Source organism: Daejeonella sp., assembly GCF_036405355.1.
GTDB lineage: Bacteria > Bacteroidota > Bacteroidia > Sphingobacteriales > Sphingobacteriaceae > Daejeonella.
The window spans coordinates 1-57671 of record NZ_DASWXT010000075.1; the positions used below are offsets into that span (position 1 = coordinate 1).

The 57671-nt window shown below is 37.9% G+C and carries 55 protein-coding genes, 1 tRNA gene and 1 riboswitch (1 of these 57 running past the window's edge); of the genes, 25 read left to right on the plus strand and 31 right to left on the minus strand.

Going from position 1 to position 57671, the window contains the following annotated elements; translation table 11 throughout:
• From bioB to VGE44_RS09465, 4 genes are all read right to left on the minus strand, one after another.
• The coding region (gene bioB / locus VGE44_RS09450) for a biotin synthase BioB (protein ID WP_331078326.1) at positions 1 to 741 on the minus strand (741 nt) is incomplete at its 3' end.
• A 73-nt stretch (positions 742 to 814) separates the two neighbouring features.
• A complete protein-coding gene (mgtE, locus tag VGE44_RS09455; protein ID WP_331078328.1) occupies positions 815 to 2164 on the minus strand; it encodes a magnesium transporter in 1350 nt (449 codons plus the stop codon).
• Positions 2165 to 2265: 101 nt separating this feature from the next.
• Complete coding sequence (gene corA, locus VGE44_RS09460) at positions 2266 to 3390, minus strand: magnesium/cobalt transporter CorA (RefSeq protein ID WP_331078330.1); 1125 nt, start codon at positions 3388 to 3390, stop codon at positions 2266 to 2268.
• A 2-nt stretch (positions 3391 to 3392) separates the two neighbouring features.
• Entirely contained in the window at positions 3393 to 4001 is a 609-nt protein-coding gene (locus VGE44_RS09465; protein ID WP_331078332.1) for a WbqC family protein, read from the minus strand.
• Positions 4002 to 4119: 118 nt separating this feature from the next.
• Here VGE44_RS09465 and VGE44_RS09470 point away from each other — a divergent pair, with 118 nt between their 5' ends.
• Positions 4120 to 5004 (plus strand): lysophospholipid acyltransferase family protein, encoded by an 885-nt coding sequence (locus tag VGE44_RS09470; RefSeq protein ID WP_331078334.1) that lies wholly within the window; start codon positions 4120 to 4122, stop codon positions 5002 to 5004.
• Positions 4997 to 6025, plus strand: coding sequence for a glycosyltransferase family 2 protein (locus VGE44_RS09475; RefSeq protein ID WP_331078336.1), 1029 nt, complete (start codon positions 4997 to 4999; stop codon positions 6023 to 6025). Before VGE44_RS09470 ends, VGE44_RS09475 begins: the two co-directional genes overlap by 8 nt.
• On the opposite strand, the gene aroQ is transcribed toward VGE44_RS09475, so the two are convergent.
• Complete coding sequence (gene aroQ, locus VGE44_RS09480) at positions 6008 to 6421, minus strand: type II 3-dehydroquinate dehydratase (protein WP_305364520.1); 414 nt, start codon at positions 6419 to 6421, stop codon at positions 6008 to 6010. The two genes, VGE44_RS09475 and aroQ, sit on opposite strands and share 18 nt — an antisense overlap.
• 73 nt (positions 6422 to 6494) lie before the next feature.
• On the opposite strand from aroQ, the gene xerD reads away from it, so the two are divergent.
• Positions 6495 to 7394: a site-specific tyrosine recombinase XerD gene (gene xerD, locus VGE44_RS09485; protein WP_331078340.1), complete on the plus strand. Its 900-nt coding sequence runs from the start codon at positions 6495 to 6497 to the stop codon at positions 7392 to 7394.
• Positions 7395 to 7396: 2 nt separating this feature from the next.
• Here xerD and VGE44_RS09490 read toward each other — a convergent pair whose 3' ends face one another.
• On the minus strand, positions 7397 to 8449 hold the full coding sequence (locus VGE44_RS09490; RefSeq protein WP_331078342.1) for a nucleoid-associated protein: 1053 nt from the start codon (positions 8447 to 8449) through the stop codon (positions 7397 to 7399).
• 47 nt (positions 8450 to 8496) lie between these two features.
• The gene (gene prmC, locus VGE44_RS09495; RefSeq protein WP_331078344.1) at positions 8497 to 9366 is read right to left on the minus strand and encodes a peptide chain release factor N(5)-glutamine methyltransferase; all 870 of its coding nucleotides are present in this window, start codon (positions 9364 to 9366) and stop codon (positions 8497 to 8499) included.
• 116 nt (positions 9367 to 9482) lie between these two features.
• Between prmC and ribD the strand changes: the two genes are divergently transcribed.
• The 4 genes from ribD to VGE44_RS09515 all read left to right on the plus strand — a co-directional run bounded on the left by ribD (position 9483) and on the right by VGE44_RS09515 (position 12965).
• Entirely contained in the window at positions 9483 to 10532 is a 1050-nt protein-coding gene (gene ribD / locus VGE44_RS09500) for a bifunctional diaminohydroxyphosphoribosylaminopyrimidine deaminase/5-amino-6-(5-phosphoribosylamino)uracil reductase RibD (RefSeq protein WP_331078346.1), read from the plus strand.
• Position 10533: 1 nt separating this feature from the next.
• On the plus strand, positions 10534 to 11385 hold the full coding sequence (locus tag VGE44_RS09505) for an EamA family transporter (RefSeq protein ID WP_331078348.1): 852 nt from the start codon (positions 10534 to 10536) through the stop codon (positions 11383 to 11385).
• Positions 11385 to 12017 (plus strand): YigZ family protein, encoded by a 633-nt coding sequence (locus tag VGE44_RS09510; protein WP_331078350.1) that lies wholly within the window; start codon positions 11385 to 11387, stop codon positions 12015 to 12017. The genes VGE44_RS09505 and VGE44_RS09510 overlap by 1 nt, the downstream gene beginning before the upstream one ends.
• 84 nt (positions 12018 to 12101) lie before the next feature.
• On the plus strand, positions 12102 to 12965 hold the full coding sequence (locus tag VGE44_RS09515; protein ID WP_331078352.1) for a nucleoside phosphorylase: 864 nt from the start codon (positions 12102 to 12104) through the stop codon (positions 12963 to 12965).
• Here the strand turns inward: VGE44_RS09515 and VGE44_RS09520 are convergent.
• The 3 genes from VGE44_RS09520 to mqnE are packed head-to-tail and all read right to left on the minus strand — an operon-like array spanning position 12960 to position 15492.
• Positions 12960 to 13679: a menaquinone biosynthesis protein gene (locus VGE44_RS09520; protein ID WP_331078354.1), complete on the minus strand. Its 720-nt coding sequence runs from the start codon at positions 13677 to 13679 to the stop codon at positions 12960 to 12962. The two genes, VGE44_RS09515 and VGE44_RS09520, sit on opposite strands and share 6 nt — an antisense overlap.
• A 2-nt stretch (positions 13680 to 13681) precedes the next feature.
• On the minus strand, positions 13682 to 14302 hold the full coding sequence (locus tag VGE44_RS09525) for a histidine phosphatase family protein (RefSeq protein ID WP_331078356.1): 621 nt from the start codon (positions 14300 to 14302) through the stop codon (positions 13682 to 13684).
• Entirely contained in the window at positions 14299 to 15492 is a 1194-nt protein-coding gene (mqnE, locus tag VGE44_RS09530) for an aminofutalosine synthase MqnE (protein ID WP_331078358.1), read from the minus strand. Before mqnE ends, VGE44_RS09525 begins: the two co-directional genes overlap by 4 nt.
• Before the next feature lie 198 nt (positions 15493 to 15690).
• Between mqnE and VGE44_RS09535 the strand changes: the two genes are divergently transcribed.
• The 4 genes from VGE44_RS09535 to VGE44_RS09550 all read left to right on the plus strand — a co-directional run bounded on the left by VGE44_RS09535 (position 15691) and on the right by VGE44_RS09550 (position 20980).
• A complete protein-coding gene (locus tag VGE44_RS09535) occupies positions 15691 to 16806 on the plus strand; it encodes a PLP-dependent aspartate aminotransferase family protein (protein WP_331078360.1) in 1116 nt (371 codons plus the stop codon).
• A 139-nt stretch (positions 16807 to 16945) separates the two neighbouring features.
• A riboswitch (SAM riboswitch) is annotated at positions 16946 to 17051 on the plus strand.
• 253 nt (positions 17052 to 17304) lie between these two features.
• Positions 17305 to 18609: an O-acetylhomoserine aminocarboxypropyltransferase/cysteine synthase family protein gene (locus VGE44_RS09540; RefSeq protein ID WP_324486950.1), complete on the plus strand. Its 1305-nt coding sequence runs from the start codon at positions 17305 to 17307 to the stop codon at positions 18607 to 18609.
• Between the two features lie 70 nt (positions 18610 to 18679).
• On the plus strand, positions 18680 to 19741 hold the full coding sequence (locus tag VGE44_RS09545) for a homoserine O-acetyltransferase family protein (protein ID WP_331078364.1): 1062 nt from the start codon (positions 18680 to 18682) through the stop codon (positions 19739 to 19741).
• A gap of 6 nt (positions 19742 to 19747) precedes the next feature.
• Positions 19748 to 20980, plus strand: a complete 1233-nt coding sequence (locus tag VGE44_RS09550; protein ID WP_331078366.1) for a homoserine dehydrogenase — start codon at positions 19748 to 19750, stop codon at positions 20978 to 20980.
• 50 nt (positions 20981 to 21030) lie between these two features.
• On the opposite strand, the gene VGE44_RS09555 is transcribed toward VGE44_RS09550, so the two are convergent.
• From VGE44_RS09555 to VGE44_RS09570, 4 genes are read right to left on the minus strand one after another with little or no spacing between them, the layout of a single operon-like run.
• Positions 21031 to 21702 (minus strand): GDSL-type esterase/lipase family protein, encoded by a 672-nt coding sequence (locus VGE44_RS09555; RefSeq protein ID WP_331078369.1) that lies wholly within the window; start codon positions 21700 to 21702, stop codon positions 21031 to 21033.
• 47 nt (positions 21703 to 21749) lie between these two features.
• Positions 21750 to 23093 (minus strand): dihydrolipoamide acetyltransferase family protein, encoded by a 1344-nt coding sequence (locus tag VGE44_RS09560; RefSeq protein ID WP_331078371.1) that lies wholly within the window; start codon positions 23091 to 23093, stop codon positions 21750 to 21752.
• 49 nt (positions 23094 to 23142) lie between these two features.
• Positions 23143 to 24393 carry a competence/damage-inducible protein A gene (locus tag VGE44_RS09565; protein ID WP_331078373.1) on the minus strand — a complete coding sequence of 417 codons (1251 nt, stop codon included), beginning with the start codon at positions 24391 to 24393 and terminating at the stop codon, positions 23143 to 23145.
• A 1-nt stretch (position 24394) separates the two neighbouring features.
• Positions 24395 to 26941 carry a putative LPS assembly protein LptD gene (locus VGE44_RS09570; protein ID WP_331078375.1) on the minus strand — a complete coding sequence of 849 codons (2547 nt, stop codon included), beginning with the start codon at positions 26939 to 26941 and terminating at the stop codon, positions 24395 to 24397.
• 80 nt (positions 26942 to 27021) lie between these two features.
• On the opposite strand from VGE44_RS09570, the gene VGE44_RS09575 reads away from it, so the two are divergent.
• Positions 27022 to 27936, plus strand: a complete 915-nt coding sequence (locus tag VGE44_RS09575; RefSeq protein ID WP_331078377.1) for an N-acetylmuramoyl-L-alanine amidase — start codon at positions 27022 to 27024, stop codon at positions 27934 to 27936.
• Positions 27937 to 28032: 96 nt separating this feature from the next.
• On the plus strand, positions 28033 to 28977 hold the full coding sequence (locus VGE44_RS09580) for an MlaD family protein (protein WP_331078379.1): 945 nt from the start codon (positions 28033 to 28035) through the stop codon (positions 28975 to 28977).
• A gap of 7 nt (positions 28978 to 28984) precedes the next feature.
• On the opposite strand, the gene VGE44_RS09585 is transcribed toward VGE44_RS09580, so the two are convergent.
• The 4 genes from VGE44_RS09585 to VGE44_RS09600 all read right to left on the minus strand — a co-directional run bounded on the left by VGE44_RS09585 (position 28985) and on the right by VGE44_RS09600 (position 32309).
• Complete coding sequence (locus tag VGE44_RS09585) at positions 28985 to 29896, minus strand: ribonuclease Z (RefSeq protein ID WP_331078381.1); 912 nt, start codon at positions 29894 to 29896, stop codon at positions 28985 to 28987.
• Positions 29897 to 29921: 25 nt separating this feature from the next.
• Positions 29922 to 30293, minus strand: coding sequence for an STAS domain-containing protein (locus tag VGE44_RS09590; RefSeq protein WP_305364498.1), 372 nt, complete (start codon positions 30291 to 30293; stop codon positions 29922 to 29924).
• Positions 30294 to 30336: 43 nt separating this feature from the next.
• On the minus strand, positions 30337 to 31284 hold the full coding sequence (locus VGE44_RS09595; protein ID WP_331078384.1) for a phosphoribosylaminoimidazolesuccinocarboxamide synthase: 948 nt from the start codon (positions 31282 to 31284) through the stop codon (positions 30337 to 30339).
• A 62-nt stretch (positions 31285 to 31346) separates the two neighbouring features.
• On the minus strand, positions 31347 to 32309 hold the full coding sequence (locus tag VGE44_RS09600; RefSeq protein WP_331078386.1) for a PhoH family protein: 963 nt from the start codon (positions 32307 to 32309) through the stop codon (positions 31347 to 31349).
• Between the two features lie 104 nt (positions 32310 to 32413).
• Between VGE44_RS09600 and VGE44_RS09605 the strand changes: the two genes are divergently transcribed.
• The 5 genes from VGE44_RS09605 to VGE44_RS09625 are packed head-to-tail and all read left to right on the plus strand — an operon-like array spanning position 32414 to position 37386.
• A complete protein-coding gene (locus tag VGE44_RS09605) occupies positions 32414 to 33193 on the plus strand; it encodes an SAM-dependent chlorinase/fluorinase (protein WP_331078388.1) in 780 nt (259 codons plus the stop codon).
• A complete protein-coding gene (locus VGE44_RS09610; RefSeq protein WP_331078390.1) occupies positions 33190 to 33474 on the plus strand; it encodes an antibiotic biosynthesis monooxygenase family protein in 285 nt (94 codons plus the stop codon). Before VGE44_RS09605 ends, VGE44_RS09610 begins: the two co-directional genes overlap by 4 nt.
• Before the next feature lie 11 nt (positions 33475 to 33485).
• On the plus strand, positions 33486 to 34025 hold the full coding sequence (locus VGE44_RS09615) for a hypothetical protein (protein ID WP_331078392.1): 540 nt from the start codon (positions 33486 to 33488) through the stop codon (positions 34023 to 34025).
• A 53-nt stretch (positions 34026 to 34078) separates the two neighbouring features.
• The gene (locus tag VGE44_RS09620) at positions 34079 to 35956 is read left to right on the plus strand and encodes an ABC transporter ATP-binding protein (RefSeq protein WP_331078394.1); all 1878 of its coding nucleotides are present in this window, start codon (positions 34079 to 34081) and stop codon (positions 35954 to 35956) included.
• A gap of 38 nt (positions 35957 to 35994) precedes the next feature.
• Complete coding sequence (locus tag VGE44_RS09625; protein WP_331078396.1) at positions 35995 to 37386, plus strand: MBL fold metallo-hydrolase; 1392 nt, start codon at positions 35995 to 35997, stop codon at positions 37384 to 37386.
• Between the two features lie 3 nt (positions 37387 to 37389).
• Here VGE44_RS09625 and VGE44_RS09630 read toward each other — a convergent pair whose 3' ends face one another.
• The 9 genes from VGE44_RS09630 to rpsO form a co-directional block, all read right to left on the minus strand.
• Positions 37390 to 38622 carry a DUF1015 domain-containing protein gene (locus tag VGE44_RS09630; RefSeq protein ID WP_331078398.1) on the minus strand — a complete coding sequence of 411 codons (1233 nt, stop codon included), beginning with the start codon at positions 38620 to 38622 and terminating at the stop codon, positions 37390 to 37392.
• A gap of 43 nt (positions 38623 to 38665) precedes the next feature.
• Positions 38666 to 39619, minus strand: a complete 954-nt coding sequence (locus tag VGE44_RS09635; RefSeq protein ID WP_331078400.1) for a D-2-hydroxyacid dehydrogenase — start codon at positions 39617 to 39619, stop codon at positions 38666 to 38668.
• A gap of 80 nt (positions 39620 to 39699) precedes the next feature.
• Positions 39700 to 40767 carry a 3-phosphoserine/phosphohydroxythreonine transaminase gene (gene serC, locus VGE44_RS09640; protein WP_331078402.1) on the minus strand — a complete coding sequence of 356 codons (1068 nt, stop codon included), beginning with the start codon at positions 40765 to 40767 and terminating at the stop codon, positions 39700 to 39702.
• A gap of 87 nt (positions 40768 to 40854) precedes the next feature.
• Positions 40855 to 43251 carry a TonB-dependent receptor gene (locus tag VGE44_RS09645; protein WP_331078404.1) on the minus strand — a complete coding sequence of 799 codons (2397 nt, stop codon included), beginning with the start codon at positions 43249 to 43251 and terminating at the stop codon, positions 40855 to 40857.
• 106 nt (positions 43252 to 43357) lie between these two features.
• Entirely contained in the window at positions 43358 to 44029 is a 672-nt protein-coding gene (gene rpe / locus VGE44_RS09650) for a ribulose-phosphate 3-epimerase (protein ID WP_331078406.1), read from the minus strand.
• 54 nt (positions 44030 to 44083) lie between these two features.
• A complete protein-coding gene (locus VGE44_RS09655; protein WP_331078409.1) occupies positions 44084 to 44575 on the minus strand; it encodes a nucleotidyltransferase in 492 nt (163 codons plus the stop codon).
• Between the two features lie 6 nt (positions 44576 to 44581).
• Positions 44582 to 44764, minus strand: coding sequence for a hypothetical protein (locus VGE44_RS09660; RefSeq protein ID WP_324483754.1), 183 nt, complete (start codon positions 44762 to 44764; stop codon positions 44582 to 44584).
• Positions 44765 to 44859: 95 nt separating this feature from the next.
• Positions 44860 to 47007, minus strand: a complete 2148-nt coding sequence (gene pnp / locus VGE44_RS09665) for a polyribonucleotide nucleotidyltransferase (RefSeq protein ID WP_331078412.1) — start codon at positions 47005 to 47007, stop codon at positions 44860 to 44862.
• A gap of 125 nt (positions 47008 to 47132) precedes the next feature.
• The gene (gene rpsO / locus VGE44_RS09670; protein WP_331078414.1) at positions 47133 to 47411 is read right to left on the minus strand and encodes a 30S ribosomal protein S15; all 279 of its coding nucleotides are present in this window, start codon (positions 47409 to 47411) and stop codon (positions 47133 to 47135) included.
• A gap of 308 nt (positions 47412 to 47719) precedes the next feature.
• Between rpsO and VGE44_RS09675 the strand changes: the two genes are divergently transcribed.
• On the plus strand, positions 47720 to 48142 hold the full coding sequence (locus VGE44_RS09675) for an acyl-CoA thioesterase (protein ID WP_331078447.1): 423 nt from the start codon (positions 47720 to 47722) through the stop codon (positions 48140 to 48142).
• Here the strand turns inward: VGE44_RS09675 and VGE44_RS09680 are convergent.
• Complete coding sequence (locus VGE44_RS09680) at positions 48139 to 49134, minus strand: D-alanine--D-alanine ligase (protein ID WP_331078416.1); 996 nt, start codon at positions 49132 to 49134, stop codon at positions 48139 to 48141. The two genes, VGE44_RS09675 and VGE44_RS09680, sit on opposite strands and share 4 nt — an antisense overlap.
• A 301-nt stretch (positions 49135 to 49435) precedes the next feature.
• On the opposite strand from VGE44_RS09680, the gene VGE44_RS09685 reads away from it, so the two are divergent.
• From VGE44_RS09685 to VGE44_RS09710, 6 genes are all read left to right on the plus strand, one after another.
• Complete coding sequence (locus VGE44_RS09685) at positions 49436 to 50200, plus strand: PASTA domain-containing protein (protein WP_331078418.1); 765 nt, start codon at positions 49436 to 49438, stop codon at positions 50198 to 50200.
• Positions 50187 to 50504, plus strand: a complete 318-nt coding sequence (locus VGE44_RS09690; protein WP_331078419.1) for a rhodanese-like domain-containing protein — start codon at positions 50187 to 50189, stop codon at positions 50502 to 50504. The genes VGE44_RS09685 and VGE44_RS09690 overlap by 14 nt, the downstream gene beginning before the upstream one ends.
• A gap of 19 nt (positions 50505 to 50523) precedes the next feature.
• Positions 50524 to 51579 carry an endolytic transglycosylase MltG gene (gene mltG / locus VGE44_RS09695; protein ID WP_331078421.1) on the plus strand — a complete coding sequence of 352 codons (1056 nt, stop codon included), beginning with the start codon at positions 50524 to 50526 and terminating at the stop codon, positions 51577 to 51579.
• On the plus strand, positions 51579 to 51986 hold the full coding sequence (locus tag VGE44_RS09700; RefSeq protein ID WP_331078423.1) for a thioesterase family protein: 408 nt from the start codon (positions 51579 to 51581) through the stop codon (positions 51984 to 51986). Before mltG ends, VGE44_RS09700 begins: the two co-directional genes overlap by 1 nt.
• Before the next feature lie 9 nt (positions 51987 to 51995).
• Positions 51996 to 52988, plus strand: a complete 993-nt coding sequence (locus VGE44_RS09705) for a YihY/virulence factor BrkB family protein (RefSeq protein ID WP_331078425.1) — start codon at positions 51996 to 51998, stop codon at positions 52986 to 52988.
• Between the two features lie 107 nt (positions 52989 to 53095).
• Positions 53096 to 53185 (plus strand) — tRNA-Ser (locus tag VGE44_RS09710).
• Positions 53186 to 53706: 521 nt separating this feature from the next.
• Here VGE44_RS09710 and VGE44_RS09715 read toward each other — a convergent pair.
• The 3 genes in view from VGE44_RS09715 to VGE44_RS09725 are tightly spaced (at most 57 nt apart) and all read right to left on the minus strand, a layout consistent with a single transcriptional unit that may run on beyond the window.
• Positions 53707 to 55038 carry a DUF2231 domain-containing protein gene (locus VGE44_RS09715; RefSeq protein WP_331078427.1) on the minus strand — a complete coding sequence of 444 codons (1332 nt, stop codon included), beginning with the start codon at positions 55036 to 55038 and terminating at the stop codon, positions 53707 to 53709.
• A gap of 3 nt (positions 55039 to 55041) precedes the next feature.
• A complete protein-coding gene (locus tag VGE44_RS09720; protein WP_331078429.1) occupies positions 55042 to 56151 on the minus strand; it encodes a twin-arginine translocation signal domain-containing protein in 1110 nt (369 codons plus the stop codon).
• A 57-nt stretch (positions 56152 to 56208) separates the two neighbouring features.
• On the minus strand, positions 56209 to 57671 hold the 3' portion of the coding sequence (locus tag VGE44_RS09725) for a DUF1501 domain-containing protein (RefSeq protein WP_331078431.1). The gene runs 58 nt beyond the window's last position; 1463 of the gene's 1521 nt are visible here — the last part of the coding sequence; the start codon falls outside the window, past its right edge; the stop codon is at positions 56209 to 56211.

Below are 57671 nucleotides of genomic sequence, written 5' to 3' on the forward strand. Positions count from 1 at the left end.
TCGAACCATTTCCCAAACAGAAACCCTGGGTTGATCAGCCAATGGTGTTCCCTTAACAGGTACAAGAGCATTAACTGGTACTGACTCAGGATGCTTTGACATATTTGATAATGTTTTTAGCATTGCAATACGATCGTTGACAGTTTCACCAAGACCAATAATTCCACCACTGCAAACGGTAAGTTTGGCTTTCCGGGCATTATCAATCGTTTTTAAACGATCATCGTAAGTTCTTGTAGTGATAATACGCTTATAATCATCCTCAGAAGTATCTAAGTTATGGTTATAGGCATAGAGCCCTGCATCAGCCAAACGTTGTGCCTGCGTTTCAGAAAGCATTCCTAGTGTACAGCAAACTTCCATATCAAGGGCATTTACAGAACTGACCATCTCTATAACACGATCAAAATCCCGGTTATCCCTTACCTCTCTCCAGGCAGCTCCCATACATAAACGAGATGCTCCTGCATCTTTAGCTTTTTTGGCTGCTTCTGTTACTTGTTCAACAGACATAAGCGCCTGAACTTCAAGATCAGTCTGATACCTTGCTGCCTGCGGACAATAGGCACAGTCTTCGGGACAGCCTCCTGTTTTGATAGATAAGAGACTACTGATCTGGACTTCTGAATAATCTTTGTTTTCTCTGTGGACTGTAGCTGCACGATAAATTAAATCGAGTAGCGGGCTATGATATATCTCTGCTATTTCTTCTTTTGTCCAGTTATTTCTAATCTCGGTCATATTGATTGCCCATTAATTACGGCAGAACAAATTTATAATAAAATCATCAGCCTGGAAATGGAAATTAAATGAATCAGAGAATCAAATTGCTGGCTAAACCCAGCAAGAGAAGGAAGCCAAAAACATCGGTAAATGTTGTTATAATTATTGAAGATGCCACTGCTGGATCTATTCCTACCCTTTTGAGAATAAGAGGGATTGCAGAACCCGAAATTCCTGCAATAATGAGGTTGCCAATCATTGCAATAAAGATTACAAGACCTAACATTGTGTTATGATCATAAAGCAATGCAAAAAGAAAGACAATACAGCCAATCGCAGCCCCATTAATCAATCCTACGGTAAATTCCTTTAACACTGTTCTGTAAGCCTGATTATCGGTAAGATCATTCAGTGAAATACGTCTTACAGTTACAGCAAGTGCCTGAGTGGCAGCATTTCCACCCATTCCTGCTATAATAATCATATAACCTGCCAGTAAACCTAAACTGGCGATGGTACTATCATAATAACGAATAATGGAAGCTGCAAGAAATGCTGTGCCGAGATTTAGTACAAGCCACGGTAAACGACTTTTTACGGCTTCTTTCCAGTTACCAGCAAGTTCTTCATCCTCAGATACACCGGATATTTTCAGGATATCTTCAGTATTTTCCTCTTCCATAACATCGATCACATCATCAAATGTGATTCGTCCAAGGAGATGCATATGATCATCCACAACAGGAATGCTGGTAAGGTTGTATTGTGAAATTAGTTTGGCTACCTCCTCCTGATCTGTATCCGCCTTGACATAAACAAAATCAGAAATGATCAACTGACTAATATTGACGTTGTTACGGGCTTTTATTATATCCTTTAATGAAACAATTCCTTTTAAAATATTGTGTTTGTCAATTACATTAATGGTGTAGAATTCTTCCATCTCTTCCGACTGGCGGATGATTTCTTCAAGGGCTTCTTTTTTCTGCAGATCTTCATTGATTTTGATAACCTGGGTATTCATCAGCCCCCCGGCAGTATCTTCTTCGTATTTTAATAAGGTTCTGATATTGGATGCATCCTCCTCATCAAGTCCCAAAAGGATCTCCTGCTGCTGTTCTTCCGGTAATTGGCTAATAATATCGGTAGCATCATCGTAATCAAGCTCTTCTACAATTTCTGAACGCCTGTCAGGATGAAGGTTTTCGAGTAGTTTTTCCGGATGAAACTCTGAATCCATCTCAGAAATAACCTCTGAAGCAAGCTCTGCAGGCAGAATACTAATTATTCTCTCCCTCGATTCCTGAGATAAGCTTTCAAAAAGTATGGCTATTTCTGAAGTATGATATTCAGATATCAGTTCTTTTAAGACCAGGTCATCTTCTTCAAGTGCCCGCTTAATCTTTACAAGATCTGTTTTATCTAATTCGAAAGACTGCATACTATAAAAGTAGGTAATAGAGATGAGAAATGCCCCGGTTTTGTCTTATTAGGATATGAGAATATTGCATCTGAGCTGTATTTAATTGATTCTAAATAAAATCAGCTTTTATTGAGCCAGCCTTTACGCCAGAAGTAAATCATTTGAATGATTGCAATCAGCAGCATTCCTATCATAGTATATGCATATCCGTGCTCCATATAAAGCTCAGGCATATTACTATTAAGCATTTTACCTGTTAATGGGTCTTGCTTTGCAAAATTCATCCCATAAATTCCGGCAATAAAAGTGAGCGGGATGAATATGGATGAAATGATTGTCAATACTTTCATGATCTCATTCATCCTATGGCTTATCAGAGACAGATTCATATCTACAAGACTGGTTGTCAGATCCTTATAACTTTCAACAAGATCAATTATCTGCATGCAGTGATCATAGGTGTCTTTCAAATAGGTCTTTGTAGTTTTATTGATCAGCCCTGAATCACTTCTGATCATATCATTGATCTTATCACGCTCAGGCCACGCAGCTCTGCGAATCATAATCATTTCCCTTTTTATATTTTGAGTTTGGAACATGAGCGCTTTATCAGCTTTACGATATAATAGCTGCTCAATCGTTTCCAGTTCATCACCTAGTTTATAAATCAGAGTGAAATAATTATCTACAATAACATCAAGTAATGCATATAACAAATACGAGGTCTCCCCTGTCCGGATATTTCCTTTTCCACCCTCAAGACGGTGAATCACAGGCTCAAAAGTTAAACTATAGCTCTCCTGAAAACTGATTAGGATATGGGGTAATAAAATAAAGGAAACCTGTTCATTTTCAATCTCCAGATTCTCATTAACATACATATTTCTGCTCACAGCAAACAGGAAATCACTATACTCATCAAGCTTCGGTCTTTGCCTGCAATCAGTAATATCCTCTATGACCAGTTTATTGATGTTGAATTTATCTTGCAGATATTCCAAAAGTTTGACATCTCCAATTCCGCGAATATCAATCCAGTGATTAAATCCGGGATAAGATTTAAGTTCAGTTTCAATTTCCTCGTAAGAATTGATTATCAGACTATGAAACTCATCCCCTTTGAAGGAATAAATAGTGATCCTGGGTTTTAAAGCACCTTCATAAAGTTGTATAGAGCCCGGACTTGTTCCCGAGATTGGAATATATTTTTTGGATTTTAAACTTATTCTTCGAATCCTGGCCATATTTAAAGATACTTAATACTTTGTGGTCCCTGATTAAATATGAGATCAACTATGCTTAAATTAGGTAAAAACCCATTTCTTTCCTCAAAAACCTGAAAATATGGTTTAAAACTGATTTTAGAATCATGCTTTGGATGTATACTTTCCCTATAATCATCCAGTTCGGGATATGTTGCTTCGAAGCTATTGGTATAGTTGTAATTGATGTTTATTTTCAGAAGGCGGTTTATCAGCTGCAATAATTCCTCATTATAGTCGAAAATAAAATTCCATTTTTTTTCATAAAAATTGATCAGATCATCTTCATAGTATTCAAAATAGGCTGAGCTTCTGTATGATGTTTGCAAACTCATCCAGTGAAGTCTTTGCCACTTGAAGTCGTAGCTTATTCTGACATCTTTCACGAGAGTGTGGTTTTTGGAACCCTTGATTACAGGCACAATCAGATTTAAAGCTCCGTTAGGGGAATGAATTATTGCCCGGTTGCGGTAGCTCTGTTTCTGGAAATTTTCTGCATTCTCTATTAGGATATTGTCTTTATGATTAAGTATTTTACTAAAATACTCAATGGAAGGAAGATAAAATAAAGGGAATACTGCACCTTTTTCCATCGTATAAGTTAAGTTTGTAGAACAGATGCCGAAATTAGTAATTAAACGGCCATGCTGCAAGGATGTAATTATTTACAGACCATGAATATTTTAATCTGAACAGCTTATTCAAACCTTAATGAATCGAGTTACATTCCGTATTACAGCATCCATTTTATATCTTATATCTCTTCTTCCATTCCCTGTTCTTTATTTCTTTTCGGATATCCTTTATATCTTCTTGTATTACATTGTTAAATACCGAAGAAAGGTTGTTTTAAATAACCTTTTAAATTCATTTCCAGAAAAATCAAGATCCGAGATTGAGCAGATAGAAAAGCGATTTTATCGCTATCTGGCAGATTTAATGCTTGAATCAGTTAAAACGATATCAATTAGTGCCAATGAGATAAAAAAACGTTTTGTATTCAAGAATCTTGATAATATGAAGACATATCTGCAAAATGGCAGGTCAATAATAGCTGTATCAGGACATTACGGTAACTGGGAATGGGGCCCGGTAGCGATCGGGCTTGAATTAAGGGAAAAGGTACTCGTAGTTTATAAGCCTTTATCAGATAAGCGTTTTGAAGAACTAATGATTTCGATGCGTTCCCGTTTTGGATCCATAATGGTTCCGATGAAGCAAACCCTAAGGAAAGTATTTGAGTACAGAAATGAGCCGAGTGTACTTGTACTTGTTGGTGATCAAACTCCAACCTTTGAAGAATCTCAATACATTACAAATTTCTTAAATCAACAGACAGCTGTATTTTTGGGTGTAGAAAAAATAGCATTAAAGCTGAAAAATCCAATAGTTTACTTTAGTATAAATAGAATAAAAAGAGGTTATTATGAGTGTGTAATTAAATCTTTAATTGATAATCCTGAGCAGACAAAGGACCACGAAATTACAGAGGCCCATACCAGAGAGCTTGAAAAAAATATTCGTTTTCAACCGGAATATTGGTTATGGTCACATAAAAGATGGAAATTTAGTCCGGAGAATTTAAAAAATGACTAAGATTCCAAAAGTAGCTGTAGTAATCCTGAACTGGAATGGCCAAAGCTTTCTTGAAAAGTTTCTTCCATCTGTTGTAGCCAGTACCTATCCGGGTCTTGAAATTGTTGTTGGTGATAATGCATCCACAGATGGTTCTATTGAATTTCTTCAAAAAAATTACCCGACTATAAGAATCATTCAAAATGATAAGAATTATGGTTTTGCGGGTGGCTATAACAGGATACTGGAACAGCTTGATAATGAGTATTTTATTTTACTTAATTCGGATGTTGAAGTTTCACCTGGCTGGATAGAGCCAGTGATTCATTTGATGGAATCTGAAATGGATATTGCTGTCGCGCAACCAAAGATTCTCTCATACTCTAAAAAAGATCATTTTGAATATGCCGGGGCTGCAGGGGGCTACCTGGATTCTTTGGGTTATCCTTTTTGCAGAGGCAGGATATTTGATACAGTTGAAGAAGACCATGGGCAGTATGATGATCAGTCTGAAATCTTTTGGGCCTCTGGTGCGGCTTTGTTTATAAAACGGAAATACTGGGTTGAAATTGGGGGGCTTGATCCGGATTTCTTTGCCCATATGGAAGAAATTGACCTTTGCTGGCGACTCAAGAATAAGGGTTACATGATTGTATTCTGTCCGGAATCAAAGGTATATCATGTTGGAGGTGGAACACTTAATTCAGAAAGCCCTTTTAAGACCTATTTGAATTTTAGAAATAATCTTGTTTTACTTCAAAAAAATCTGCCCTTTGGCAAAGCATTTTTTGTAATCTTTATACGTTTCTGGCTTGACTTACTATCATTGATTAAATATCTTTTTGATGGTAAACCCCGAAATGCTCTGGCAATAAGTAAAGCTCATTTCTATTTCTTTAGTAATCTTTTCGGGAATATTAAAAAGGCCAGCGAAATAGATGTTTCCAAATTTAATGCTTCCGGCCTTTATAAGGGAAGTATTGTTTGGCAGTACTTTATACGAAAGAAAAAAATATTCAGAGGTCTAAAGAAAACTATCTAAAGCCATTTTGTACCCGGGCAGACCGAAGCCAGTCAAAACTCCCTTGCAGTTTTTTCCTGTAAGTGATATATGGCGATATTCTTCACGGGAATAAATATTGGAGATATGTACCTCTACAACAGGGGTTTTAATAGCAGCGATGGCATCGGAAATAGCTACAGAAGTATGTGTATAGCCACCACCATTCAATATAATACCATCATAACTAAATCCAACCTCATGTAATTTGTTGATGATTTCTCCTTCAACATTACTCTGAAAATAATCGAGCTGGACAGAGCTGTACTTAGATTTTAATTCTTCAAAATAAGTGTCAAAGCTGCTATCACCATAGATTGATTTCTCACGTACACCCAGTAAATTTAAATTTGGTCCGTTAATTATCTGTATTTTCATCGATTATTTGTGATTTATGATTTCAAAATTATGAATACCAAATGGCGTTTCATTACCAAACTTAAAAAATAAATTGGACTGGCAAACAGGACTTATAGGCTTTAGATCATATTTAAGATTAGAGCGTTCATTATCGGCAAATACTATAGAAGCATATTTGCATGATGTAGATATGCTGATACAGTTTTTTAAGACCAGATCTCTAAAAAAAGAGGTAACCGAAGTTTCAGGTAATGATTTGAAGGACTTCTTAGTCTGGATAAATGAACTTGGAATGCTTCCTCCCACTCAGGCAAGGGTTTTATCAGGCTTAAAAGCCTTTTTTAAATACCTGCTTCTGGATAATCAAATTAAAATTGATCCATCTGCACTAATTGAGAGTCCTAAAACGAGCAGAAAATTACCTGACACGCTCAGTATCCTGGAAATCAATAAATTGATTGAAGCCATTGATCTTTCAAAAGCCGAGGGAATGCGTAATAAGGCCATGCTTGAAATTTTGTATGGATGTGGATTAAGGGTATCCGAACTAACAAGTCTTAAAATTTCGAATTTGTTTTTGGATATCGACTTTATTAAGATTCTGGGAAAGGGAGATAAGGAGCGTTTGGTACCGATCGGATCGGAGGCTATCAAATTTCTGAGGATATTTATTGAGGAAGTTCGGGTTCATATAGCTGTGAAGCCCGGAAAAGAGGATTTTGTTTTTTTAAACATGCGTGGAAATCCGATTTCAAGGGTAATGGTGTTTCTTATTATCAAGGATCTCGCAAAAAAGGCCGGTATCAATAAAAGTATAAGCCCGCATACTTTCAGACACTCTTTTGCAACCCATTTGATTGAAGGTGGTGCAGACCTAAGAGCTGTTCAGGAAATGCTGGGACATGAAAGTATTACCACAACAGAGATATACACGCATTTAGACCGTGATTATTTACGGGATACCATTATTCAGTTTCATCCCAGAAGCTGATCTTATTGTTCTTCCCTAAAATAAACCTTGTAATAATTCATAGATTTATCATCATCAAAGCCCTTTTCAATCAGCTCCTTATTTCCATGAATATAAATATGAAAGTTCTTATCGAGTTTTAAAACGCTTTTAAACACTCTGGATTGTTTTTTTACTGCAGCTCCCGAAATATCAAAGGGCTGATCAAGGCCTGCATCAAATTCCTCATTGTATTCCCGGCTAAATTTTTTGAAAGATTCAATCGCTTTGGGATTTTCGATCACTTCCTCTGAGAATTCATCCAGATCGAAACTATCTTTCTCCTTGAAATATTTCATAGAACGGTTCAACAAGTCAATCTTATCAGCTTTTGAAATATCAAACTCATCATCTATTTTATTGGTAATGAAATTTTTATAAACTCCCAGCGTAGTATTTGTCTTGTTGAAACTATCATTTCTGATTTTTAATTGTAAAAAGTCATCTTTCCAGTAAGCTGCATCGCTTCTGTTAGTCTGATCAATAAGCATAACCCTGTATCCCTCCTCCTTTTCAGTATTGAAAATGAGGCAGCCTTTATCCAGTTTCTGAATATTGATGGCGTCTTCCTCGTAGTTAAGTGCAAAACCACCTTGTTCCGGACTAACTTTCAGGTAACTTTCTTTGGTCTCGGACTTAAAAATCCCAATAGCATCAAGCATTTCACCTTCCAGTTGTAAATCTTTAAATGAGGCTATGTAAAGCTCACCTGCCTTAATTTTGGGATGATTTGAGCTTTCATACAGGTACTTTGCTATGTTTCTGCTCAGTTCATGAAAACTGGCTTCATCTGAAAACATCAGGGAACTGAAATGGAACAATTCATTAAGATTAAGATCGCCGCTTGAGTGAGTAAACCTGTAAACCTCATTTGCCTTTTCAAATGGTGACAAAAAATACTTTACCAGCAAGTTCCTTAATACTTCATCAGCAATATTTAGTGGCTGCTCAGACAAAATGTAAAACTCATCCTGAACCTTATTTCCAACCCTATGTACGGAAAGAAGATCCAATGAAGCTTCGAAAAATGAAATCATAATGTATTTATAATAAGATTATTATATTATTTAATATAAATTTTTAGTTAATATACTTTGCTTTTGATCATTCTGTCTTTTCCGCTCAGATCCTGTCGTAATTCAATATTTTTAAATCCCATTTGTTTTAATAATTGAACTGTATCCTCTCCCAGGTTCTCATTGATCTCCAGGTATAAAGACCCATTTTTATCTGAATGTTTTAACGCGAAGTCTGCAATCGCCCTGTAGAAAATAAGCGGATCATCGTTCGGAACGAATAATGCGAGATGTGGTTCATGCTCAAGTACATTTGGCAGCATTTGTTGCTTTTCTGCATCTGTGACATATGGCGGATTACTTACGATAATCCCGAATTTCTCATCCCTTAATTCTCTGCTTACTGGATTCAATATATTATCCTGAATAAAATGCATCCTGGTTTTATTAGTAGCTGCATTTTGCTTTGAAACATCCAAAGCTTCAGGAGAAATATCAAGTGCATAAAGCTGAGCTTCAGGAAGATTTTTTTTCAGGGATATTGGAATACAGCCACTTCCTGTTCCGATATCAATTATTTTTAGCCCCTCTATCGATGTCTTGGAGTTACGGACATCTGACAATATCCATTCAACCAGTTCTTCTGTCTCAGGTCTTGGAATTAACACTGAGGGATTAACCTTGAAGTTCAGTCCGTAAAATTCTGTTTCGCCAATAATGTATTGAAGCGGTTTTCCGGTTTTTAATTCTCCCAGGATGTTTAATAATGATTCATATTTATCAGAAGGAATATCTGTATCCTTTAAATTCAGGTACTCTGCCCTTTCAATTTTGCAAATATGGCTGATACTTAACCAGGCAAGACTAGCAGCTTCCCGCATGTCGTAAACAGGGGTGAGGCTGTCAGTAAAAATCCGTTCGGCTTCTCTAAAAGTCATGCCGCAAAGTAAACCAATTCAGCTGAGAAATAAACACTATGAAGGCTTTCTATGGTATTGAATATAAATAAACTGACCATGAATGATTTTAAGCAATTCATAGCTATTTTTGTAATATGTACTCCCATCAAAACTACCTCCAGCGTTGTATTGATCTTGCCCGCCTTGGAGCCGGTTGTGTTAGTCCGAACCCAATGGTGGGATCTGTTATAGTTTGTGATGATAAAATTATCGGTGAAGGCTATCACAGAGTTTATGGTCAGGCACATGCCGAGGTAAATGCAATTAATCAGGTTTTTGAAACACATGATAACGCCAAAGAGCTTTTAAAACGATCGACCATTTATGTTAATCTCGAGCCTTGTTCCCATTTTGGCAAGACTCCTCCATGTGCTGATCTCATTATTTCAAACGAAATTCCAAGAGCAGTAATAGGTTGCCGGGATCCCTTTGGTCAGATAAATGGTAAGGGGATTGAAAGACTCAGGAATGCCGGAATTGATGTTGTTGAAGGCATAATGACAGAGCAATGTATTGATCTCAATAAACGATTCTTTACCCGGATACAAAAACAAAGACCCTATATTATTTTAAAATGGGCACAAACCTCAGATGGATTCTTTGCACCTGCCGACAGGTCTCAGAAGTGGATAAGTTCCCAAAATGCAAAGCAATTAGTCCATAAATGGAGAACCGAAGAGGACGCTGTATTAGTTGGAAAGAATACGGTATTAGCCGATAATCCCCGCCTGAATAGCCGGGAATGGCCCGGGAGGGATCCGATCCGAATTGTAATTGACAGACGATTGGAACTGCCAGAAAATTTCAATGTTTTTGATCAGAGTCAGGATACTATCATCTTTAATGAGAAAAAAACTGACCTGGTTGACAGGATCAAATATCTGGAACTGGAAGATTTTGATAATTTACTCCCTCAATTAATTGCTTATCAGCTTTATCTGATGGATATTCAATCTTTGATTGTTGAAGGTGGTGCTGAAACACTAAACCTGTTCATAAAAGCTGGATTATGGGATGAAGTACGTGTTTTTACTGGTCCACAAAACTGGAATTCCGGTATTCCAGCACCAAAATTCTTCGGTAAGCAAGGTGAAACAAAAAATGTCGGAGCGGATGTACTGAACATTTGGTTTAATAAGGAATAATATGATTTATATCTTCCTGAGTGTTTGCTGCAGCGTATTTGTATCGGTCTTACTGAAGCTCGCAAAACGATATGAAATAGATACCCAACAGGCTATAGCATGGAATTATTCTATAGCAGGTGTTCTTACCTGGCTCATTTTTAGACCTGAAATTCCGGAGTTTACTGAAAAAATATACCCGGTTTTCATTGCTCTGGGAATATTGTTGCCATCATTGTTTGTAGTATTAGCGCTATCTGTTAGATATACAGGGATTGTAAAAACCGATGTAGCGCAGCGTTTATCACTTTTTATTCCCGTACTGGCAGCTTTTCTGGTATTTGGAGAGCCATATTCATTTATGAAAATTGCGGGAATCGGAATTGCCTTTATTGCAATAATTTTTTCAGTTCCCTGGCAAAAGCAAACTGAAACATCACATTACTATTGGATTTATCCCCTGATTGTATTTATTGGAATGGGAATTATCGACATACTGTTTAAACAGATTGCCAGAACTGAAAATGTTCCTTTCACATCTTCCCTCCTTGTAGTTTTTACTTTAGCGTTTATAATTTCCATTTTATATCTTTTATATCAGATTCTGGTAAATGGATTAAAACTGACCATAATCAATTTAATCTGTGGCTGGATTCTGGGAATTGCTAATTTTGGAAATATTGTATTCTATCTGAAGGCTCATCAAAGCCTAAGTAATCAACCTTCTGTGGTGTTTTCTTCAATGAATATTGGTGTAATCCTGCTTGGATCAGCAGTTGGTGTTCTGATTTTCAAGGAAAAACTTAGCCGCTTAAACTATGCCGGAATTGTTCTGGCACTGATTTCAATTTTGGTCTTTAGCCTGGCACAATAATGCTTTTTGACGATACTTATAAAACGATCCAGGAACTATCAGAAGGGGTTTACCGTGATAAGGGCAGTAAATTTATTGCATACCTCTACCCTCTTAGCTCTGAAAATGACATAAAGGATATTATTACTGCATTAAAAGCAGAGCATCCTAAAGCGAGACATCATTGCTGGGCATTCCGTTTAAGCCCCGACAGAACAGTCTTTCGTTTAAATGATGATGGGGAACCATCTGGTACTGCAGGCCGACCAATTCTTAATACATTATTATCCAATGAATTAACCAATATTCTGGCAGTGGTTGTAAGGTATTTTGGTGGAACATTACTTGGGGTTCCCGGTTTAATCAATGCCTATAAATCAGCGACAGTTGAGGCTGTTAAAAATGCTAAAATCATAGAGAAAACTGTGAATTCGGTATTCAAGATAGAGTTCGGACATGCTCAAATGAATGAAGTGATGAAAATTGTAAAAGAAGAAGATCTTAAAATAAGTAATCAGAATTTTGATCTGAACTGTTCATTTTTGCTTGAAATCAGGCAAACTCAGGTCAATAAAGTGATTGGAAAGCTTGAAAAAATTGAGGGTTTGAAGTGGAATTCTAATTTGGAATCAGGAGCAATGAACAAAGAATAATGACGTTTGAATATTTACCAGAATAAAATGTTTATTTAAAAATTACCTTAAATAAATTGGACCAACAATAATTTATAACCGATAATGAACAAGATTTCAGAGGCTGATTTGATACTTAATCCGGATGGAAGTATATACCATTTGAATTTATTGCCCGAAGATATTGCTGATACAGTTATTACAGTTGGTGATCCTGATCGTGTTTCTGAAGTTAGTAAGCACTTTGACAGGATTGAATTAAAGAAAGGCAAACGGGAATTTATCAGCCATACAGGTTACCTTGGTTCCCGCAGGATAAGCGTTCTTTCAACAGGTATTGGCACAGATAATATTGATATTGTGTTCAATGAGCTTGATGCTCTTGTAAACATTGATTTTAGCACAAGAACGGCTAAGCCAACCCTTAAAAGCTTAAATATCATTCGTATAGGAACATCAGGTGCAGTTCAGGAAGAGATTCCTGTTGGCAGTATTATGGTTTCGGAGTATGGTATAGGTTTGGATTCCCTGATGCAATACTATCTGCATCAGCTTTCTGGTGATGAACATATGATTCTGGATGCCATAAAATCACATTTTCATCATTTTAAAGGAATTTCGCCATATATCACAGCGGCAGACCCTGATTTAATTGAAACTATTGGCAATGGTCTGGAACGCGGTATAACGGTCACCGCTCCCGGCTTTTATGCGCCACAAGGCAGACAGGTTCGTGCTAAAGCCTCCTTTCCGGGTTTAATTGAAGATATCAGATCATTTTCTACCGGAAAACACAGAATCACGAATCTTGAAATGGAAACAGCTGGTATTTATGCCCTTTCAAGGGTTCTGGGACACAAGGCCTTATCTGTAAATGCAATACTGGCAAGCAGACTGAAATTTGAGTTTGCTCCAAATCCTGCGAAAATCATAAACCAGGCCATTGAACTTGTTTTGAGCAGATTATAGTGTCCTGATTAAGTCGTGAAATTTTGCCAGGGCTATGAGTTTATCTTCATCGAGGTTAAAATCGATCTTATTCATAAGATAATCTTCCAGGTCAAGATTCTCAACCTTATCTAAACCTGAGATTACCTCCTTTCGGTGATCGAGTCCATATTTCAAGGCTTCGTTAAATGCAATTTTAAATTCTTCAGGAATATGTTTATTGGATGCCCAAACAGCAAAAACAAAGGGTAAGCCTGTGAATTTATACCATTCGGCAGCAAGATCATACTGATATGGATAATGATCCCTGTTTGAGAAAGTCCGGTCGCCTATCTGCACAAATGCATCTGCCATATCGGTTACAACAAATTCAGGATTAATTTTCCAATGATACTTCAGTAATATTTTTGACAGATTGTTGGAGGTGCGGGATTGGGCATCAAGTTGTAAACTGCTAATTTCCTGAATAGGTTTGTTGCTGAAAATAAAGACAGAATCGACGTTGCCTTTGGCTCCAATGCAGTAATTTGAAATGATCTGGTAATCATTGATATGAAGTAAAGCTGCAACAGGAACTAATCCTATATCTACTTGATTATCAATAAGTTTATTTGCACATTCTGAAGGAATATCTAAGCTTAAATCTATTTGATCCAATATGCCAGAATGCATAATTCCGTAGACAAATGGTTTGGAGTTTGTATAGCTAACAGCTGAAACTTTTATTTTAGTCAAAACTAAGATAGTTTGTTTAAATGGTTTGTGTTATTAAATTCAAGGATATGAAATTCCTTTCCATCATATCCCAATTTATAAAGAGTGGTATTGGAGTGCGGAAATTCATCCATTTCGGCAAGAGGGCGATTTGTTAGAAGGCAAAGAAATAAACGCATTGCACGACCATGCATGCAAATCAGAATATTTTGATCACTATTCTCTTCGATCAGGTGCTCAAGGACTATTAATTGTCTTTCCTTAACCTCCAAAGGACTTTCACCTCTTTCAAATTTATGATGAAGTTCACCAGCCCTCCATTGAGTTACCAGGTTATGAAAATGAGAAGTTAACTCTTCAGTGCTCTCTTGTCCTTCATGAATTCCCCATCCAAGCTCATCAAGGCCGGGATATTGCACCCATGGTATGTTAGAATCTATAAATTTTTGAACAGTTTGGTGGGTTCTTTTTAAGCTGGACGTATAAATTTTATCGAACGGAATTTGCTTATAGGCCTGATAAAAGGCTTCAGCCTGTTCCTTTCCTTTTTCATTCAAACTTGTGTCCATCCCTCTGCCCTGAACTATTCCCAGTTTGTTCAGGTCTGTTTCACCGTGACGGATAATGTATATTGTTTTCTTCAATTCAGAACGGGTAACTTATAAAATTTCGGCTTTTCATCTTCCGGGAACTGATAATCTTTATAATCAGTGATCACATTATAAAGTGTGTCGCGCTCAATAGGGTGTCTGCCAACCTGTTTGATCAGTTCAACCAATTCCTGAGTGCTCATGGCAGGATTTTGTTCTTCAGCACCTGCCATAGAATAAATCTTTGTAGTATCATCCAGTGTGCCATCAATATCATCTACACCAAAATTTAAGGATAACTGAGCAGTACTACGACTGATCATTGCCCAATAGGCTTTAATGTGATCAAAATTATCAAGATAAATGCGAGAGATTGCATAATTCCTAAGATCTTCAATAACTGAAACTTCAGGAACATGGGACATTTGGTTATCCTGATTCCGGAATTTCAATGGAATGAAGGTTTGAAAACCACCTGTTCTGTCCTGTAATGAACGTAGCAGATCTAAATGGTCAATACGGTGTTTAAATTCTTCAATATGTCCATAAAGCATCGTAGCGTTAGAGCGCATCCCTAATTTATGCCACTCCTCATGGATTTGAAGCCATTGTTCACCTGTACATTTATCCTTAGCAATCTGTTCTCTTATCTCAGGGTGAAATATTTCGGCACCACCACCCGGGATAGAATCCAGACCGGCTTCCTTCATTAATTTCATTCCGGTAGCATAATCAATCTTCGCTTTCTTAAAAATATAATGGTATTCAACCGGAGTTAAAGCTTTGACATGAAGCTCAGGACGATGCTTATGTATTGCTCTAAAGAGCTCTGAATAAAATTTAAGATCGTATTGAGGTAACACTCCACCAACCAAATGAACTTCTGTAACCGGTTCGGAATCGTATTTCCTTACAATTTCCATCATGTCTTCCATTGTATATTCCCAACCCTGTGATCTTTCCTTAATCAGAACAGAATAGGAACAGAATTTACAGTCGTAAACACAGAGATTAGTAGGTTCTATATGGAAATTGCGGTTAAAATAAGTTTTATCGCCATGACGCTTTTCGCGGATATAATTGGCGAGAACACCCAAATAACCCAATTCTCCCTTTTCATAAAGCAGAATACCTTCTTCAAAGGAAATCCGTTCATTTAGCTTAACTTTTTCTGCGATTGCTCTCAATTCAGCAGAAAGATTCTTGTCCAGTAAAAGCAGGTCCAGGTTTAATTCGGTGTTCATTATTTTCTTTGTACAAAAATACGGAAATGTATAGATTCATTATCATACGCAGGTAAAAGCATTAGAAATAAATCCTTTTATTCTTCCAGGGTAATTAAATACACGCATTTGTAATTAAATGTGAAAAATTGAGTCCAATTTTTATTCTTTAATTAACTTGAACAAAATTTGAGAAACAAATTCAAATATTGAAATAAAATGAAGATTGAAACCATAGCTATACATTCCGGTAATAAAATAGATGGAAATACAGGGGCTGCAATTCAGCCTATTACCCTATCTTCTACTTTTGAACGGGGTGAAGATGGCGGATATCCTGGAGGATTCATGTATTCCAGGATAGATAATCCGAACAGGAAATCACTGGAGAATGTAGTCGCTAAACTTGAAGGGGCAGAGGACGCTGCGGCTTTCTCATCAGGAAATGCCGCAGGAGCTGCAGTTTTTCAGGCTTTAGGCGCAGGATCACATATAATTGCTCCAGATGATATGTACCACGGTCTCCGGAATCAATTATTACAGGTTTTTGAAGGAATAATCGAAGTTAGTTTTGTTGATCTGGCTAATACAGATGCAATCAGGAGTGCTATCAAACAAAACACCAGACTAATTTGGGTTGAAACCCCTTCAAATCCACTACTAAAGATCAGTGACCTTAAGGCAATAACTGAATTGGCTAAATCCAGAGGTATTCTTGTAGCCTGTGATAATACTTTCAGTACTCCGGTATTCCAAAAACCTCTGGGATTAGGATGTGATTTGGTTATGCATTCCTCTACTAAATATTTTGGAGGGCATAGTGATGTAGTTGGTGGTGTACTTGCATGCAGGGAAAATGATGATCTATGGAAGAAAATTAAGAATGTCCAGGTATTATCAGGGGCAATTCCCTCCCCTTTTGATTGTTATTTGACCGTCAGGGGCATTAAGACACTTCCATACCGCATGCGCGGACATGCACAAAATGCAGCAAAGGTTGCAGCATTTTTGGATTCGCATAATCAGGTTGAAAAGGTCTTTTATCCGGGTTTAAAAGAACATCCGGGCCATGATATCGCCAAAAGTCAAATGAGTGATTTTGGTGGAATGGTATCTTTTTTGGTAAAAGGTGGTGCCGCGGAAGCCCGGAAATTTGTGAACTCAGTAAAGATATTCACTCAGGCTACCAGTCTGGGTGGTGTTGAAAGTCTGATAGAACATAGGGCCTCTATTGAGGGACCTGATACAAAAACCCCTCAAAATCTGATTCGAGTTTCTGTTGGATTGGAGAATGCTGATGATCTGATTCAGGATTTGAATCAGGCTTTAGGTTAAAAAATAAAATTAATCATTTGTTAATCAGCTAGTTGCTTATCGTTTAAAAATTTAATTTGGTTTAAATATATTCATACTACTATATTTGAAATATTATTTGGTAGCAATATCAATCTGTCTTCAATAAATTTACTTTATTGATTTATACAGAAGTGGCGAGAGATCAGGCTCTATGACCCACTGACAACCCCCCGATCGGTTTCGGGGAAGGTGCCAATTCCTGTCCCGAAAGGGAAAAATAAATTCATATTGAAAATGAAAAAAGACCAATCTACAGCTCCTGTATTTCCGAAAGCGGAACTTACAACCCCATCACAAACTCCTTTCTATTCTGCATCATCAACGTATTGTTGTATATGTATGAATTTTGATTCTTGTTGTTAAGTCCTATTCTAAGGTAAACACCTTATAAAAGGAAAAAACAACAATCCAGTTATTTTGATATCTCTTTTACAACATTTTAATTTAATTAAAAATTAAACCTAACATTTAATAATTATGTCAGCTCAAAATTTAAAATTCGAAACTCTACAGATTCACGCAGGTCAGGAAGTTGATCCAACTACAGGATCACGTGCCGTACCCATCTATCAGACTACATCTTACGTTTTTAACAGTTCAGAACATGGTGCAAATCTGTTTGCACTAAAGGAATTCGGAAATATTTATACCCGTTTGATGAATCCAACCACTGATGTGTTCGAAAAGCGTGTAGCCGCACTTGAGGGCGGTGTTGCAGCACTCGCTGTTTCTTCCGGACAGGCTGCTCAGTTCATTGCATTGAATAATATCCTGCAGGCGGGTGATAATTTTGTAACCTCTTCATTTCTATATGGAGGTTCATATAATCAGTTCAAAGTTGCTTTTAAACGTTTGGGCATTGAAGCGCGCTTTGCCAATGGTGATGATCCACAGAGCATTGATTCTTTAATCAATGATAAAACCAAAGCTATCTATCTTGAAACGATCGGAAATCCAAGTTTTAGTATTCCTGATTTTGAGAAAATCGCAGAGATCGCTAAAAAACATGATCTTCCATTAATCGTAGATAATACTTTCGGTGCAGCCGGATACCTGTTTCGTCCATTGGAGCATGGAGCTAATGTAGTAGTTCAATCAGCGACTAAATGGATTGGTGGACATGGAACCAGTATAGGTGGAGTAATTGTAGATGGTGGAAATTATAATTGGGGAAATGGTAAATTCCCGCAGTTCACTGAACCATCTGAAGGCTACCATGGTTTAGTATTCAATAGCGTATTTGGAATCGGTGGTCCTTTTGGAAACATACAGTTCATCATTCGCGCCAGGGTAGAAGGATTACGTGATTTCGGACCATCACAGTCACCATTTAACTCTTTCCTGCTAATTCAGGGTTTGGAAACATTATCACTTCGTGTTCAACGCCATGTAGATAATGCATTGGAACTTGCAAAATGGCTTGAAAGTCATCCTCAGGTTGATAAAGTTGAATATCCCGGATTAGCAAGCAGCCCAACACATGAACGAGCTAAAAAATATCTTAAGAATGGCTTTGGTGCTGTACTTTCATTTGAAGTTAAGGGTGGAAAAGAAGCTGCCATTAAATTTGTGGATAACCTAAAGCTAATCAGTCACCTGGCCAATGTTGGTGATACCAAAACATTAATCATTCAGCCAAGTGCAACTACCCATCAGCAATTAAGTGATGCCGAACAATTGGCAGCAGGAGTTAAACCATCTTCGTTAAGGGTTTCAGTAGGTATTGAGCATATTGATGATATCAAAGCTGATCTGGAGCAGGCTTTTGCAGCAATAAAGTAATAAACACGTTATTAATTAAGAATAAGAAGGACCTCCCCGATCTGTTCTGGCCTGGGGAGGTCAAAATAATATGAATACAGAAGCTATTTATAAACACAAAAAGCCTTTTCTGCTCGAAAGTGGCCAAAAGTTAAAGGATCTGGAGATCGCTTATCACACTTATGGTACTTTAAATGCGAAAAAGGATAATGTGATTTGGGTTTGTCATGCTCTGACTGCAAATTCTGATGTTTTTGACTGGTGGAAAGGACTTTTTGGTGATAATTGTCTGTTTAATCCGAAGGAGCACTTTATTGTTTGTGCAAATGTAATCGGATCACATTATGGCAGTACAAGCCCCCTGAGCCTGAACAGTGCTACAGGACTACCCTATTTTCTTTCCTTTCCTGATTTTACTGTACGTGATCTTGCAGCAGCACATAAGCTTTTGGCAGATCATTTGGGCCTGCCTCAGATTGGATTATTAATCGGTGGTTCACTAGGCGGCCAGCAAGCAATGGAATGGGCTATTTTGGAGCCTCAAAGAATTAGAAAACTAGTGCTGATCGCAACAAATGCGCAACATTCAGCATGGGGAATTGCCTTTAATGAAAGTCAGCGACTGGCAATTACTGCCGACCGCACCTTTTATACCCCTTCTCCTGATGGAGGTAAAAAGGGATTGAAAGTGGCGCGCAGTTTTGCTTTATTGTCGTACCGTACTTACGGGACTTATGCAACAACCCAGATGGAAGTAAATCCTGATAAACTCAGTGATTTTAAGGCATCCTCCTATCAAAACTATCAGGGAGAAAAACTGGTAAACCGTTTTAATGCATACAGTTATTGGTATCTGACTAAAGCGATGGATAGTCATCATGTTGGTCGTAAAAGAAATTCGGTAGAAGAAGCATTAAAGTTAATTCAGGCAAAAACATTAGTCATTGGGATTAAAAATGATGTTCTTTTCCCGATAGAAGAACAACAGCTACTGGCAAATCATATTCCCAATGCCCGTTTTACAGAGTTGAATTCATTTTACGGTCATGATGGATTTTTAGTTGAAACAGAAATTTTAACACAGGTGATTGGAAATTTTTTCAGAGCCGCAGATTCAGATAATAGCGTAATAAGTTTGCATAAAATAGCATAATATAGAATGAGTAAAAGACTGACCATAGGATTATTTGGCTTTGGCGTTGTGGGCCAGGGTTTACATGATATTATAAGTACCAAGGATCTCAATATTGAGATTAAAAAAATCGCAATAAAAAATCCGGAAAAAGAACGAATTCTGCCTGAGCATTTATTTACGACCAATCCTGATGATATTCTAAATGATCCGGACATTAATACGGTTATAGAATTAATCAATGATGCAGATGCAGCTTATGAAATCGTTACCAGAGCATTAAAAAGTGGAAAAAATGTAGTTTCTGCGAATAAGAAAATGATTGCAGAACATTTGGATGAGCTGGTGAATCTGCAGGAAAAATACAATGCATCATTATTATATGAAGGTGCTGTTTGCGGAAGTATTCCAATCATTAGGAATCTTGAGGAGTATTACGATAATGAATTACTTCACTCCATCAGCGGTATTTTTAACGGATCTTCGAATTTTATCCTTTCTAAGATTGCCAATGAGGGTCTTGAATATGCGGAGGCTCTGAAACAGGCTCAGGAACTTGGCTTTGCTGAAAAGGATCCTATACTTGATGTTGGCGGTTATGATCCAAAATACAAGCTTGTTATTGCCGCAGCCCATGCTTATGGAGTTTTTGTGAAGCCTGAGCAAGTATTAAACATTGGGATCCAGAATTTTTCAGCTGCTGATCTTCATTTTGCGCAAGAGCATCAGTTAAAGATCAAACTAGTTCCAACTGCGAAGAAACTTGATGATAAAGAACTAGCATTATATGTTATTCCTAAACTGGTTCCCAAGAGTGATTTTCTTTATAATGTTGAAAATGAATACAATGCGGTATCTGTAAAAGCTGCATTTGCAGACCAACAATTATTTTACGGAAAAGGTGCGGGAGGCCACCCAACAGGATCTGCCGTTCTATCTGACGTTGCAGCTTTGCGATATGATTACCGTTATGAGTATAAGAAATATCATCATGATAAGAAACTAAAGCTTCAGAATGACCATATCATACCGGTTTACATCCGTTATAATTCTGAGAGCCTGATCAATAATATTCATTTTGAATTTATTGCTGAACAACATAAAAGTATTGAACTTAGCTATGTGCTTGGTGGCGTAAGAATCAGTGAATTAATAGCAAAGAAACGAGATATACTAAATGATGGGGCTTTTTTAGCTCAGGCTGGTGCATTAACTGAAAAATTTGAGGAGTTAAAGCGATTAAAGCTTGAAAAAGCTTAATTGATTTGGTTTCTAATTAAAAAAAGGTCCTCCAATATTGAGGACCTTTTTTAATTCTTAAGATATGGTTTTATCGCCTTTTGCCAGATCAGATATCCACTCTTATTCATATGAAGTTGATCTTTGAGAAAAATATCCGGCATTGGACTTCCATCGGCTAGTATCATCTTTGAATAAACATCTATATATCCCGATTTAGAATGTTTCTTTTGGAATTTTCTGATCATTTCATTCGCGCGTCGCATTTCAGGAAGGTATTTTAACCTTGATATGCTGGGCTTCATTGAGATATAGATGATCTCGGTTTTCGGAAGCGCTGATCTGATCATACCATGCAAGCGGGTAAAACGATTGAAAATAGTGTCTGCAGTTGTATTTGTTCCGGATGGGAAGTCATTTTCACCACAATAAATCAATATCTGGGCGGGTTTGTAGGGATAAATAATGTTTGGCGCATAACGAATTACATCAGGCAAACTGGACCCACCAAATCCGCGATTTATAATTTTGTGCTCCGGAAAATATTCCTGGACATCTTTCCAGTTTGTAAAAGATGAGCTGCCAACCAGAAGTATCGCATTTTCTGGTGGAAATTCTAAACTATCCTGCTTTAAAAAAGCGTCAATTTGTGCCTGAAATGGGAATTTTTGCTGCGAAAACGCAGAACTTCCATTTGCCAGCAATAACACAAATGCCAGTATATAAACTATATTCTTTTTCATGCAGCAATATATAATCTTCTGAACTAAATCAAATGAACCTCAATCATTTATATTTCACGATTCACATCCCAGGATTCAAGATAATCAGCAACTCTGCGAACGAATGAACCTCCCAGCGAGCCATCTACAACCCGGTGATCGTATGAAAGTGAAAGAAACATCATATGTCTGATTGCAATTACATCGCCAAATTCTGTTTCTATTACAGCAGGTTTCTTCTTAATAGCACCTACAGCCAAAACAGCAACCTGCGGTTGATTAATAATTGGTGTGCCCATAATATTGCCAAAGGTTCCCAGATTGGTCATAGTGAATGTTCCGCCTTGCGTTTCATCAGGCTTTAATTTTGAAAGACGGGAGCGGCTGGCCAGATCATTTACTGCCTTTGTTAGTCCGTAGAGATTTAGCTGATCTGCATTTTTTATGACCGGTACAATCAGATTACCACTTGGAAGAGCAGCAGCCATTCCAATATTAATATCACGCTTCTTGATGATCTGAGTTCCATTAACAGAAATATTGATCATTGGAAGGTCCTTTATAGCTTTCGCAACTGCTTCAATGAATATAGGTGTAAAAGTAATCTTCTCTCCTTCGCGTTTCTCAAATGAATTTTTTACACGATCACGCCATTGCACAAGGTTTGTAACATCGGCCTCAACAAATGAGGTAACATGGGCAGAAGTTTGTTTACTCATTACCATATGGTCCGCAATCAACTTGCGCATGCGGTCCATTTCTATGATCTCATCCCCACCTGAAACAGAAACCGAAGAGGTTTTTCTCTCCTTCATCTGTTCAGGTACCGGAACAGATGAAGGTAATTCTTTACTAGCTACTTCAGTTTGGACAGTTTTGCCCGAACTTATAAAATCGATAATATCTTTCTTGGTAACCCGGCCTTCAGAACCCGTTCCTTTAATTTTATCTAATTCGGCAGGACTGATCCCCTCTTCTGCTGCCATGCTCTTGACCAAGGGAGAATAAAAACGGCCTGAATTACTGAAATCAATTGGTTTTGTACTTTCCTCTTGATTAGCAGCAGCTAAATCCGGAATTCCATCTCTTTGAACGTGCTCTTCGACCTCCGTAGGCAATACAGGCGTAAAAACCTGTTCTGATGGAGGGTTTTCTGCCTTTGTTTCAATAGCCTCAGTCTCAATTGTTGCGATTACGGCACCAACCTGAACTATTTCATCTTCCTTAAAAAATATTTCGACAAGTTTTCCTGATACAGGAGATGGGACTTCTGAATCGACCTTATCAGTAGCAATTTCCAATACAGATTCATCAATTTCAATTTGGTCGCCAGGCTGTTTAACCCATTTTATGATTGTAGCTTCGGCAACACTCTCACCCATTTTTGGAAGCACTAATTCGTATAAAGCCATAGTAGAGTATTTTAGAGAATTGGTTATCTAAGTGCAAAATTAAACTTTTTCAATAAACCTGTTCCTCTTTCATTAATTTATAAAGCAAAACGAGCGCTGTTGTTGCTGATCTTTCAATATTCTGAATCCTTTTATTACCAAAATTATATTTTCTGGTAATGGTTTTCGATTTACCTGTTACGGCAATCCAAATTGTTCCAACAGGTTTTTCTTCTGTTCCTCCATCAGGGCCGGCGATTCCGCTAACAGCTATTGAATAATCGGAATGAAAGGCAGAATGTGCTCCTGCAGCCATTTCTTTTACTGTTTCCTCACTTACGGCTCCATAATTCCTCAATGTTTCCTTTGAAACCCCCAGAATACTCATCTTCAGTGAATTTGAATAAGTAACAGCGCCACCCAAAAACACCTTACTGCTGCCAGGATGTTGTGTCAATTGATGGGAAATGTATCCCCCGGTACAGCTTTCTGCTAGTGATAAAGTCAGATTTTTGGACTCCATAAAATCCATAATTACTTTCTCAATCGGGGTATCATTGTCTGCTATTACAAATTCAGATACCAGATCAAGAATCTTTTTGGCGTAAACATTAATTTCCCTGTTTAATAGATTTTCATCATCTCCACTTCCGCTTAAGCGGATCCGGACAGTACCCAATTTAGGCAAATAAGCTAGTTTAATATGCTCAGGTAGCACGTCTTCAACAGATTCAATCTTCTCCGCAAGGATAGATTCCCCTATTCCTGCGGTTAGAATTGTATGATGAAGAATCACAGGTAAGTTGAATGCTTTCTTGATTTTCGGAATAACTTGTTCTTCCATCATATACATCATTTCGAATGGAACCCCCGGCATTGAAACATATATTTTGTCTTCATGCTCTATCCACATTCCTGGTGCTGTACCGTTTAAATTAAGAAGAGTGATACAGTTTTCGAGGACTTCAGCCTGCTTAATATTCGATTCAAGCAGAGGGGCCTTATATTTTGAGAAAATCCGCTTCACGTTTTCTAATGCATCCTGATCTAAGCGGAAACCAGTTTTGAAGTATTCTGCAAGTGTATTTTTAGTGATATCATCTTTCGTGGGCCCCAGGCCACCAGTGATTAGAATAAGGTCTGCCCTGTCTTTAGACTCATTTAAAGCCTCCAGAATGTGCTGACGGTCATCTGAAACGGATGATATCTGTTTAACCAATATTCCAGCCAGGTTGAGCTTTTGAGCCATCCAGGCAGAATTGGTATCAACTATCTGTCCGATCAGTATCTCATCTCCAATTGTTATAATTTCTGCTCTCATATTAAAAGTTGTTATAGGCATCCCGGCGTTTGCTGAGTTTAAGATCCTGAAGAATCGAGGCTTTAACTCTCAGATCGACACTATAGAATTTATAGGTTCCAATTGGTGACCATCTGAATGAAAGATCCCAGCAATGAAGGTCACGATAAATAGAAAATTGGGTTAAACTAAGTTTATTAGCCTGAAAATCGTATCCGGATGTATACTGAACCTTCCATTTCGGTGTTACATTAAAATCTCCGAAAACATTAAGTGTATTTGATATGCTAGATTGGAGTCCATTAACTGAATAGTTAAAACTATAGGCTGCGCTGACATTCCAGGGGATATTGAAATCAACAAAAGCATTGGGATCTCTGCTTATAGCGTTTAACTCTTCCTGCTGTTTTGAAGACAGATTTTGCTTGGACTTATCAATCTGATTTAAGTTTTCATTCCTGCTTTTAGCTGCATTAGAGTTAAAACTAAAATCAGTAGATAATCCAAAATTGGTTAATCGAGCCAGTTTTCCGGATTTTAGTGCGAACTTATCGATTCTGTAACCATCCTTATCAATTGAATATGGGTCAAGTGTTCCATAGAAATTTATCCCGATCTTCTCTTTAAAGAATGCTGTTCTTCCTGAAAAACCGATAGTTGATAGTTTGAAATTTTCGGCAGCAAAATTGTAATTGCCCGAAAAAGTCAGGCTTTGTAAAATCGGGATATTGACAGAATTCTTAGACGAGTCTGCAGTGGATTTGACCTTAGCTTCAACATTATTATCGAAACTGAATCCGATTCCAGCTACCCTTCCAGCAGAAGGAGAACCAAAAACTGCATTATCATAAATTGAATATCTGGTTTTTATCGCTGAAGTATCTCCCTGGAGGTTGCGAAAATACCCGTAACGATCAGAGCCGAAATCGGGACGGTAATTAAAATTGACCGAAGGTGTCATAACATGCCTCAAGGCGATTAAATTCCCTTTTTTAAAATTGAATTTGCCATAAAGTTTAGTAGCTAATCCGGTATTTAAATTATAATCATAAACCCGGCTGAAGCCCTGAATTGTATCTGTAACCTGTGCAAAACCTGATGCAACCGGGTCCAGTCTTTTTCTTATAGTTTGCAAATACCATTTCTCACTGTATTGCATTCCGGAATTGAACTGAAAATATTTTAAAATGTTCAGAGATAAGCTGATTGGAATATCATGTTGGATACCGTTTCGGAAGTCCTTTAATGTTTCCTTTTTAAACAATTTATATTCTTTCGTATTGATTGAATTACTTCCCTGCATACTATAGCCAACACTTAACCTCTGATACCATTTCTGCTCCCCGGCTCTGTCTTTTGAATCAAAAGGATTTAGAGTCGTCATATTTAAACTAAAACGGGGCAGATCAAGAAATACGGTCTGCTGTTCAATATCCTGGGAATGTGAAAGACTGGAAGAAAAATTAAACAGACCATTTGCGAATACTTTACCGTAACTGATACTTGATGAAAGTGTATTTCTTGCGATCTCGGTAGGGTTGTAAGTACCTGCTGCACCTGTATTCTGGAAATACGATCCAGTTCCTGCATTAACCGATGCACTGAAGGTGGTTCCCGGATTTGCCAGTGGGCTTTGTGAATGACTCCAGGTTAAATTAAAATCCTTATTCGGTTTTTTATAGGATGGAGTCCCTTCTACCCCATTTTTAGTAGATGCAAACCTGAAATTTAATCCTCCATCATACTTGTAATTTTTCCGGTATCGTGCCGCAGTTCCCAGTTCATAGGATCCTTTTGAATATAGAGTGCCTCTTGTCGAAAGGTCCCAATAGTCGTTTAAGCCTAGATAATACCCCAAATCACGCATAAAAAAGCCCCGGGTGTCTTCTCCGAATGTTGGAAATAGCAATCCCCCTGATCTTTTATTTGGCTTTGGAAAAAAGCCGAATGGGACACCCAGAGGTAAAGGTACATCTTCAATGACCAGGTAAGCCGGACCGGTTATGATTTGTTTATCAGTTGCAATCCCCCTGCTTATGTGAATACCGAAATGCGGATGAGGTAAATTACAGGTACTGTAAATGCCTCTCCTGAAGAAACCTTCATCATACTGATTCTTTTTAAACTGCTGTGCCTGTAGGAAGCCACCCTCAACATCTGTAAAAACTCCGTAGGATTTACCTTTTTTGGTTTTATAATTAAAAAACAGAGAATCAGTACTTAATGGGGGTTCAGCACCCTGCATAACCAAAGGTTTTCCGATATATCTTTTGTTAACCGGATTAGTTCTTCCCTTGGCAAAAATGCTGTTATTCTTCTGATCAAGGCGGATATAGTCAGCCTCAATCTCAAAATCTTCATACTTTACACGGGCTTTTCCATACAAAAAGACTATATTGTTGGTCATATCGAAGATTGTTGAATCTTCTGCCGCATAGGTTACTTTTGAAGTTAATGAACCTGAATTTTTTATTTTTTTTGTTACAGTATCTGTTTTTGTGCTTGCAGCGCGCAATGTTGTATCAGCTGGAGCGTTATCAGGTCGCAGAACAGCTCGTTGTGCGTACACCGACCTATTAACGCATACAGCAAATATTATGGCTGCAAAAAAATATATAAAAATGGATCTAATAAATTTCAAATTCGGTGATGAATACTATTTTTGCAATGATAGATAATAATATGCGCTCAAAATTAATCAAAAATATAGCATTGATAAGATTCATTAACGTTTTACTGACAGTCCTTATTTTCTCATGTCAATTTGCTTCTGCTAATTCTGTTAGTGATACCCCATACCGGATAAAAACTATTGTTGTTGATGCGGGGCATGGTGGTCATGATGGTGCAACTAAGGGTCTCTTTTCCAGGGAAAAAGATATCGCATTGCAGGTAGCACTTCGTTTGGGAAAAGCAATTGAAGAGAATTTAAAAGACGTTAAAGTTATATATACGCGTACAACTGATGTTTTTGTTCCCCTTTATGAGCGGATTGGTTTGGCTAATCGAAATAAGGCAGATTTGTTCATTTCCATTCACTGTAACTCAATGCCAATTAAAAAAGTGATTAGCGGGTACCGTAAGGACAGCCGTGGTCGTCGTATTCCTATTTATAAGACAGTACAAAGTACATCCACTAAAGGTGTAGAAACTTTTGTTTCAGGATTTGGACGTCTGGATGAGCAGGATGTTGTTATGCGTGAAAATGAATCCATCCTCCTCGAGAAAGATTATAAGGACAATTATGATGGTTATGACCCGAAAGATCCGGAAAGTATAATTCTATTATCTTTGATGAAAAATGCTTTCAGGGAACAGAGTATAAAGCTGGCATCTTTTATGCAGGATGAATATATTCTGAGTGGCAGAATTGACAGAGGGGTTAAGGAACAAAGTCTGGCAGTGTTAGCCCGGGCTGGAATGCCGGCCGTTCTTACAGAGATTGGTTTTGTTTCAAATCCTGAGGAGGAAGAGTACATGAATTCTGAATTGGGACAAAATGAAATTGTTGGCAACTTATTGAAAGCAATTCAGACATATAAAAAACAAGCCGAGCTTGAATAATCAATTTGTTAAAATCAGATATATTCAAATGGTGGTCATCTGAATATTATTACATATCCTGATAAGACTTGAGCAGGATAAAACGATAAAAGATTAATGAAAATAACAAACGAAACCAAAGTAGGTGTATTGGCGGCAGTAGCCATAACCGTATTAATTGTAGGTTATAGCTTCCTGAAAGGTAATGACGTATTTTCACGTGAGAATGAATTTTATGCCATTTACACCCGAGTTGACGGATTGACAGTATCAAAGCCTGTATTGGTGAATGGATATCAGATTGGTCGGGTTTCAAGTTTGACATTGCAGCCTGACGGGAGAATACTCGTTCAATTTAAAGTCGACCCGGAATACGCAATCCCCAAAAATACAATAGCGAAATTAGAGAGTACGGATCTTCTTGGAGGAAAAGCAATTGTTTTTGAACTGGGAAGCGGTAGTGATTTTGCTGCAGATGGAGATACGCTAAACGCCAATGTTAAAAAGGATCTAATGGATCAGGTTGAACCGGTACAGAAGAAAGCAGAACAGATCATTGCCAGAATGGATTCGGTACTAACTTCAGTTAACAATACTCTAAATCCTGAATTTCAAAGGAATTTTGACCGTAGTTTTGCAAGTATAGCCAGGACACTGGAAACACTAGAGAAAACCACACGTACGGTAGATGGTCTTGTAACTAATCAGAGTTCAAAAATATCCGGCATTATGACTAATCTGGAGTCTATTTCTGCCAACTTCAAGAACAACAACTCAACTATTACTAAAATTGTTGATAATTTTGAAAAGATTTCAGATGATGTTGCCAAGGCTAATTTCGCCCAAACTATCACTGAAGCGAATAAAGCGGTTGCTGATCTTCAAACTGTCATAAATAAAGTAAATTCTGGAAACGGTACATTAGGTCAGCTAATTAATGATGAGCGTATGTATAATAATCTGAACAATGCCGCTGCAAATCTGGATAAATTAATGATCGACCTGAAAGCGAATCCAAAGCGTTATGTAAGTTTCTCGGTTTTCGGCGGTAAGAAAGATTAATTAAGAATTAAATCTGAAAGGTTTGTCCTTCAACTGCGAGTAAAGTTTCAGGAAATATACTTTTTGCTTCTTCCAGCAAGGGTTCCAGTTCGCGATACCGTGCCGAAAAATGACCGACTAGCAGTTTTTTTACATTTGCTTTTAACGCAACTTCACCAGCCTGAAGTGCCGTTGTGTGAAATGTTTCCTCTGCTCTCTCGAGCATATCATTCATAAAAGTCGCTTCGTGATATAACATATCTACCTTGGAAATATAATCCAAATATTTCCAGCTGCAAATTGTATCAGAGCAATAAGCATAGGTTTTAGGCTGATCAGCTTCCGTAGTTAATTCTTCTGCAGAGTATACTTTTCCCTTCTTGTCTGTAAAACTCTGGCCCTTTTTAATCAGGGGTATCATTTCCGGGGGAATTGACAAATCATCGATCTTTGATTTGATCATCTTTCTGAGTCTTTGCTTTTCAGCAAATAAAAATCCGGTACATGGTATACGATGATCTAATGGAAAGCTGTCTACTACAACATCATAACTTTCAAATATTCTGTATCGCTTGTCATCAGCAGTTGGCCGGAAGTTTATGGGGTATCTGAGGGTTGTTTGAGAATGTTTGAATTGCAGATCAATAATTTCCTTTAATTCTGCAGGTCCGAAAATATCCATAGGCTTGGTACGCCCGTTTAAATGCAGAGACGATAAAAGTCCTACCAGGCCTAGGTAATGATCACCATGTAAATGGCTGATGAAAATCTGGTCGATCCGGTTTGCCTTCAGACCAAAGTTCAGTAATTGATTTTGTGTGGCTTCTCCGCAATCGATGAGAATATACTTCTCATTAACATTTAATAACTGGGCAGATGGGTTACGATTGAATATCGGAGTTGAAGAACTGCTGCCCAAAATAGTGACTTCAAATTTCATGAGCAGTTTTATTGGTAGTATTCTTTCAGTTCCTCTTTAATTCTTTTTCAATCTCTTCCATAAAAATAAGATCAATACCTTCATCTACAGATCCAACAATATTCAGAATATTCTCAAGCTGTGAAATAGCAATTAATCTGGAGATATTTTCATTGATTCCTGTCAGAATAAAAATACCATCTGAGTTTTTACAAATTCTATGTCCAACCAGCAAGCTGCTCAAACCAGAAGAATCAGAGTATTTGACATTTGAAAGATCCAGAATGATATTTCGCTGACCTTCTGTGTTGCTGAGAATAAGCTCAGATTTAAGCTGAGGCGAAATTAAACTGTTTAATTTATTCTCATTCAGCTTGATTAAAACGTATTTTTCGTGTTTATCGACAGTGAATTTCATAATCTTAAAGTTAATTAAACAATAGCTATTTACAATAAAATAATTAACTCAACCTATTGATAGCTTCAATTATGTTGTTCTCAACTCTTTTAAGCGCATTTGAATGATCGTGTTTAATGAATTTATCCCCGGTAATTTGTTCGTATAACTCGATATATCTATCCGAGATAGATTTAACAAATTCTGGTGTCATTTCTGGGATTAATTGATCTTCTTTACCTTGAAATCCATTATCAATCAGCCATTTACGTACAAATTCCTTTGATAACTGCTTTTGCTGTTCATTGTTTTTCTGACGTTCTTCGTAACCTTCTCTATAAAAATAACGGGAAGAATCGGGAGTATGAATTTCATCAATAAGGTGAATTTTGCCATCGGCTTTTCCGAATTCATACTTTGTATCAACCAGTATTAATCCCTGATCTGCAGCCATCTCGGTTCCTCTCTGGAACAATGCACGGGTATATTTCTCGAGCTGAATATAGTCCTCCTCTGATACAATATTTCTACTAAGGATTTCCTCTCTTGAAATATCCTCATCATGTCCTACTGAAGCTTTAGTAGTGGGCGTAATAATTGGTGCGGGCAATTTATCATTTTCTTTAAGTCCCTCAGGAAGGCTTACCCCGCAAACAGAACGTTTGCCTGATTGGTATTCACGCCATGCATGCCCGGCAAGATAGCCTCTTATCACCATTTCTACTTTAAAAGGGTCGCATATTTTGCCAATTGTTACATTTGGATCGGGCACATCCAGAACCCAGTTGGGAACAATATCCTGAGTAGCAGCCAGAAATTTAGCTGCAATTTGATTCAGAACCTGTCCTTTGAAAGGAATAGGTTCAGGTAGCACCACATCGAATGCAGAAATCCTGTCGGTTACCACCATTACCAGGAACTTATCTTCAATTGTATAAACATCACGGACTTTACCTTTATAAAATTTGCTTTGCTTAGGCAAATTAAAGTGTGTTTCTTTGATAGCACTCATTTTTTAGCTTGTTTGATTTTGATTGTAAAAATCTGAAAAATGGAACTAATCCACTAAAATTATTACTGGATATCCCCGTAGGCTCTCAGAATGTTTTTAACGAGTTTATGCCTTACCACATCATCTCCATTAAGATAGATAATTTCTATACCCTTTATCTCTCCGAGAATCCTCAATGCGGTGTTCAAACCTGATTGCTGCTTTCTGGGCAAATCAATCTGAGTTACATCACCCGTGACTATGAATTTAGCGGTTGGACCCATACGGGTCAGGAACATTTTTAATTGCAGATCAGTTGCATTTTGAGCTTCATCAAGAATCACAAAGCAATTATCCAGTGTTCGACCACGCATAAATGCAAGCGGGGCAATCTCAATAGTCCTGTTTTCGAGAAAAACTTTTAGTTTATCAGCCGGTATCATATCATCCAGAGCATCATAAAGCGGACGCAGGTATGGATCAATCTTTTCTTTCAGATCTCCCGGAAGAAAACCAAGGTTCTCCCCTGCTTCAACTGCAGGTCTTGTTAATATAATTCGCTTTATCTCCTTGTTTTTCAATGCTCTAACAGCTAAGGCTACTGCCGTATAGGTCTTGCCTGTTCCAGCTGGTCCGATTGCAAAAATTATATCATTTTTACTGATACTGTCAACCATTTTACGCTGATTGGCAGTTCTTGCTTTAACTACAATACCATTCGGACCAAATACAATAGCCTCTGCACCAGCACCGCTTTTTGCTGCTGCATTTTCTGAATCTGAAATGACCTGAATACTGGTTCCTAAAAGCTGTTCAAGATTACTTATCGTCAGGGTCTGGAATTTATCAATATGATTAATTATATCCTGAAATTTCTGAGAAAAAAGATTCAACTCTTTGTCGTCACCAAGTACTTTGACCTCATTACCTCTTGCTACAATCTTTATTTTGGGGAAATGCTTTTTGAATATTTCAAAATACTCATTATTTGCTCCCCATATAACAACAGGGTCCACATTTTCGATGCTCAGATTCAGTTCGTTCAAGTTGTGCTTATTTTTAGTACAGGGGGTGATTATTTGAGATTAAAATTCAATATTTGTACCGTTATAATCTATCGCAAGAATAACAATAAATATTCACATTTTAAATGGCAATAATTACTTTAACTACCGATTTAGGGTATAAAGATTTTTATCAGGCTGCTCTTAAAGGAAGTATACTTAGCCAGTTTGCAACAGCCAATATTGTGGATATCAGCCATGACATTTCAGCCTTCAATATTCCTCAGGCTGCCTTCATATTAAAGAATTCATTTCACTATTTTCCAAAGGGGACGGTACATCTGATTGGTATAGATTCGGTATTTAACGAAAAGACAAAATATCTCGCTTTAAAATACAGGGATCATTATTTTGTAGGTTCTGATAATGGTATATTTTCATTGCTGTTCGATGAGGAGCCTTCAGAAATTGTGGAACTAAATATTATGCAGGACCTAAAGTACCTGCATTTTCCGCTTTCAGATATTTTTCCGAAGGCAGCAAGTCATCTGGCAAAAGGCGGCAAATTGCAGGATATTGGAATTCCAGTGTCAGGTATTGAAGAAAAGATGACTCTCCAACCTGTGATTGAAAGGGATATCATTCGGGGAAGTGTAATCTATATCGACTCTTTTCAGAATATTATTACTAATATCACAAAGGAAGTATTTACCCGGGTTCAGCAAAATCGTAGTTTTACGCTTTATTTTAAAAGAAATGAGTCAATTACTCAATTAAGCTGGCACTATAACGAAGTTCCGGAAGGTGAAAAGCTTTGTCTTTTCGGAATAAGCAACCATCTTGAAATAGCTATCAATAAGGGGAATGCCAGCGGCTTGCTTGGACTGAATCTGAATGATATAGTCAGAATCGAATTCAAATCATGATTACCAGAGTAGTAAAAATGACCTTTAAACCTGAAAGTATACAGGCTTTTAAAGAGATTTTCTATGCTTCTCAAAAACTAATAGGTTCGTTTGAGGGATGTAATCGGGTTGATTTAATGAGGGACATGAATAATGAATGTGTGTTTTTCACGTTGAGCTACTGGGACAGTGAGGAAGATCTGAATTCATACAGACAATCTTATCTGTTTAAGAATACCTGGTCTAAAGTAAAACCTCTGTTTTCTGAAAAAGCGGAAGCCTGGAGTTTAATTTCCAGCTAATATTAATCATTATGAAGTTTATTTGGATCATCTCAATTATTCTGGCTGCAGGAATTACTCAGGCTTCGGCTCAGAGTGATAGTTCAGCGTATGAAACACAGAGAAAAAAAATTAATAAACTTCTTGACGAGCGAAGCAGCAGGTTTGGACAATACGAAAGCAGTCTGGGAAAACGAAGCGGAATATTCGGGTTAAAAACCAAGAAGGATATGCAGTTTTCAAATGACATCCTTCGGCAAATAGTATTGACAGATAATGATATTTTTTCTGAGCTCAAGATACTCCTTGATTATAAGGATTTTGAAAAGCAGCAGGTTGAGACAAGGGCTGAAACAGTTGAGGGACGTATAGACAGATTTCAAACAACAATTACACGTCTTCAGCATGAAAATGAAAAATTAAGAGCCGAGGCAGAGAAAAATATTGCCGATTATGAGAAGCAAACCATTTATTTGTTATTACTTATTACCTTACTATTTGCGTCAATATGGTATATTTTCAAACTAAAAAAATTACCTAAGATTGATATGCACGGCAAAAATAATGCTTAAATAAAGCTAATTTTGCGAATCCCCGTTAAGGAGAAAATTACTATTACGAAAAGATGGCACGTGCTCGATTAAACAGCGGAAACGCTCAGGCTGAAGAACTCCCCAAGGCAAAAATCAATAAAGAAAGTATTAAACAGGTAATGAGATTATTAAGTTATCTCAAACCTTATCGTACAAAATTTTTTCTTGGCTTAATATGCCTGATACTTTCGAGTGCCAGTTCATTTTTGTTTCCACTATTAATGGGAAGATTGATTGGGACTGGTGCCCAGACAGAACAGGGTGGAAAGATGGTTCCAAGTGAGATTCTGGATGTTTTTCCAACTGATATTAATACAGTAGCCCTTACCCTACTGGCAGTATTGTTTATTCAGGCGATCTTTTCATATTTCAGGATTAACTGGTTTGTTGAAGTAGCAGAAAAAGGTCTTGCGGATATTCGTCGTGATACCTATCATAAGCTCATCACCCTACCTATGAATTTTTTCTCCCAGAGGCGTGTTGGAGAGTTGAATAGCCGTCTTTCAGCTGATCTTTCGCAGATACAAGACGCCATAACTACTACTCTGGCTGAAATGATCAGACAAATCATCATTTTTATCGGCGGAATTACTTTTCTGATTCTGGTATCCGGTAAACTGACTCTTATGCTTTTAGCGGTACTACCAATTCTGGTAGTTGTTGCAGTTACCTTTGGGAAGTTCATTCGGAAAATCTCGAGACAGGCACAGGATAAACTGGCTGAATCAAATACCATTGTCGAAGAAACACTCCAGGGGATTACTAATGTAAAGGCATTTGTAAATGAATCATTTGAAGTCGGCAGATATAATAAAAGTGTACGTGAGGTTGTTAAGATCGCTATGCGTGGTGCAAAATTCAGAGGTATATTTGCTTCATTTATAGTTTTTTGTCTGTTTGGAACCATTGTTTCAGTGGTTTGGTATGGGTCACACCTTGTTCAAACCGGCGAGATCAGCATCGCCAGTATGTTCACTTTTATTTTGCTTTCAACTTTTGTGGGGGCAGCGATGGGAAGTTTCCCTGAATTATACGCTACGATGCAAAAAGCCTTTGGAGCAAGTGAGCGAGTTTTAGAAATACTTGCTGAAGAGAATGAGCCAATCTCAATGGATCAGGAAAAGAATGCTATTCATCAAAGGATACATGGAAATTTAGATTTTCAGGATGTAGTATTTTCCTACCCTTCCAGAAAGGAAATTACTGTATTAAATGGAGTATCTTTTGAGGCAAAAAAAGGAGAAAAAGTGGCAATTATAGGACCCAGTGGTGCTGGAAAATCTACCATCGCAGGATTAATTCTTCGCTTTTATGAAACTCAGTCGGGTTCATTACTGTTTGATGGTATTCCTTCGACTGAATTTTCCCTGACGGACATTCGGAATCAGGTAGCTATTGTACCTCAGGATGTCTTATTATTTGGTGGTACCATTCGTGAAAATATTGCTTATGGCCGATTAAATGCTAGTGAAGAAGATATACTCATGGCCGCAAAGCGGGCAAATGCCCATGAATTTATAAGCGGTTTCCCTGAAGGATATGGTACGCTTGTTGGTGAACGCGGGGTTAAACTTTCTGGCGGGCAACGTCAGCGAATTGCAATAGCACGGGCTCTTTTGAAAGATCCGGCATTGCTGATACTTGATGAAGCTACTTCATCTCTGGATTCCGAGTCAGAACGTCTGGTACAGGAAGCATTGGAAGAGTTAATGAAGAACCGTACTTCCATCATCATTGCCCATCGGCTTTCAACTATACGCGAAGCTGATAAAATTATAGTTCTGGAGAAGGGCAAGGTTATAGAGAGCGGCAAACATTCTGAATTGATGAAAAATGAAGGTGGATTATACCGTTACCTGAGTCAGTTACAACTCGAAATTCAGGAACCTGAAGAAAAAAATATTATTTAAGCTGCATTCTATTTCAATTGCCAGCCTTTTAGAGATTTATGAAATTAACTATATGGGGTGCTGCCCGTCAAGTAACCGGAAGTATGCACCTGCTTCAAACCGACAACTATAATATTCTTATAGACTGCGGCTTAGATTATGAACGGGATACCTGGCTTGAAGAGAATGAGGCTTTCCCATTCTCCCCTTCTGATATAGATCTTGTCATTCTCACTCATGCACATATTGATCATTCCGGCAATTTGCCAACCCTGATCCGTTTTGGTTTTGAGGGACAAATATTATGTACTCCTGCTACTGCCGACCTCACGGAATTACTCTTGTTAGATTCAGTCAATATTTTTCTGAGCAAACAGCGAAAAAAGCGCAGAGGGAAACGTGGATTTTCTGAAGGGCCAAAGCCTCTTTATCTTCAGAAACATGTAATGGAGACTGTTGATCGTTTTGTGACCATTGGATTTAATAAATCTTTTCGAATTAATGGGCAGATAAGCCTCACTTTTATTCCTGTTGGTCATCTTTTAGGTGCTGCTGCTGCAGTATTGAGAATTGAAGAACATGGAATCACAAAAACTATTGCCTTTAGCGGAGATATCGGTAGAAAAAACTATCCGGTTTTACAAGATCCTGAGTCCCTTCCGGAAGTGGATTATCTGGTTTGTGAATCAACATACGGGGGACGTAATCATAAATCAACACAGACCGTCGAAGAATTATTAACCGAAACTGTTAATGAAGCTTGTATTAAATCTCCGGGCAGACTGATTATACCCGCCTTCAGCGTAGGAAGAACCCAGGCTCTTGTATATTCCCTAAACAGGATATTCAGTAAGGGGCTGCTTCCACGAATAAAGGTATTTGTAGATAGTCCGCTTGCCGGATATGCAACTGATATTTTCAGAAAGCATCATGCCTTGCTAAATGGTGAAGCCCAGGACTTTTATAATCAGCTTGGGGATGAGTTTGAATTTGAAAACCTCGATTATATTCAGGATATGAATGCCAGCAAGGCAATATCCAATTATTATGAGCCCTGTATTATTATTTCTTCTGCCGGAATGCTGGAAGGTGGCCGTATTCAGGATCATTTATATTATAATATTTCAAATTACTACTGTACCATACTCTTTATTGGATATTGTGCAAAAGGCACATTAGGCCATCGTCTTCTTCGTGGTGACCCAGTTATTAATTTAAGGCACCGAGAACTTTCAGTATTTGCAACGATTAAGCAAACCGATCTTTTCAGTGGTCATGGAGACCATACGGATCTTATCAATTTTGTAAAACAGCAAAATCCTCAGCAAATTAAAAAGGTATTTCTTGTTCACGGAGAAACTACCGCAATGGAAGCTTTTAAAACGGCCTTGTGCGAAGAAAGCTATGCTGTAGAGATCGCTGAAAAAGGAAAAACATATCAGCTGGATTAAATATCAGCTGATATGGTGTATTAATAGTCCAACATCAAATTTAGGCTCAAACCAGGTTGATTTAGGTGGCATTACCTCTCCTTCGTCAGCAACCCTGATCAGTTGATCAATGCTTGTTGGAAACAAAGTAAATGCAAGTGCAAATTCCTTCTGATCAACCTTATGTATCAGATCTCTAATTGGTAAGGGGCCTGGCATAAAATCAATTGCAGGATCAGTGCGAGGGTCTGAGATATTTAGTATCCCTGAAAATATATAATTCTGGAGTATACTGACATCAAGTTCTTCTAAAGGACTTTTGATGTTTAATTCATGCTTAAACTCTAACAGAAACCATTTTTTGTCCAGATACATGCCAAATGCATGCATTTCAGTGGGAAGAACAACTTTGTCAGAATCAGTGATGTTAAAATCTGTTTTCAGTTTTTCGAGAAATTCGGATACCGAATGCCCTTTCAAATCTTTAACCAGGCGGTTAAACCCATAGATCTTTAATTGATCTGTGCTCATATAAACCGAGGTAAAGAAATTATATTCTTCATCTCCCTTATGCTTCAGATTCAATTTTCGCCGCTGTATTCCATATAATGAGGCAGCTGCGGCTCTGTGATGTCCGTCAGCAATATAGGATGAAGGAAGGCTTGCGAAAGCCTTGATTAAAGACATAATAACAGCTTTCTGATCAATAATCCATAATTTATGATCAGAATTTTCTTTAGTATAGGTAATATCTGGTTCTTTCAGGATTGTCTCCTGTAATATTCTTTCAATTTCAGGTACATATTTATAGGTAATTAATACCGGATTGGCATCAATACCTGTTTGCTGTAAATAATCAATCAGTGATTGTTCCCTGTCGGCCCTGGTGAGTTCATGTTTTCGAACCACATTATTCAGGTAATCATCTATTGAAGTAGTTGTCCAGATACCAACTTGAGAATGGCCTTCACGATTGATTTGATAGACATAGATTGAAGGTAATGGATCTTTTACAAGAATACCTTCGTCTAAAAATTCTTCAAAATTTTCGTTGATCTTTTTAAAGGTAAGTTCATTTCTGGAACCTAATAAGAAAAAGTTATCCAGCTTTGGAACAAGCATATTCACATAGGAATATGGATTTTCCTGCCGGATAAGCTTTGCTTCGCTAAGACTTAAATTTTCCAGATTAAGCACAACCTTTCCGGCAAAATTTTTACCCGGATGTATTCCTCTGAATGGTTTGATTTTTGGCATTTAATTTAAATATCAGAGGCATCAAACCTGAATTTGATTCTTATCAGACTGTTTTAAAAAAGTCAATAATAAGGTTTGCCAGCTCCGTGCCAATACGCTCCTGAGCTTCATTTGTGGAAGCACCGATATGCGGGGTCAAAGAAACTTTTGGATGAGTTAAAAGATCCTGACGAGGTGTTGGTTCATTATCAAATACATCTAAACCTGCAAACGCCACCTTCCCTGAATTTAAAGCCTCAATAAGTGCATCCTCATCAATTGTACCGCCACGTGAACAGTTAACTACACCTACCCCATTTTTCATGGACTCAAACTCCTCTTTACCTAAAACAGGTTTTTCAGAAAATGGAACATGAAGACTGATAAAATCTGACTCTTTAATTAGTTGCTCAACTGTTACAACTTTAATCGGGCAGTTTACCCTGATATTAGTTCCAATTACAACTTCCAGCTCATTAGGTATATCAAAAAGATCATAGGCAAGAACTTCCATTCCAAGTCCCAGAGCTACTTTAGCAGTCTCACGACCGATCCGGCCAAATCCGATGATTCCAATCTTCTTTCCACGGAGTTCAATGCCTTTGGCATATGCCTTTTTAAGATCGTTGAATCTAGTATTTCCTTCAACAGGCATTTTACGATTGGAATCCTGAAGAAAGCGAATTCCAGTAAATAAATGTGCAAAAACAAGTTCAGCGACAGAAAGAGAAGATGCTGCAGGAGTATTTACAACAGCAAGTCCCTTACTTCTGGCATAATCAACATCAATATTATCCATTCCCACTCCACCACGACCAATCAGTTTAATATTCGGGCATGCATCGATCAAATCCTTTCTAACCTTTGTTGCACTGCGAACGGTTATGCCATCATAATTTTTTAAGCCTTCAGAAAGCTGATCCTGTGGGATATGTGTAGTATCTACCTGAAATCCTGCTTTTTCTAATAATTCTTTACCTATTGGGTCAATGCCATCGTTGGCGAGTATACGAAACATAAAATCTATAATTTATAAGATGCTTATTTTTTAATATTAAAATTGATCGTAACCTGCCCATCAGGATACATATCAAAGTTTTAGCGATGCTTTTCGGCGAAATCCTGCATAGCATCGATCAGTACATGAACACTTGTTATCGGCAAACCATTATACATTGAAGCACGGAAACCACCCACACTTCTATGCCCCTTAATTCCGATGATGTCGCGATCTTCAGCAAACTTCAGGAAAGGCTTTTCTAGTTCGGGATTTTCCATCACGAAGCATACATTCATTCTGGAACGGTCTTCCGGCTTGCAGGTTCCTTTAAACAGCGGATTACGATCAATTTCCTTATACAGTGCTTCTGATTTGGAGATATTTTCCTTTTCAATTTCAGCAACTCCTCCTTTGGATTTTAACCAGCGAAGGTTTAACATAGAAACATAAATTGCGAAAACAGGTGGAGTATTATACATAGATCCGCCATCGATCTGAACCTTATAATCAAGCATTGATGGAATTTTACGGTCAACTTTACCTAAAATGCTATCCTTAACAATTGCTACAGTAACACCAGCAGGCCCCATGTTTTTCTGTGCACCGGCATAGATCAAATCGAAATCTGCAACATTTATAACTCTGCTTAAAATATCAGAAGACATATCACAAACTACAGGAACCTTTGTTTTTGGAACCTCCAGTAATTCAGTACCATAAATGGTATTGTTAGAGGTAAAATGGAAATATGCTGAATCCTCAGGAATCACAATGTCCTTTGGTATATAAGTATAATTCTGGTCTTTGGATGATGCAACAACATTTACATTTCCGAAGATCTTGGCTTCTTTGAGCGCCTTTGAAGCCCATACCCCTGTATCCAGGTATGCAGCTGTCTGACTTTCACCAAGCAGGTTCATTGGAACCATTGAAAATTGTAAACTGGCCCCACCCTGCAACAAAACAACCGAGTAACCTTCAGGTACATTTAATAATTCCTTAATTAAACGAACGGTTTCATCAACAACAGCCTCAAACTCAGGGGTACGGTGAGATATCTCTAAAATTGATAAACCGGTACCGTTAAATTCGAGAACTGCCTGTGATGCTTGCTTAAAAACTTCCTGAGGCAGGATGCAGGGACCTGCACCAAAATTGTGTATCATAATCTTTAAATTTATTGCCCAAAAATAAGACAATAATTTGAGACACGGGAGGATTTTAAGACCTTATTGATAATTGATTTGAATACTTTATCTGCTTTTCAGTTTAGCAATAACTCTAAAGTTAAGTTTTCTGAAGGTCAAATAGTTAGGTACAGCATATTGATTTGCATTTTTGTCGTTTAACCAAAGGTAAGATGCTGTGTTCTTAAAATTTAAAAGATTAAAAAGTTCAGCATGAAGACTTAGCGATTGAAAATATTTTTTTACAAAAACAGATGCCTTCTTACTCTCCCTGTCAGCCAGATCTTTTGAAAACCCAATATCAACACGCTTGTATGCAGGTATTTTAAATAAATCGGTATATCTATTTGGACCAGGAGGACCTATAGGAAGTGAAGAAGAATAAATCAGATTAAGGTGTACCTTATAGGTGGGATTTTGCATAAGTCGGTCCTGGAACATCATACCTATATTAAATAGCTGATCGGATGGACGTTTCAAATAGCCAGGATAAATTGTTACCTGCTTTCCGGTATTGTCTGTGGTCTGATAAAAGTCATTTTTAATATCTTCCTTCGTTTGCATAACAGAAAACCTGAAAGTTGATAAAAGATCTCCCGCAAAATTCCCGCTCAAACTAAAGTCTGCGCCAGCAGCATAACCCTTAGCAGTACTTTCAGACAGATATCTGATCTTTAGATCCTCTATTTTATAAGGAGTGATTCTGCTTAATATTTTATAATAAAGTTCAGAACTGAACTTTAATCTGGTACCCAAACCGTTAAAATCGTAATCGGTTCCTGCTATAAAATGATATGATTGCTGGGAACGTGCATCCGGATTGATACTACCATTATATCTCTTAATCTCCCTGTAAAATGGAGACTGAGAATAGGCGCCAACGGAAAATCGGAAAAGGAAATTGTCATCATAACCCGGTGAATACATCAGTGAAACACGCGGACTGATCAGGTTTTCTTTGGAATAAGAATTATAGTTGGCCCTGATTCCTGCTGCAATTGTCAGATTATGCCTTAAATTGAAAGTATTTTGAATAAATCCGCTTACTCGTCCGATTTCCTGCATATGCTGCTGGTTTATGATCTCCGAATAATTCCATCCTCCGGAATTACGGAGTGAATATCCAGTAGTATCTATCCCATTAAATTCATCAATTCTGTCCTTTATTTTGTCTGCCTGAAAACGAATACCCGTTTCAATAAATGAGTTCCTTACCTGCTTATACATTCTTAATTCGGTATTCAGGATCATCGTATTCAAAAAATTATCTCTGTAGGCAAGATTGGAGCCCGTTCCAAGAAGTGAACCAACGTTTTTGGGATCAAGGCCTCCATTTTTTTCATTGAAGGCATACCATCCCAGGAGATCTTTATTCTCTTGCTCGTTGATACTTGAAAAGGAACTAATCCATTTGAAATTTAAGGAATTAGAAGCATTGTAAGCCAGAGTTAGCGCCGCCATAAGAGATTCATAGTTACTGCTTTCCTCCCCATCATAATTTACATTAAGCCTCAATACTTCATCAGAAGTTCCAAATTCAGTCAGTCGCCTGTTAGGGCTGATGTTCAAATCACCCCTGTTGTAATTTCCAAAAACAGATAAATTCAATTTAGAGCCCAGGTCATGCCTGAATAAAAACTGATAATCAGAGAAGCCTGAAATATAGTCGCCTTCAAGATTTTGAGTTCCCAATAAGCTTTGATTTTTCTTATTTCTGATCCCCGCAAGGAAATAACTATTCTTAAATGGAACCTTTAGAGCGGCTGAACTCGAAAGGAAACCAATTTGAGCATCCAGAGATAATGAATCAGGTTTACTATATCTGACATCCAAAATTGAAGACATCTTATCGCCATATCTGGCTTCAAAACCACCTGCAGAAAATCTGGTACTACTTGCCAGATCCGGATTGATAAAACCCAAGCCTTCCTGCTGACCCGAATAGATTTGCATGGGCCTGTAAATTTCTATATCATTTAAATAAATCAGGTTTTCATCGAAATTCCCCCCTCTCACCGAATACTGAGAACTCAGTTCATTATTTCCGGAAACCCCAGGCATAGTTTTTAGAAAACTTTCAAAGCTACCGGATGTCTGAGGATAGATATTAAAAGCCGCTGCATCGATAGTTTTTAAATTACTGGCATTATATCTTTCTGTTATATGAACCTCATCAAGTGCCTGTATATCAGAAATTAATATAATGTTTTGAGTGTTTTCTCTGTCTGCAATAAGACCCAGATCCAATTGAAGATCTTTGAAACCAAGACGGCTGAATAAAAGTGTAGCAGAAACCGGAACCTTGCTCAGGTAGAACTCACCTTCCCTGTTAGTTTGGGTAATTAAGCGGGTACTTTTTACCTGCACAGTTACGCCACTAAGTAATTCTCCTTTCTCAGATGTGATTATACCCTTAATACTACCAAAATCCTGGGCATAAAGTGAAAAAGGAATAAATAACATGATAAAAATGCAAAATACAGAAAGAGAATAATTCCATCTCCTATGCGATTTGATAGCGAAGAATTTAGCTGGGGATAGATTTTCTTGCTTCACATTAACATGATAGTCATGAACCTATTAATTCCGGATTAAGATTTTTAAGTCCGGAGATCTCTGAAATCGGATCAGTGGCAGAAAATACAGCATTACCAGCCACCAGCACATCAGCCCCTGCCTGAATTAATTTCAGGGCGTTCTGATTAGAGACCCCGCCATCAATTTCAATTAATAAGCCATCATTTCTTCCAGATGCCATTGCACGGAGTGTACGTATCTTTTTATAGGTATTTTCGATGAATTTTTGTCCGCCAAAACCAGGGTTAACCGACATCAGACAAACCAGGTCAATATCTTCAATGATATCCTCAAGTAATGCTACAGGGGTATGCGGGTTGACAGCGACTCCGGCCCTGCAGCCCAAATCTTTGATTGCATGAAGGGTTCTGTGTAAATGGGTACAGGCTTCAATATGGACTGTAATATTCTCTGCTCCTGCCTGTTTAAATTCCTGAAGATAACGATCAGGGTCAACAATCATTAAATGTACATCCAGGGGTTTGCTTGCATGCTTCTGAATAGCTTTCATGACCGGAAAGCCAAAAGAAATATTTGGAACAAATACACCATCCATTATATCTATATGAAACCAATCAGCCTGACTACGATTAATCATTTCAATATCATTCTGCAGGTTCGCAAAATCAGCAGATAAAACGGATGGAGCTATAAGATGTTTCATATTACAAAATTACAAATTGTATTGCAATATTCAGTTTTAATGGCAGCTATATGATTATTGTTTGGAGTCTTCTTCCTCAATGATTTTCTTAATTCTTTCAAGTTCAATCAGATCCAATTGATCCTTAGGCCTATTAGCTGCTTTCTTTGTTAATATCAATGCATTTAGATGCAGAAATGGTATATCGACTCCATATATCGTTGCAATGGATGCAGATTTTAATAATGAATCAAAATTTGAATTATCAAGGCCTTTCACCGAAGTCATTATATCCAATCTAAGACCATTGTCAAGATGAAAATAAGTCCAGCCGGGAATGAATTGCATATCTGCTAATGTCTTAAAGTCTCCCATTCCATATTCATGGAATACTTTTCTTAAAACTTCTTTATTTACTTTAGTATCTTCAATCCAAAGGTCAATATCTTCAGTTGTACGCTGGTAGCCATGCAGATTTGTTGCAACACCACCTATCATAATATATTTAAGTTGAAACTGACCTGCAATTTTCCAAAAACGAAGCAGCTCTTCGTCAAACACATCCATAATAAATTAATGGGAAGGTTTATGCTTTATCTGAGCTTGTCTGAACATGATATTCATCTTCATAAGTTTGGTCATGGTATGAAACCGTTCCGTATATGACCTTTTTAAGGCTGTTTTAAGCAAATCAAACTCAGCTTTTTCATAATCTGATGAAGGTTCCTGAATAATATGTTTTTCTTGCTTTTTCATATTCTGAATGAGCAATTTAAGAAAAAGGTAGTAAATAACAAAACCTGTCAATGCTATGATGCACGACAGGTTTTGCATATATAAAATTCAAAGAATTATTCAGCTGCTGGTTTTGCATCCTCAGGACGCGGAGGCCTTGGCAATAAAGCTTTACGTGAAAGTTTTAATTTACCCTGCTTATCCACTTCAAGAAGTTTAACCTGAACGATATCTCCAACATTCAATACGCCGTCCATTGTTTCATAACGCTTCCAGTCAATTTCTGAAATATGTAAGAGTCCGTCTTTACCAGGCATAATCTCAACAAATGCACCAAAAGGCATAATTGTTTTTACTTTACCTTCATAAATCTCGCCAACTTCAGGCTTTGAAGCGATTGCTTTGATACGGCTAACAGCCTTATCAATAGCTTCTTTATTGTCAGCAAAGATCTGAACAATACCTAAGTTATCCTTCTCTTCAATAGCGATGGTTGCACCGGTTTCACGTTGCATTTCCTGAATGATCTTACCACCAGGGCCGATTACCGCACCAATGAATTCTTTATCAATCTTCAATGTAACAATACGTGGAGCGTGTGGCTTATAATCCTCACGTGGAGCAGCAATGGTCTTCTTCATCTCATTTAAGATATGAAGACGTGCTTCATTAGCCTGTTTTAAAGCAGCAGTCAATACTTCCCACTTTAATCCATTGATTTTTAAGTCCATCTGACAAGCAACAATACCTTTTTCGGTACCGGTTACTTTAAAGTCCATATCTCCCAAATGATCCTCATCACCCAGAATATCTGTTAAAATTGCGTATTTGCCTGTTTTCTCGTCAGAGATCAATCCCATAGCAATACCTGAAACCGGTGATTTAATCTTAATACCGGCATCCATCAGTGCAAGTGTACCTGCACAAACTGTAGCCATAGAAGATGAACCATTTGATTCCAGAATATCTGAAACAACACGGATAGTGTAAGGATTATCATCCCCAGGTAATACCTTTTTCAAAGAACGCATTGCCAGATTTCCGTGTCCGATTTCACGACGACCGGTACCACGGTTAGGACGAGCCTCACCTGTTGAGAAAGCCGGGAAATTATAGTGTAATAAGAATTTCTGATATCCGTTAAAGAAAGCACCATCAATCAGTTGTTCATCAGATTTAGCACCCAGGGTTACTGTTGTCAGAGACTGTGTTTCACCACGGGTGAAAATAGAAGAACCATGAGCAGTTGGTAAATAACCAACTTCCGACCAGATTGGACGTACTGTGCGAGAATCACGACCATCTAAACGAATTCCTTCATCTAAAATCAGGTTACGGATTGCATCATATTGTACATCATGAAAGTATTTTTTTGCAAGGGAAATTGTGATTTCTTCAAGTCCCTCACCCAATTCAAGTATAAAATCATTGATTACCTCAGAAAATTTATCGCTGCGCTCGTGCTTTGAAGATTTTGATTTGGCAATAGCATATACCTTATCGTAGGTTGCTGCAAAAACTTTTTCCTTAAGATCAAGATCATGAGTTTCATGGCTATAAACACGCTTTTCAGTTTTACCAACCAGAATAGCAAGTTCCTTTTGAGCCTGAACCTGAATAATAATGGCTTTGTGTGCAAACTCAATTGCTTCAACCATTTCCTCTTCAGAAATTTCATCTCCTTCACCTTCAACCATCACAATATCATTCTCAGTACCGGCAACCAAAAGATCAATAGTTGCACGTTCAAGATCACTCAGATAAGGATTGATAACAAGTTTACCATCAATTTTAGCTACACGAACTTCAGAGATCGGACCGTTGAAAGGAATATCAGAAACAGCAATTGCCGCAGATGCTGCAAGACCTGCAAGGCAATCAGGCATAATATTTTTGTCGGCAGAGATCAATGAAATCATCACCTGTACATCAGCATGATAATCTTCAGGGAACATCGGACGTAATGCACGATCTACCAGACGCGAGATAAGCACCTCATAATCTGATAATCTGGCCTCCCGACGTAAAAATCCACCCGGGATACGTCCCGTAGCAGCATATTTCTCCTGATAATCAACTGATAATGGTAAAAAATCAGTTCCAGGTTTTGCACCTACTGTTGATACCACAGTAGCCAGAAGCATGGTATCACCCATTCTCACGACAACAGATCCATCCGCTTGTTTAGCCAGTTTCCCGGTTTCGATTTCGATCATACGGCCATCGCCAAGATCGAATGTTTTTTTAATTGCGTTATAACTCATTTGTTTTAATGGCGATGTACTTTTCCTCTTTTGAGCACATCTTCTTTTATATTGATTTTATTTTTTTACAAAGTAAAAAAGCCATCCTGCAAATAAGAGGATGGCTTCGCAAATTTTTGCTAAGATTATTTTATAATATCTCTTAACTCTAATGCTTTGATAATTGCACGATACCTGTTGATATCCTTCTTGTAAAGATATGCAAGCAGGGCACGACGCTTACCTACTAATTTCTGAAGAGATAGTTGTGTAGAAAAATCCTTCTTGTTTTGTTTCAAATGCCCGGTTAAATGAGCAATACGAGCGGTAAATAATGCTACCTGTCCTTCTGCAGAACCGGTGTCTGTTGCACCTTTTCCGTGTTTGGCAAAAATTTCTGCCTTGTACTCTGTACTTAAATACATTACCTGAATAATATTAAAGCGGTTTATAATTATTTTAATTGGACGCAAAGATAGGGTAATGAAAGTTCAATTGCAAATATGAATTTTGTTGTTGCTTGTTGGTGGATTACAGGTTCATGGGAAATAATTGATCAAGGATTCAATTTGCATATCATTAAGACAATTTAAAAATGTTAAGGCATTAGAAATTATATCCATTATTACTTGATTTCCCCGTTTAGTACAATTTACTAACAACTAACAACCAACCACTAACAACTAAAATAACATCATTTCCTATTCTCATTTAATTGCCCGAATTTCGCATGATGGAATCAAAGCCCAGCTATAGCAGTTTTACATCGGAGTTCAAAGTGAGGCCGGATGATATTGATATGTTTAATCATGTTCATAACAGCACTTATTTTGATTATGTGCTCGCAGCCAGATATGAACAGATGGAAACCTGTTATAAAATGCCTATGGAAGATTTCCTTAAAATGGGTTTGGGATGGGTAGTCAGATCGGCCTTTGTGGATTATAAAAGGCCACTCGGACTTGGTGATACATTTACTGTACAAACCGGTATTGAAACCATCAACTCAAAAGGCTGCCGTGTAAAATTTGAGATCAGAATCAGTAAAACCGGCAAAGTAGCCTGCGACGGCTGGTTTGACTATGTCATGATCAATATTGCCAACGGTAAAAGTGTGAAAGTATCTGATGAAATGATATTAAACTATTCTATCTAGTCTTTGCTTGCCAGGGCCTTTTCAATTAATTCTCCATAAAACTCAGTGATATCCAGTCCGGCAGCTCTAAGCTGCTGCGGAATAAAACTCTGTGCCGTTTGACCCGGAATAGTATTAATCTCAACAAAATAAAAATCCGAACTAAGATCCTGAAGGAAGTAATCAATACGAACCATGCCCTTGCAATTCAGGTTGCGATAAATATCAGAAACGATGCGTTCTACCCTTTCCTTTTCTTCTTCAGACATTCTGCCAGGAGTAATTTCTTCGGTGGCACCTGGCGTATACTTAGCTTCAAAATCAAAAAAGTCATTGGAAGGTATCACTTCAGTACTTGGTAACACCCGAATCCCCTCAAGGCCATTATATACTCCTATCGAAAATTCACGACCCTGGATAAATTCTTCTACCAGTACCTGATTGTCTTCATTAAAGGCTTTTATGAGTGCATCGGGTAATTCATCTGCAGTTTTAACTTTACTCATTCCGATACTGCTGCCACCATTGTTTGGTTTAATGAACAGTGGAAGTACCAATGTATCCAGAAGATGCTGGCTTGCAGCCGAGCTATTATCAAATAACTGAACCGATTTTGCAATGTGCAGGTCTTTGATACCATCAACAATGGCTTTCGAATAACCTTTATTCATCGTTAATGCGGATGTCAGTGTATCACAGCTTGTGTAAGGAATATTCAGCAAGTCAAAATATCCCTGAAGTTTGCCGTCTTCGCCCGGAGCGCCATGGAGCATAATAAAAGCAACATCAAAAACTATTTTTGTTCCACTTAAGGTAATAGAAAAATCATTCTTATCTACCTGGTGTTTTACTGAGCCTGAATCGGAATAATACCATTCATTCTTTAGTATAACTATCTTAAAAACATCGTATTTATTTCTGTCAATCTTGCTTTCAACGAAGTCTGCGCTTTTAAAAGATACTACAGATTCACCTGTAAATCCACCTGTTACCAGTGCTATTGTTTTTTTCATCTTAATTGGTATGCTAAGTAAGAAACATGATTTTCTGTGAATCAATATTCCCATTATAACCCAAATCGCTCATTCAAACATTTCAATCTGTTCAAACCAGAATCGGGTAATTTTATTGCTCCAAAGATAAATTTTAAAACAATTGAATGATAGCAATGCTAATATTTATCTTCGTTAATGCCGAACTAATAATTATTTTTGAGGATAATTGCAATTAACCAATCTGAGAAATCCTAGGAATAAATAATTATATTCTTGTGTTTCTGACATTTATCCTGTAATTAAAACAAAGAAGATCATAATGAGCAAATTTATAGACTATTTACAGACTAAAACCTTTCGTAAAAACCTCATTATAGCCACCGGATCTATTTTACTTTTCCTGATCGTCATATTTTACAGTCTGGGATTTTATACACACCATGGCGAAGGGATGCCTGTACCGAAACTCAAGGGTTTAAGCATTGAAAAAGCTGTAGAACTACTGGAGGGAAAGGGTTTAAGATATCAGATAAATGATTCCATTTACCTGATAGACAAGCCCCCTGGCTTAGTTGTAGAACAGGATCCTGACCCGAACACAAATGTAAAATCAAACCGGACCATTTATCTGATCATCACCCGAGATGCTCCAAATATTAAATTCCCTGATATTCAGGGCAGGACATTTCTTGAAGTTAGATCAATACTTAATAATTATCAGTTAAAGGTCGGTGATACTACCTATAAATCGGATGTTGCCAAAGATGTAATTCTGGAAGCCCTGTTTGGAGGTAATATAATTTCAAAAGGACAGTCAATCCCAAAGGGATCCAGCATTAACCTTGTTTTAGGGGATGGCCTGGGTGCCAGTGAAGTCGATATACCTAATTTACTGGGTTTAGACCTCAGTGAAGCCAGAATGGCACTCTTAGGCTCTTCATTAACTTTAGGTACGGTTAGCTTTGAAGGTATCCAGGATACCGCAAATGCAAGGGTTATAAAACAATTCCCTGCCATTAGTGATACTTTAAGTAAAGTTAGTATTGGTACACCTATTGATGTTGTTTTGGGTGGCGGAAATTAAAACAACAGATATTAGTCCGGCTGAGTTCATGGAGCGCAATCGTGAGCCCATTACCTTTGTGATCATTGATGTTAGGGAACGAATTGAATTTCAGACATTTAATATCGGGGGGCAAAATATACCATTAGGTATTTTATTAAAAGATCCGGAAGAGCTGGAAGATTTGAAGAATAAGGAAGTGATTGTAATTTGTCAGCATGGGCTGCGCAGTGAAACTGCCAGAAGATTTTTATTTATGAATGGGTATAAGAATGTCAGAAATCTGCATGGCGGGATCATGGCCTTGAGAAAATTGAATTATTGAAAATTGAATACATTTTAGAATGGTAGCAAAAAAGTCGAAAAAAATAAGTTTTAAGGCGAAGGTTTTCTTCGCGATGCTTGCTCTGGTGCTTATTGTACTCGCAGGTACAGGCATTAATTATTATCTCAAATATTTTAAGCCAAACGTTACAGGAAACAAAGATTACCTCTTTATACCAACCGGATCTGATTTTAAAGATGTTTATTCCATCATCAGTTCAGAAAAAATGGTAAAAGACACCCTTTCATTTCTGAATGCTGCCCAGAACATGGATTACCCGGTTAAAGTTAAGGCTGGAAGGTACCGTCTGACAAAGGATATGAGTAACCGCAGCCTTATCAATATGTTAAAAGCTGGGAATCAGGAACCGGTGAAGATATCCTTTCAAAATGTAAGGCTAAAGCATACTCTGGCTGGAATGATTTCTAAAAAAATTGAAAGTGACTCTGCTTCAATTTCCCAGCTGCTTGATTCAGCTGCCTTTGTGGAAAAGTATGGTTTCAATACAGAAAATGTGTATACCATGTTCATTCCTAATTCCTACGAAATCTACTGGAATTCGAACCCTGAGAAATTCTTCCTTCGAATGCACGCTGAATATCTTAAATTCTGGAATGCCGAACGTAAGGCTAAAGCAGCTGCAATTAATCTCAGCCAACCTGAGGTGAGTATACTTGCTTCTATTGTTGATTCTGAAGCCTTGAATGATTCAGAAATGCCACGAATTGCGGGTTTGTATATGAACAGGCTACACAAAGGCATGCGTCTGGAAGCAGATCCTACAGTTATTTTCGCTGCCAATGACTTTACTATCCGGCGTGTTTTAAACAAGCATTTGAGGATTAACTCTCCATACAATACGTATTTAAACACTGGTTTGCCTCCAGGACCAATTACAATGCCGAGTATCAATGCAATTGATGCCGTTTTAAATTATGAAAAGCATGATTATATCTATATGTGTGCTAAGGAAGATTTTTCTGGTTACCATAATTATGCATCAAACTTAACTCAGCATCTTCAGAACGCAAGGAAATTCCAGGAAGCGCTGAATCAGCGAAATATTAAGAAATAATGTTTAGCCACAGCACTAAAATTCGGGTACGATATGCTGATACAGACCAGATGGGCTTCATGTATTATGGCAATTATGCTACATTTTATGAAGTGGGCCGTGTAGAAATGCTCAGAAGTCTTGGCTTGACTTATAAATCAATGGAAGAATCGGGTATAATTATGCCTGTTACCGATCTGAAATGTAAGTATATACTACCTGCTTTATACGATGAAGAGATAACCGTAAAGGTTTTTATTGATAAAATGCCTTCCCTGAGAATTCATTTCAGATATGAACTCTTTAATGAAAATGATGAGCTGATCAATATGGGTGAAACCACTCTCGTTTTTATAGATCAGCAAAAGAAAAAAGCCTGTTTACCTTCAAAAGAATTTATGGAGAAACTCAGTGTATATTTTGATTAAGTTTATTAAATGATCTGGCTGCACCAAATTCTACTGAGATTCAAACCATATTTTATGATGGTTGAGCGGACAAAAACAATCATTCTGCCCGGATTTAGTCCCCTGCCATTGTATACTGTAGCCTCATTTTTCTTTCAGGAGATAGGAAAAGATGAACTCATTAATAAAGCATCTTCACTAGCTTACAGCTTTATGCTGGCAATTTTTCCTGCCATTATCTTCCTTTTTACGCTTATCCCCTATGTACCGATAGATAATTTCCAGGAGCAGTTAATGAGTTTGATAGCCCTTATTCTGCCTATTGAGGCTTATACTGCTGTACAGTCAACCCTAATTGATATTGTAAAAAACCAAAATTCAAAACTTTTGTCATTTGGTTTTGTATTTGCACTTATCTTCTCAACAAACGGAGTTCATAACCTGATGGAAGCATTTAACAAGTCTTCCCTGATTATTGAAACCAGATCATGGTTAAAACAAAGGCTTGTGGCACTTTACCTAACCCTAATGGTTTTATTTGCATTGATATTTGCCCTGGTTGTAATGACCATCGGAGAATATATATTAAACATATTAAAATCAGAACTGGGTTTCAGGGATTCTTTCTGGCTTTATGTACTTAATTTGGCAAGGTGGTCAATTATAATTGTACTTTATTTCGTAACAATTGCGCTTTTGTATCGCTACGGACCTGCCCATGCAAAGAAATGGAAGTTCTTTAGTGCAGGTTCATGGATGTCTACTATTCTGGCGATACTAACCTTCTGGGGATTCTCTTTCTATATAAACAATTTCGGAAACTATAATAAACTGTATGGATCGATTGGTACACTCATCGTTCTCATGATCTGGTTATATTTAAATTCCCTGATCATTCTGATTGGGTTTGAACTAAATGCCAGTATAGATCTTTCGAAGCGCAGTATTAAAATAGTTAAGCCGGTTTATAACCGGTTTAAGAACCAGCCTGCTGAAGAAAAGCTCGAAAAGAAGATAGAATAAACTGGATTTTAACACTCTTTCTTACTCACTTACTGTGAGTTATCTCTAATAATTCAAAAAAGCTAATTTTTGTTTGCAGATTAAGCACGGTTTTGTACTTTTGCGCCGGAGAGTTGGCAGAGTGGTCGATTGCGGCAGTCTTGAAAACTGTTGACCTGTTACAGGGTCCTGGGGTTCGAATCCCTAACTCTCCGCCAGACAAAATGCTGTCCGCCACAGGCGGACGGCATTTTTTTGTTTTAGTGCGACCGGAATGTATTCCGGAGAGCGTAAAAACAAAAAAATGACAGGAGCGATAGCGACAGCATTTTGACTGTAGCCTTCCCCCACCGGGGATCAGCGCAGCTAATCCCTTATCGCAAATATTATTTCAATATGATTGTTTGTTTTAGAGCGACCGGAATGTATTCCGGGGAGCGCAAAACCAAAAAAATGCCAGGAGCGATAGCGACAGCATTTTGGCTGCAGCCTCCCCCCACCAGGGATCAGCGCAGCTAATCCCTTATCTCAAATATTATTTCAATAAGCAGTTTGTTTTAGTGCGACCGGAATGTATTCCGGGGAGCGCAAAAACAAAAAAATGCCAGAAGCGATAGCGACAGCATTTTGGCTGTAGCCTCCCCCTAACAGGGATCAGCGCAGCTAATCCCTTATCTCAAATATTATTTCAATAAGCTGTTTGTTTTAGAGCGACAGGAATGCCCCATCCAGGATCAGCCTAATTAATCCCGCCAGATCTAATATTCCACTCATAAACCCTTTTAACAGAAGGCATCTTCTTCAATTGCTCCACTCCTGCTTTACTCATACCCGTTTCATTTAAATTAACTGCTTCAAGGTGCTTTAAAGCAGAAATAAGCGGAATACTTTTATCAGTAACTGGATTTTTATCAAGCCGAAGCTTTTCAAGATTGATTATTAAAGGCAAAAAATCAAGGTCTTTATCGGTCAAATTATTTGCTGATAAATTCAGCCATATCACATTCTTTGCAATTGTTTTAAGTCCGGGTTTGATTGACTGGATTAGTATGCCTTTCCCTTCAGGCAAGGTAATATCCAGCATTAGCGGCTGATGCTGCATTACTCTGATATTCAAGCCCAGGTTTCGAAGGCTATCCAGTAATTTTAGATTAGTGAAATCTGGAATGTCAGGATTGGAAACAGGATAATCCGGATCTGCAGATTCAACATTGTTGCCAGCTCCACCTATTTTTAAATAGGATGCAATTAGAGGGCTAATAGATTGGGTATTTTTCAATTCAGACATCTTTTTACCATTAACCGCCATCCCCTTCTCTATCCACCATTGAATGATCTCTACTTCTGATTTTGTCAAAGGCGTTTTTCCATCAGAAGGCATATAATCCTCATGTTCGGGATCAAGGGTGATCCTTTTATACAATTCACTCTCATTTAATGAACCCGCGACAATTGCTGCACCATTTTTTCCTCCTTTTTGCAAATCAGCCAATGTTTTCATAGAAAGCTCCCCTTTCATTTTATCGGGTCTATGGCATTGCGAACAGCGCTGGATCAATATCGGATGTACTACATCTTCAAAAATCATCGCCTGTTCTACACTTGCAGGTTTAACTCTTTCCTGCTGGGTAAGTACATCCAACGACAGATATTCTGCACCATGCGTCAATAAACCTCCCTGATGCCCGGTATAACCCATTAGAGCCATGGTTAAAACACAGAGAGGGGTAAAGACAGAGCGCTTAATTGCCGGTAACTTTCTAAACGTTCTGTTGCTGATCAGAAACAATAATCCTGAAACCAGGGCCAGGGCAATACCTGAAATTTTATGATCATTAAGTGCAGCATTTTCGTAATCTCCACTTAATGATAAGATATAGCCAAAAATACAGGCCAATACCGCAGAAATGAAGCCCAGCAGCAATGTGAACGATACCGAAGCTTTCAGGTGCTCAAATTTCTTTGAATAAGAGAATAATTCAAACAAAGTTGCCAGCAAGAGAAAGCCAATTGGTAAATGAACGACCAGTGGGTGCAGTCTGCCTGAAAATATGGCCAGATCTAAAAGCATGGATTAAACCCGGGTTAACTTTACAGGGGCCGTATTATTTGCATTCCACTGACATACATAAATGTTCTTATCCTCATCTATACATACATCATGACAGTGCTGAAACATCTGACCAGGTGCCTGGAGGGTAGCCTGGAGGATATTGTTCTTATAAACGGGCGCATTTCCTCCCGGATTGGAAATCACTTTATTTGATGAATCTAAAATGGTAACAAAACCACTGTTGCCTCCAATCATTTTACCGGCTTCATCATTTGACCAGCAAACACCCGCATACAAATTTTCTCCATCCAGTACAGGCCGGCAAACATGCATTCCAGGCATATCAATGCGACGCAGGAATTTGCCATCCAGCGTAAATACTTTAAAGCAATTTTCCTCTCTGGAAGTACAAATTAAGGTTGGATTATTTTTGTTTCTATAATCTATTGCAACACCATGAGCACAACGCAGGTTCCAATCAGGGTTAGCATTTTTTCGGCCGCCAAAATGCCTGATATATTGCCCCTTGCTGTTGTATTGGATGATATAGTCAGAACCATACCCATCAGCTACATAAATATCCCCATTAGCTCCTATGGCTGTTTCGGTTGGCATAAATTTTTCATCGTCCTTGTAAACACCAATTGTTTTTGGGTGTCCGATTGAGAAAATTATTCTGCCACTTAAATCAGTTTTTATAACCTGTCCGGCCTGAGCATTCCATACCCCGGACTTATTTTGATACCAACCGCAGTCAACAATCATTAGAAAATCTTCGCCACCTTCCTTGCTGATAGATAAACCATGTCCACCGGGCCAGGCAGTTCCCCAACTATCCAACAGTTTCCCTGATTTGTCAAATATTAAAATATTATTTTGGGTGTGATCTCCAAGCATAATGAGCCGGCCTTTGCTATCCTGGACCATTTCATGACAATTAAAAAGCGGATTGCTGTTTACACTTATTTTTGCCCAGGCTTTATCAACCTTGTATTTGAATTCACCATGACCTATTATTTCGTCAGCGAATTGATTATTAGCGAATGGGTGTGAAAATGCGGCAAGCGGTCCGGCCATGCTCAATGCAGTTGCCATTCCTGTATTCTTAAGAAAATTTCTTCTGGAAATCATGATCTATTTATATCTGTTTATGTTCAATTATTCAAACTGTCTGGAAACATCATTCGACTAACTTAAAATATCTTTAACCACTTTACCTTCCACATCAGTCAAGCGGAAACGTCTGCCTTGAAATTTATAGGTTAACCTTTCATGATCTATTCCCATAATGTGCATCAGAGTCGCATGGAAATCATGTACATGAACCGGATCTTTTACGATATTATAACTAAAATCATCGGTTTCACCATAACTGATCCCGGCTTTAACACCTGCACCTGCCATCCACATTGTAAAGCAGCGGGGATGATGATCCCGGCCATAATTATTTGGGAATAACTTTCCCTGAGAATAAACTGTACGCCCAAATTCACCACCCCAAATTACAAGGGTATCTTCCAGTAATCCCCGTCTCTTAAGGTCTTTAATAAATGCTGCCGTTGCCTGATCAGTATCCTTACATTGTTTAACCATGTTTTCAGGCAGATTGCCGTGATGATCCCATCCCTGATGATAGAGTTGTACAAACTTTACATCCTTTTCCAGTAATTTTCTGGCGAGGATACAGTTTGCAGCATAAGTTCCCGGGTCGCGGCTATCAGGGCCATAAAGTTCAAAGACCTCATCTGTTTCATCTGCTGTAGACATGACATCAGGTATAGATGTCTGCATCCGGTAAGCCATTTCATACTGAGCAATACGGGCATCAACCTCAGGATCACCGTAAGCATCATTCTGAAGCTGATTTAATTTGCTAAGATAGCCTAGCATTTCCTTTCTGTCTTTTCCCTCATATCCCTCCGGATTGTCCAGAAACAGAACCGGGTCCTTACCCGCTCTGAACTGAACTCCCTGATGTTCGGAAGGCAGAAAACCATTGCCCCATAGTCGGGCATAAAGTGGCTGATCTTTTGCAGCATTTTTTGAAACAAGTACTATAAAGGTCGGAAGATTACTATTATCTGATCCCAATCCATAGCTAATCCAGGATCCGATTGAAGCTCTTCCCGGCAATTGATTCCCGGTTTGAAAAAAGGTTAAGGCGGGATCGTGGTTTATGGCTTCTGAATGAATGGATTTTATGATGCATAAATCATCCACAACCCGGGCTGTATGGGGTAATAGTTCACTTACCCAGGTTCTGGATTCGCCATGCTGATTAAATTTAAATATGGAAGGAACAACCGGCAATGTGCTCTGACTGCCACTCATCCCGGTTAATCGCTGTCCCTGACGTATAGAATCAGGAAGCTCCTGCCCAAACAAATCGACAAGTTTTGGTTTGTAATCAAAAGTTTCAAACTGTGATGGCCCACCACTCATAAATAAGTATACAACCCTTTTCGCTTTGGGAGCGAAATGAGGCAAAGCTTTTAGGATTTCCTGCTCCAGTGAAGCGGATGAGCTTTCATTTGCAAGGGTATTAGCCAATTCACCCAATACCGATTTTCCAATCAATGAGCTCAAGGCTAATGCCCCTATACCCAGAGACGTTTTTGTCAGAAAATTACGCCTGTCCCAACCTTTATTTA

Excerpts from the sequence above, each read along its gene's own strand:
- mgtE (WP_331078328.1), bottom strand. The coding sequence starts at position 2,164 with ATGCAGTCTTTCGAATTAGATAAAACAGATCTTGTAAAGATTAAGCGG.
- corA (WP_331078330.1), bottom strand. The coding sequence starts at position 3,390 with ATGGCCAGGATTCGAAGAATAAGTTTAAAATCCAAAAAATATATTCCA.
- VGE44_RS09465 (WP_331078332.1), bottom strand. The coding sequence starts at position 4,001 with ATGGAAAAAGGTGCAGTATTCCCTTTATTTTATCTTCCTTCCATTGAG.
- VGE44_RS09470 (WP_331078334.1), top strand. The coding sequence starts at position 4,120 with ATGAATCGAGTTACATTCCGTATTACAGCATCCATTTTATATCTTATA.
- VGE44_RS09475 (WP_331078336.1), top strand. The coding sequence starts at position 4,997 with ATGACTAAGATTCCAAAAGTAGCTGTAGTAATCCTGAACTGGAATGGC.
- aroQ (WP_305364520.1), bottom strand. The coding sequence starts at position 6,421 with ATGAAAATACAGATAATTAACGGACCAAATTTAAATTTACTGGGTGTA.
- VGE44_RS09490 (WP_331078342.1), bottom strand. The coding sequence starts at position 8,449 with ATGATTTCATTTTTCGAAGCTTCATTGGATCTTCTTTCCGTACATAGG.
- prmC (WP_331078344.1), bottom strand. The coding sequence starts at position 9,366 with ATGACTTTTAGAGAAGCCGAACGGATTTTTACTGACAGCCTCACCCCT.
- ribD (WP_331078346.1), top strand. The coding sequence starts at position 9,483 with ATGTACTCCCATCAAAACTACCTCCAGCGTTGTATTGATCTTGCCCGC.
- VGE44_RS09505 (WP_331078348.1), top strand. The coding sequence starts at position 10,534 with ATGATTTATATCTTCCTGAGTGTTTGCTGCAGCGTATTTGTATCGGTC.
- VGE44_RS09510 (WP_331078350.1), top strand. The coding sequence starts at position 11,385 with ATGCTTTTTGACGATACTTATAAAACGATCCAGGAACTATCAGAAGGG.
- VGE44_RS09515 (WP_331078352.1), top strand. The coding sequence starts at position 12,102 with ATGAACAAGATTTCAGAGGCTGATTTGATACTTAATCCGGATGGAAGT.
- mqnE (WP_331078358.1), bottom strand. The coding sequence starts at position 15,492 with ATGAACACCGAATTAAACCTGGACCTGCTTTTACTGGACAAGAATCTT.
- VGE44_RS09535 (WP_331078360.1), top strand. The coding sequence starts at position 15,691 with ATGAAGATTGAAACCATAGCTATACATTCCGGTAATAAAATAGATGGA.
- VGE44_RS09540 (WP_324486950.1), top strand. The coding sequence starts at position 17,305 with ATGTCAGCTCAAAATTTAAAATTCGAAACTCTACAGATTCACGCAGGT.
- VGE44_RS09545 (WP_331078364.1), top strand. The coding sequence starts at position 18,680 with ATGAATACAGAAGCTATTTATAAACACAAAAAGCCTTTTCTGCTCGAA.
- VGE44_RS09550 (WP_331078366.1), top strand. The coding sequence starts at position 19,748 with ATGAGTAAAAGACTGACCATAGGATTATTTGGCTTTGGCGTTGTGGGC.
- VGE44_RS09555 (WP_331078369.1), bottom strand. The coding sequence starts at position 21,702 with ATGAAAAAGAATATAGTTTATATACTGGCATTTGTGTTATTGCTGGCA.
- VGE44_RS09560 (WP_331078371.1), bottom strand. The coding sequence starts at position 23,093 with ATGGCTTTATACGAATTAGTGCTTCCAAAAATGGGTGAGAGTGTTGCC.
- VGE44_RS09565 (WP_331078373.1), bottom strand. The coding sequence starts at position 24,393 with ATGAGAGCAGAAATTATAACAATTGGAGATGAGATACTGATCGGACAG.
- VGE44_RS09575 (WP_331078377.1), top strand. The coding sequence starts at position 27,022 with ATGAATACTATTTTTGCAATGATAGATAATAATATGCGCTCAAAATTA.
- VGE44_RS09580 (WP_331078379.1), top strand. The coding sequence starts at position 28,033 with ATGAAAATAACAAACGAAACCAAAGTAGGTGTATTGGCGGCAGTAGCC.
- VGE44_RS09585 (WP_331078381.1), bottom strand. The coding sequence starts at position 29,896 with ATGAAATTTGAAGTCACTATTTTGGGCAGCAGTTCTTCAACTCCGATA.
- VGE44_RS09590 (WP_305364498.1), bottom strand. The coding sequence starts at position 30,293 with ATGAAATTCACTGTCGATAAACACGAAAAATACGTTTTAATCAAGCTG.
- VGE44_RS09595 (WP_331078384.1), bottom strand. The coding sequence starts at position 31,284 with ATGAGTGCTATCAAAGAAACACACTTTAATTTGCCTAAGCAAAGCAAA.
- VGE44_RS09605 (WP_331078388.1), top strand. The coding sequence starts at position 32,414 with ATGGCAATAATTACTTTAACTACCGATTTAGGGTATAAAGATTTTTAT.
- VGE44_RS09610 (WP_331078390.1), top strand. The coding sequence starts at position 33,190 with ATGATTACCAGAGTAGTAAAAATGACCTTTAAACCTGAAAGTATACAG.
- VGE44_RS09615 (WP_331078392.1), top strand. The coding sequence starts at position 33,486 with ATGAAGTTTATTTGGATCATCTCAATTATTCTGGCTGCAGGAATTACT.
- VGE44_RS09620 (WP_331078394.1), top strand. The coding sequence starts at position 34,079 with ATGGCACGTGCTCGATTAAACAGCGGAAACGCTCAGGCTGAAGAACTC.
- VGE44_RS09625 (WP_331078396.1), top strand. The coding sequence starts at position 35,995 with ATGAAATTAACTATATGGGGTGCTGCCCGTCAAGTAACCGGAAGTATG.
- VGE44_RS09630 (WP_331078398.1), bottom strand. The coding sequence starts at position 38,622 with ATGCCAAAAATCAAACCATTCAGAGGAATACATCCGGGTAAAAATTTT.
- VGE44_RS09635 (WP_331078400.1), bottom strand. The coding sequence starts at position 39,619 with ATGTTTCGTATACTCGCCAACGATGGCATTGACCCAATAGGTAAAGAA.
- serC (WP_331078402.1), bottom strand. The coding sequence starts at position 40,767 with ATGATACACAATTTTGGTGCAGGTCCCTGCATCCTGCCTCAGGAAGTT.
- VGE44_RS09645 (WP_331078404.1), bottom strand. The coding sequence starts at position 43,251 with ATGTTATTTATTCCTTTTTCACTTTATGCCCAGGATTTTGGTAGTATT.
- rpe (WP_331078406.1), bottom strand. The coding sequence starts at position 44,029 with ATGAAACATCTTATAGCTCCATCCGTTTTATCTGCTGATTTTGCGAAC.
- VGE44_RS09655 (WP_331078409.1), bottom strand. The coding sequence starts at position 44,575 with ATGGATGTGTTTGACGAAGAGCTGCTTCGTTTTTGGAAAATTGCAGGT.
- VGE44_RS09660 (WP_324483754.1), bottom strand. The coding sequence starts at position 44,764 with ATGAAAAAGCAAGAAAAACATATTATTCAGGAACCTTCATCAGATTAT.
- pnp (WP_331078412.1), bottom strand. The coding sequence starts at position 47,007 with ATGAGTTATAACGCAATTAAAAAAACATTCGATCTTGGCGATGGCCGT.
- rpsO (WP_331078414.1), bottom strand. The coding sequence starts at position 47,411 with ATGTATTTAAGTACAGAGTACAAGGCAGAAATTTTTGCCAAACACGGA.
- VGE44_RS09675 (WP_331078447.1), top strand. The coding sequence starts at position 47,720 with ATGGAATCAAAGCCCAGCTATAGCAGTTTTACATCGGAGTTCAAAGTG.
- VGE44_RS09680 (WP_331078416.1), bottom strand. The coding sequence starts at position 49,134 with ATGAAAAAAACAATAGCACTGGTAACAGGTGGATTTACAGGTGAATCT.
- VGE44_RS09685 (WP_331078418.1), top strand. The coding sequence starts at position 49,436 with ATGAGCAAATTTATAGACTATTTACAGACTAAAACCTTTCGTAAAAAC.
- mltG (WP_331078421.1), top strand. The coding sequence starts at position 50,524 with ATGGTAGCAAAAAAGTCGAAAAAAATAAGTTTTAAGGCGAAGGTTTTC.
- VGE44_RS09700 (WP_331078423.1), top strand. The coding sequence starts at position 51,579 with ATGTTTAGCCACAGCACTAAAATTCGGGTACGATATGCTGATACAGAC.
- VGE44_RS09705 (WP_331078425.1), top strand. The coding sequence starts at position 51,996 with ATGATCTGGCTGCACCAAATTCTACTGAGATTCAAACCATATTTTATG.
- VGE44_RS09715 (WP_331078427.1), bottom strand. The coding sequence starts at position 55,038 with ATGCTTTTAGATCTGGCCATATTTTCAGGCAGACTGCACCCACTGGTC.
- VGE44_RS09720 (WP_331078429.1), bottom strand. The coding sequence starts at position 56,151 with ATGATTTCCAGAAGAAATTTTCTTAAGAATACAGGAATGGCAACTGCA.